This window comes from Paenibacillus sp. T2-29 (assembly GCF_052921365.1).
In genome coordinates this window covers 57,672-115,342 of sequence record NZ_JBREVE010000012.1, presented here as the reverse complement: position 1 = coordinate 115,342, position 57,671 = coordinate 57,672, and the positions used below count along the sequence as shown (strand labels likewise).

Below are 57,671 nucleotides of genomic sequence, written 5' to 3'. Positions count from 1 at the left end.
AGAGAATTGCCGTTGTTTCTGTTAGGACATAGCCGAGGTGCGGGAAGCTGCTTTGTATATGCACTAGATCATCCCGGCGAGATTGCTGGCGTCATTTCATGGAATGGCGTAACCAATCTTGATCTGTTTACTTTACCACAAAAAGAAGAAATGCGTGCCAAGGGACGCAGCTATGTGCAGAACGCCAGAACCGGGCAACAGCTTCCGCTTGATGCTATCATTCTGGACGACCTGGAGCACAATCGCGAGCGTTTTGCCATTGTAGACAGGCTTGCCAATAGCCAGCTCCCAGCTGTACTTATCCAGGGAACCGAAGACTCCAAACGTCTACGGGAAGGCTCTGCCCAGCTCACCTCCGTTCGTCCCGACATCGAGTGGGTACAAATTCAAGGCGGCAATCATACCTTTAACACCGTTCATCCATTCCAGGGAGGCAGTCTTCAACTGGATCAGGCAATTACCGAAACCCGCCGCTTCATTGACCGGATCACTAATTAGGCAGTAGCCCCCTCAATACAAACGGCGATCCGCCGGGCGGATCGCCGCATTTATTTAGCTTAGCATTTTACAATTCCAAAATGATTAATGCTTACACTCCCGGAATGCTTGTCCGCTTATGTGCTGTACGTGTAAAATAGCTTTCCAGCTTTTCGCGGGCCGCCGGGTCAATTTCTTTGCCCTCCAGGTAGTCGCTGTTTGCTTCGTAGGAGATTCCCAGTTCCTTTTCATCCGTCTGGCCTTCCCACAATCCTGCTGTAGGCGCTTTGTCCAAAATAGCCTGCGGAACTCCAAGATAGCTGGCCAGCAAACGCACCTGACGTTTGTTGAGAGTGCTGAGCGGTGTAATATCGACCGCACCATCACCCCATTTGGTATAAAAGCCTGTAATGGCTTCTGAAGCGTGATCTGTACCCACGACGAGCAGGTTCAGTTCATTCGCAAGTGCGTACTGAACCACCATACGTGTTCTTGCCTTTACATTTCCTCTCACTTGCGGAGTAATGGAACGTTCCAGACCGATATCCTTTAATGTGTGCTCTACTTCCACGGCAATCGTATCCACGGCTTCCTTAATGTTCGTTTCCCCGGCATATTTCAGGTTGAACGCTTTAGCCACCGCGTAGCTATGCTCGATATCTTCCTGTTGACCATAGGGCTGGAATACACCCAGTGTTTTGTATTCTTGCCCTTGCTCCTGTGTCAACTCATCTGTAGCCTGCTTGCACAAGGCGGCTGCTACGGCACTGTCAATCCCGCCACTGATGGCGATCAACAGCCCTTTGCTTCCTGTTTTTGTTACGTACGACTTGAGGAAATCCACACGCTTGCGGACCTCCGCCTCTACGTTGATCGTAGGCTGTACTCCCAATTCAGCAATAATCTGTTCCTGCAAACTCATCAGATAAGCACCTCTTTTTTAGGAATTTCCTTCACAAGCCAACACGCAAAAGCCCCGGCAAATTTCGCAGGCGAAAAATGCGGGGCATAGCTTGAGCAGTCTTACCGGCAAAAACGGTCAAATGCACTGGTCAAATCAGCAGAAATCTGATCTGCCGAACGATCTTCGATCTGATGACGCTCGATGAAGTGAACCAGTTCGCCGTCTTTCAGCAGCGCGATCGAAGGGGAAGATGGCGGATACGGCGCGAAAAATTCGCGAGCCTTCGCCGTTGCTTCCTTATCCTGTCCCGCAAAAACCGTATACAAATGATCCGGCGTAATATCATGCTTCAGCGCTTCAGCTATACCCGGGCGGCATTGGCCTGCGGCACAACCGCATACCGAGTTCACAACCACCAGCACTGTACCTTTAGCATCAGGCAGCTTAGCCTCCACATCTTCAGAAGTACGCAGTTCCTGAATCCCAAGATTCGTCAGTTCATCGCGCATAGGCTGAACTGAATCTCTCATATATTGATCGAAAGACATAGACATATTCTTTCACTCCTTTTCACTAAATCATGTATACTACGTTTCTAATTTCATCCTTTGCCGTAGTAAAGGCATGGACATCTAAAGCCCATTATACAATCTTTTTCACGTAATTTGCAAAAAATCCGGTTACATCTTTGCACAATTATTTCTGTATCGAATTTATGACAGGAGGCTCAGAATGCTCCTGATAAGTCGGAATGGTCCTGCGCAAACGAACTTTAAACTGTGTGCCCATTCCCTCCACCGAATCTACGGCAATCGTACCGTGATGACGCTCCACTATACTTTGACATAAGGCCAGACCCAAACCTGTACCTTTCGTTTTGGTTGTGTAAAAAGGCTGGAACAGCTTTTCAAGCTGTTTTGGCGGAATTCCCGGACCTGTATCCCTCACTTCCAGTTCGACAAAATCCTCTTCTTCATGAGTAGAAATGGTCAGCACACCCTTTTCCCCCATAGCTTCCATCGCATTACGCGATAAGTTAAGCAGCAATTGCTTGATTTCCTTAGGATTCAGATGCAGCATCGTTACATGATCCTCCAGTTTTAACTCAATCGTCTGTCCCCTCAGGTTCGCATCTGCCCACAAAAGAGGTGTTAGTTCACGAATGATATCATGCAGATGACACTGCTCCTTCTCGACAATCCGATTCTGGGCCAGGGAAAGAAAATCATTAATAATCCCGTTCGCCCGATCCAGCTCCTCCATCACGATGCGGTAATAATGACTTAGAGAATCAGGACTCTTCTCGCGCATAAGCTGTAAAAACCCGCGCACAACCGCCATCGGATTACGTATTTCATGAGTAATGCCCGCTGCCATTTGTCCGACCAGACTGAGCCTCTCGAAATTGCCCAACTCACTGCGCAGCGTCTCCAGCTCTGTGATGTCCTGCAAGGCGATAATGACACCTGTCGTTTGATTGATATGTTTATCTCGAATAGGAAGGAAACTGGAGAAGAATACTTTGGGAGATACATTTATAAAATCAGCGCCTGCTTCTCCTTCCAATGCTTTCGCAACTCGTTCGTTGACTACAGGCGAAGCGCTAAAAACGTACAACGAGTTTAAAGGACGGCCTACAACCTCAGGCAGCGTAATATAGGGATCGAAGTCCCGGTAGAGCTCCAGCATCGTTTTGTTCATATGTATAACTCGTTCTTCGCTGTCCAAAGTAACAAGAGATAACGGCATCAAATCCATGACTTGACGCAGCTTATCCACTTCGATTAAATATTTGCTCGTAAACTCAGTTACATCTCGCCGCAACGTCAGTTTCTCAAAGGAATTATGCATCAGACTTACGACCGTAAAACTTGCCAACACACCTACAGCAACATTCCAAAACGTTGTAAGCAGATCAGGAATGTATACTGAAATGTTCTGTTTGCCCCACAATAGCGGTAATAATGCCTTAAGCAGCATATCAGCCACAACATATGTGAAAATTACGAGCTTTTTGTCCAACAATGTTCCTCTTTGAAAAAACTTGACATGCAGTAGCATAAAAGGAAAAAGGATAAAAGCAGTGCCCACATACATTGGGGACATTTCTATCGACTGCGCTATAATTAGAACACCCGTCAATGCAGAAGCAGCGAGAACAAAGGAAGTGCGACGTGTACCATACATGACGCCTACAGCAAGGGGAATAATACCGAGATTGGAAGGTAGGCCATATGGAGGCTGGTATTGAAAGAGCGAACATAGCAATATAGCTGGCAAGCAACACAGATAAAGTATTCCTTGATGAGGTCCGGGAAGCAGATTGCCTGCCCAAACCTTTTTCTTGTCCCCATAATCCGTTAATATAGAGAAAAAACCCGCCGATATAACGGCAAGGAGAACTTGGAGCACACTTTCCTTCAACGCAATTAACAAGGACTTCTCCCCCTCATCATCTTTCCTTGACGCCGTTAGTTGAATTAAAGCACAGGCTACAATATATTACAATATATGTGTTAAAATCCCGGTGTAGAACGACAAATTCTGCTAAATACCGGATATATATTAGAGGATCGTTTTTACGGTTTTTATACTTCTGTAAAATAAGAGATATACGCAACTACTGTGCTCAATGTCTATCTAAAGAGACGGTATTACGATATGATGGAAAATCTGTTACGCTATTCTGAATTTTTTTGAAAATTTGTCGACGAAAAGGAAGAGGTCTATGACTTACGACGTTATTGTGATCGGAGGCGGCTCAGCCGGCTTAATGGCAGCGGCTGCTGCCAGTGGCGAAGGCGCCAAGGTGCTTTTAGTGGAAAAGGGAAATAAACTTGGACGAAAGCTGGGGATCTCCGGCGGAGGTCGCTGCAATGTCACCAATGCAAAAGAGCTGGATGAACTTATTCGCCACATTCCCGGCAATGGTCGTTTTCTGCACAGTGCCCTGGCTGCTTTCGGCAATCGGGATATCATCGCCTTCTTTGAACAACTAGGTATAGCCTTAAAGGAAGAAGACAACGGGCGTATGTTTCCAGTAACGGACAAAGCCAAAACGGTCGTCGATGCTTTGATTAATAAGGTACGCTCTCAAGGAGTCGAGATTCGGACAAGCTGCCCTGTTCAAGAGGTGATTTACAAAGAAGGTCATACAGCTGGTGTGCGGCTGCGTTCCGGTGAAATGCTGCGTAGCCGTAACGTCATTGTCGCTGTCGGTGGCAAGTCCGTCCCGCACACAGGCTCGGAAGGTGACGGCTATGCATGGGCAGAGCAAGCTGGGCATACCATTACAGAACTATATCCAACAGAGGTCCCGCTAACGTCAGGCGAGACGTTCATCCAGACAAAAGAGCTTCAGGGGCTCTCCTTACGAAACATCAGCCTGACCGTATGGAATGCAAAACAAAAGAAGGTTGTCGTTCATGAAGGAGATATGATTTTCACGCATTTTGGTTTGTCTGGTCCAACCGCTTTGCGTTGCAGTCAGTTTATCGTCAAGGGAATGAAAAAGGATAAGGTAAACACAGTATTGTTAACTCTCGATTTACTGCCTCACAAACATGCTGATGAAGTCTACAGGGAGACGCTGGAACTAGCATCGGTCGATGCTAAAAAGGCGATCAAAAACGTGCTTAAGCCTTATTTACCGGAACGCATGATTCCGTTGTTGCTTCAGCAAGCTGAACTGCGTGAAGATTTGACCTATGATCATATTCCCAAGCAGCAATGGCAAGAACTCGCCCATCGAATCAAGGCGTTTCCCATTCGTGTGAATGGAACTCTCTCCCTGAAGGAAGCATTTGTTACCGGGGGCGGTGTGAACTTGAAGGAAATTAATCCGAAAACGATGGAGTCCAAGCTGATGCCTGGATTGTTTTTCTGCGGTGAGATTCTGGATATTCACGGCTACACTGGAGGTTATAATATTACAGCGGCGTTTACGACAGGGCATACAGCAGGAACGCAAGCGGCTTTAAACGAGATGCTGTAGGAGTGGGAGGCACTACGCGTAGGCTTTGATCTTACGATCGCTGGCCCTTCTCCAGATTCAAATCCTCCGCTTCGCTACAAACGCTATCACAGCCGCATTTTTGGAAAAAAGAAGAAAAAGACTTAAATCAGTTGTATTACTGATTTAAGTCTTTTTTGATTAATCGCGTATTGAACAATATTCATTTGTCTGACAGTTATCGGCTATTTCTAAACCTCAATAATGATAGGTAAAATCATAGGTCTTCTCTTGGTTTGGCTGTAAATAAACTGACCCACATTATCCTTTAACATCTGCTTAATCAAGCCCCACTGACTCATTTCGATTTCTGTTAACTCGTTCACTGTGGCCATAATCGTGTCGCGAATCTGATTCATCAGCTCTTCGGAATCCTTAACAAATACAAAGCCTCTTGATATGACTTCTGGCGTTGCAAGCATTTGCTTCTCGTTTTTGCTCAAAGTCATCACAATAATCAGCATTCCGTCTGAGGCAAGTTTTTTACGGTCCCGCAGTACAATATTGCCCACATCACCAGTTACCAGCCCGTCTACCAGGCTATTGCCGGATGGTACTTTGGGACCCAGGGATGCCCTTCCCTCTGCGATTTGAATTGTCTCACCGTTCTGGACAATAAATACGTTTTCCATAGGAATACCGACTGATTCTGCTAGCTGACGATGCTGATGCAGCATTCTGAATTCACCATGTATAGGAATTAAATACTGGGGTTTCATCAGGGTCATCATTAACTTTAACTCTTCTTGGCTGCCATGACCGGATACGTGCATCCCCGTAGCGCTGCCTGATCCATAAATAACGTTAGCGCCCAGTACGTACAGGTTATCGATAACTTGGGAAAGATTTCGCTCATTTCCCGGTATCGCTCCCGCAGCAATGATGACGGTATCCCCAGGCAATATTTCGATTTTGGGATGCAGGGAATTAGCTAAACGGGACAATGCAGCCATCGGTTCACCCTGACTTCCTGTACATAAAACTGCAATTTTTTCTGCAGGATACCGCTCCGTTTCTCCAGCCTCAATCAACAAATCCTCGGGCATGTGCAAGAAGCCCAACTCTTTAGCCACCGTTACCACATTTACCATGCTGCGTCCGAGTAAGACCAGTTTGCGGCCTGTTTCCACTGCAGCGTCAATGACCTGCTGGACACGATTCACATTGGAAGCGAACGTGGAGATAAATACCTGCTGCTTGGCTCGAGCGAATGCATCCAGAATGTGCCCGCCAACCAAGCGTTCTGAAGGCGTAAATCCTGGTCTTTCCGCATTCGTACTTTCGGAGAGAAGCACCTTAACTCCTTTCTTTCCGATTTCAGCCATGCGATGAAGATCCGGAAAAGGTCCGCTGACAGGAGACATATCAAATTTGAAATCCCCGGTATGGACCACATTTCCTTCCGGTGTCTGAAAAAAAACACCCAGGCAATCTGGGATACTGTGGACAGTAGTGAAAAAGGATGTCTGAATCTTCCCCACATCAATGGTAGAATCCGCATCTATAAGATGAAGCTCGGCATCACGTAAAAGATTATGTTCCTTTAGCTTAATCTTAATTAATTCGATGGTGAGCTTTGTCCCGAATACCGGAATGTTGATCTGCTTCAGTAAATAAGGAATGCCCCCGATGTGATCCTCATGTCCATGGGTTACAATGAGCGCTCTAACTTTATCCTGATTCTCCAGCAGATAGGTGACATCCGGTACAATGAGGTCAATACCAGGCAAATTTTCATTAGGAAACTTGGAGCCACAATCAATGACGACAATATCCTGATCGTATTGGATGAAATACATATTTTTCCCAATCTCATTAACACCGCCTAGAGCAGCAATGAGTAATCTGTTATCAGCAAGCATCAAGTTTATTTCCTCCTTAGGAAAATGCTATCCATATTATTTATTTTCCGCGTAAACTTATGCACCATATTGGGAAAGAAATGAGTAGCCTTCCTACATAAGAGGACTTGTTTCACAAATACAAAAAGAAACCCTTGTCTCTAACAGACAGGGGCCCTCACTTGATTGATTACATACCCACCGCAGCCGATATCGCAGCAAAAATAGCAGCAATCAGCCAGAGGATGGGGAATAGTTTGAAGATTACCTTCAGCCACTGTCCAAAGCTGATCCGGGCAATGGCCAATCCTGCCAGCAGCACTCCACCTGTCGGTGAAATGAGATTAGTTAACCCGTTACCAAATTGGTACGCTGTGACTACGGCTTCACGATTAATGCCTACAAGATCGCCAAGCGGTGCAAGTACAGGCATGGTTAGTGCAGCTTCCCCCGAAGAAGAGGGAACGAGGAAAGTAATGATATTATGCGCAAGCAACATAATAGTCGTGAATAAATAACTTGGCAAACCTTCCAGGACGCTTGCAAGTGCATTCAATACGGTATCAATAATCATCCCCTGTTCTGCGATAATCAGAATTCCGCGGGCGAGGCCTATGATCACCGCGGCGTAGATAAATTCTCCGCATCCTTTTACAAAATTCTCAGCTATCTCCTTCTGATTCATTTTGGTGACAACCCCAACAAAAATACCAAGGGCAAAGAAAAGGGCGCCGATCTCAGTCATATACCAGCCTTTGACCAAAATTCCCCAGACAATCGCTCCAAGCGTTACAATAAATCCACCTATAATTAATTTGTCCCGGAATGTGAAGACGACGTCCTCGCCTGTGCTTTCCTTAATAAATTGCTCGCGGTTTATAATATCACTTTGAAACACGAGGGATTTCTCCGGATTTCGCTTCACCCGGTGCGCATACCACATCGTAAAAGCAATAGAAATCATCGTAAATACAAGCCATTCGATAAATCTCAGCCAGAGCTGAGGATTCCCCTCCACTCCTGCGATTCCCTGGGCAATCAACACTGAAAATGGATTGACAGTCGAACCAACATAGCCAATTTGCGTTCCCAGAAATAAAATAAGAATCGCTGTCATAGAGTCGAAACCCAAGGCAAACATCAACGGAATGAAAATCGCATAAAGTGGAATAATTTCTTCACTCATCCCAAAGGTAGAACCTCCGAGACTGAAGATAACCATAGCAATGGGAATAAGCAAAATCCCTTTATTCTTCAACCGCCTGGCAAGAGCTGTCAGCGCACGATCAATGGCGCCTGTCTGCAGAATAATACCGAAGGAGCCGCCTACAATAAGAACAAAAGAGACGACATCGGCGGCATTGATAATCCCCTCAATAGGAGCGCTAAGGATCTGAGGGATTCCCTGTCTTAAATCGCCGTTCTCCCCTGTTTTGGGTACAGAGTGATAGGTTCCTGAAACGATTGCCGTTTTGGTCACACCGTTCACTGTCACTTCATGACGCTCAAATTGACCGCTGGGTACAACCCATGTCAACGCGGCGACTGTAATAATAATCAAGAATATTAAGGTATAACTATGGGGCAAGGATAATTTCCATTTCTTATTCGTGATGTTCATGTTTATCCCTCATTCCAAGAATGGTTATACGTAACCTTCCCTCCCATAATGGTCAATATCACTTGGGCATCCCTGATGTCACCAGCGGATGCATTAAGGAGGTCGCGATCAAAAACGGCGATGTCAGCATATTTTCCAGCCTCCAGCGTACCTGTAACCTCTTCCATATAACAATGTTTGGCTCCATTAATGGTCCATGCCTTTAAAACTTCGGATGCCGGCATTCCTTGGTCAGGATACCAGCCTCCAGCAGGTGAGCCATCCGGGAATAATCGGTGAGAGGCCGCATACAGCGAATCGGGGACACTGGTGATAAATAAAGGCAAATCAGTACCTATAGTGATCGGCACGTTAGCTTCCAGCATGGACTTATAATTATAAAAACGGTTTTCATTCTCTTTGCCTGCCACAGCAGACATATAAGCCTCTTCGTAAGAGGGATTTAGCAGCAAAATCTGAGCATAGACCTCGGCAAAAATTTCGTTTTCTCCCATTCTGTTCAGGTCATCTGGATGAGGATACTCCAGATCACTGATCGAATGTCTGATAAGGTGATTGCCTTGCTGCGCGCGGCATTTTTCAATCATGGATACTGCTTGGCGAATCGCAGCATCGCCTTCTGCAGTTAGGCAGCATTTGATCCCCTGGCTGTCCGCTTCCAGAACTGAGGCTTCAATTTTTTCGTAATCGACCGCCCTCAAATTCGTGACTCCAGGCATATCTGCGTAAGGCTCCAACATATCCCCTGTATGATCGGCTACGACGCCGTCAAGCATCAGCTTGTAGCCTTGAAAACGAATAAGGTCTCCATGATAAAGTGCCTTATACTTGATACCAATACTTATATCAAACGGTTCGACAACCGGTTCCAGCGAGAAATGAAACCGGAGTGGAAGTTCACCTGTTTCTTTCAATTCCTCTAGAATTGGAAGCAGCTCGCTATGCCGGTCAAAGCCAATATCTTTTATAGAAGTAACCCCTCGTGCAGCCAGCAGTCGGCAAAATTCCATAAACTCTTGTTGGACAAGGCTGCGGTCCTGCATCATAGCTTGGAGCAGTAAAGCGCGTGCTTCGGCACTGCATTGATCTGGCGAAAATTGATATCTCTCCTCAGCCAATCGATTCATCCAGCAGTAACTTTTATTTTGGTTGATGGCGATGACCGCCCGATCGGGAAACAATCCATCCAACAAGCTTGGCTCAGGCAGCTCACCCCATTTTTCCTCGCTCCAACCGTAAGCGGTTACATCTTTTCCTGATGGAAGGTGGTTTGCCTCTTGCAGCAGTAGTTGCACTGCTTCTTCACTTGAGGCTGTATGCGTCAGATCCACGCCCCGATGCATTGACATATATCCGGTGAAAAATACATGGTTGTCATGAATTCCCGGCATGATAAAGGCATCGCCCAGATCATAGACAACCGTTTCCGATCCTATCCAGGCTTGTGCCTCTTCCGGATGCCCCACTGCTGCAATACGTTCTCCTCGCACTGCAATAAACCCGGGCGAAGCTTCATTTTCCAATCCATTAAAAATAGCATTGGAGAGTAATACTTTGTCTGCTAATGTATCTTTCATCCCTTGCATAGTTTCACCACCTCATGATTGATTCACCTAACAACATGACGTAATATAACGTTATGTCAATGCTTCTGCTTCTCCCTATTGGATGGAAGCAGAAGCCAGACGTACCTGAACTACCTTGCATAACAGGTAACGGATTATATGGAGAATTGGTAGCGGTCTCCGATGATGTACTGTTTTCCTACATGAACCGGGCTTCCATGCTGGTCATAGATAATGGTATGCATGTAAAACAACGCCTGCCCGATCGCCGTCTCCAGCAATTTGGCCTGATTTTCATCCGCCAAGGCAATTTGTAATATCGTCTCTCCTGGCTGGTTAGGGTCGATGCTGTATTTTTGCCGCAGCAGTTCGTATACAGACCCCTCCAACTGCTCGTGCATTAGAAATGCAAAGCGTTCATAAGGATAAAAATTGTTTTCCAGCATCAGGGGACGATCATCCGCATATCTTTTACGCTGGATAAATAACACTTTTTCTCCTGGCGATAGCTGCAACTGATGTGCAATTTCTTCATCTGCTGCTATGATTTCACGTTTTGTAACCTCACTGTGTGAAGAAAGCCCGTTGGATTTGCAAGCAGCCGTAAAGCTGATCACATGCTCAATCTTCCGTCCAATTTTGGGGATATTGACAAAGGTTCCTTTTCCCTGACGTTTGGTCAGATAACCTTCATGAACTAATTCGGCAATTGCTTTCCTTACAGTAATTCGACTTACATTATACATTTCGCTTAATTCTGTTTCGGTCGGTATACGACTTCCTTGCGTAAATGTTCCATTATGAATTGCGGTTTTGACCGCTTTTTGTAATTGAATATATAATGGCTCCGCTTGGTCTGAATTTAACATAATGTACCCTCACTTGTCATATAACGTTATATCACTCTCACTTAGAGTATCAAAGGTTACATATTCTTACAAGTGAAGATATTCGAAAAGGATCGTCAATAATGAACGCCGTATCCGAAGGAACCTTCTACCAGGCAGCTCTGGGCGGCAAGCCTTGAGCCTTCTGCCATAGCAGCCTGAATGTTGCCTTTTTCCAAAAAGCTCAGTAAAAAAGCAGTTATATAAGAATCGCCTGCTCCCATGGTATCCACAGCGTCAACGGAATCGGGCATTTGAAAATAGAACTTCGTACCATCATAGGCGATAGATCGGTCACCGCCACGTGTGGCGACAAGAATTTGCCCCTCCTTTTTTCGATTGGAACGGATAAAATTCTGTGTCTCTTCATCCGTCATATGGCTGCAAGAGAAGAATGCAAAATCGGCATGCATGATATATTGTTCTACCTGTGTATCTGTAAAATCATCTGAAAAATCAAAGGAAATAGGAATTCCCAGTGTCTCCAACTCGGGCAGCAAGTGGCCTGTATGGCTGTACAAGCCAGTATGAATCAGGTCGAATCCGCCAAGATAATCCTTGTCATCTTCGCTCAGTTCCAATGGATGGAGACGTGTCACTCCCCCCTCATTACTGCCCAGAAATACTCTGTCTCCGTCTTCCAGGGTTACACGTGCACAGCCGTTCTCACCGCTGTGATATCTGCACCGTGAAATATCGATGTCAAGCTCACGGAGGGTATGTTCTACATGCCGTGCTTCGTGATCGTCCCCAAACACGCCTATAAAGGCTGCATCCACTCCCGCTTTTTTGGCAAACACACTGAAATTAAGCGCATTGCCGCCAGGGTACATCATGCGCAGATGAACATATTTATCTACCACATTATCGCCAATGCCTAGAACCTTCATGATGGTTTCCTCCTGTTGGTAGGTGCGCTTAGTAAGCTACTTTGCCCATATAACGGCGAGTTTCCAATGGGTGGTTGCGTACATTTGCTAGTGCTTCACGATACACACATACAATGCTGTAAAATAAAACCGGGTTAAAAAACTCTACCACTTCGTCTGCAATCGTTCCGATGCCAAGCTCCTTTGCATCAATCACTTCCACTTTCTCGGCATACTGATTCAGGAAAGTCTGTGCCCGCTCATCCAGCGCCCGTGTACGTCCTTCGTTGATCATCAGAATAAATGGAGTTTCCTTATCCGTTACTTCAAATGGGCCATGGAAGAATTCACCGGAATGGATAGAAGCTGCATGAAGCCATTGCATTTCCATCAGCGAGCAGATGGCAAAGCCATAAGCATGTCCATAAGATGCTCCGCTGGTCAGGATATAAAAGAGTTCCTCATTGCGGTATCTGTCAGCGAATACTTGAGCGCGCGGTTCAACTTGGACTTTGGCCCGGTTAATAATCCCATTGATTGCTCCCAATCCATTCTGGAAAGCTGGGTAATGCGCATAGCCCTCAGTGATTTGAAGCAGTTCAACCGTAAGTTCTAGAATAATGGCCATCGGGTTGTTTTTAACATCGCTCTCATCCCCCCACTCGTAAAGGAAGGAATAATCCGAATAGTTAAGCAGGCTCGCTTCACTATTGTGGGTTAAGCCAATGGTATAAGCACCTTTCTCTTTGGCAGATTTAGCAGCTGCGACCGATTCTGGAGTATTTCCACCGTGGGAACAAACGATGACCACTGAGTGTGCCCCCAATCGTTTGGGCAACGCATGTACAAACTCATTCGCTGTATACATCCCTGCTACCAGTTTCTTTGCTTCACTATCCAGAAAATATTTTGAAGGATACATATCAACTAGTGAGCCCCCGCAGGCTACTAAATAAACCTCAGAAATCTTCCCATTCGCTTGTTCATTAATCGTCTGAATCGTCTGTTGTACATTCATTTTTTATCTCTCCTTCTATATAACGTTATATAACGTATTGTTTACGAGATAAATATAAGCGCTTTCATCGAAAGTGTCAAGTCCCCTCATAAAAAAAAGCTCTAACCCTTTTGTGTAAGGATTAAAGCTGCTTTTCGGATTGGTTTCATTCATTGGGTCAGCACATAACGAGGCTAAGCCTACCCTATACGCACAAAAAAATATGGTCTTACATATGGGTTTGTCCGAATAAACTAAATGAGACAAATACATAACGTCCAATAAATAATCAAGGAGGAAAACACCATTAATACATTTATCGGGTATGTTTTTCTGGGTCTGTCACTTTCAGCTCCCATTGGACCCATCAATGCCGCACAGTTAGATCGAGGTATTAAAAATGGATTTTGGCACGCCTGGTTTATTGGGCTAGGTGCAATCACAGCAGACATTATCTATATGATGCTTGTCTATTTGGGAATGATCCACCTTCTTAATTCCCCATTTGTCAAAGCTTTTTTATGGCTGTTTGGTTTTTTCGTGCTTGTGTATACAGGTCTTGAAAGCATCAAAAATGCTGGTGTGATTTCAGAATCCGAATTAAGGGGAAATGGCAATACCCTAACCAACTCCTTTGTTGCGGGCTTCCTGATGTCGTTATTTAATCCTCTCTCTATCCTTTTCTGGCTTGGTATTTACGGTTCCATACTGGCCAATGTTGCTAATACATATCCAGTACAACAGCTATTGATTTACAGCGGAGCGATTGTACTGGGCGTGTTGGCGTGGGATGTGACGATGGCAGCTGCTTCAAGTGTTTTCCGTAGATTTCTCAAACCTGGATTGCTTAAAACCATCTCTTGGATGTCAGGTCTATCTCTTGTAGGCTTTGGCTTTTATTTTGGTGTACAGGCATTTCAATTACTTTTTTTACGCTAACGCTTGTCTTCTTGATAAAGTTAACGAGATTCCTTGCCGTGCTTTCGACGCACCCATTGAACAATGAGGTCACATATTGCAATTAACAAGACCAGCAGTAAACTGATGTAAACCCCAGGGCGGCTAAGCTTATGAAAAAAGGCCCCGACTACAGCCATAGCTATCAGCAATAATCCAATCCAGCGTTTGATATTGCTTGATGTGCTTGATTCCAGTAACTTACCTGAAGACAGCAAAATAAAGCACCAGTTATATAACAGCATTAACCCCGCAGCTGTTGTGATATATTCATACACTTTTCCCGGTAGCAGCAACGATAATACGATTGCTGAGATTAATCCAACAGAGATCAAACTGAGTGCATAAAGAGGATATTTGCCCTTCCACTTTCGTGAGAACAGTGTGGGCGCATCTCCTTCCTGGGCAAGGGTAATCATCATCGAAGTCTCTGCATATAGCGATGCTGTCATCGTGGAGAACCCTGCAATAATAAGGACTCCGTTAAACAAATGAGGCACAAAGGCCAGTTGATCGCTACTGAGCGCAAGTACAAAAGGACTTTCCTTCGGATTAAAGGCACTTAATGGTACCATAGACACAGCCAGCCCAATCGAAAGCACATACACTGCAACCAGCGTCATCAACATGACCTTTCCTGCTTTCGGTGCTTCCTCCGGGTTTTGAAGTCGGTTAGACATAATTCCGAGCACTTCAATACCTCCGTATGCATAAAAGGCAAAAATAAAAGATGACCATAACCCTATGCCACCGGTTGGAAAAAAGTCTTTGGAGCTGAGAGGGAACTTCGGATTATATTTACCTCCTCCGATCCAGCCTGCCAAAAGCGCTACCGCTAGGACCAAAAACATCAAAAGAGCCGCTATCTTAATGATCGCGAGTACATTTTCTACACGATCAAAACCCTTATTGCCAAAAAAAACAATCACAAGCCCTAAGAGCCCGAAGCCTGCCGCAAAAATCCACATCGGTACCTGAGGAAACCAAAAGCGTGAAAATATAGACAGCGCAGTTAGTTGACTCCCATTAATAAGCAATTCCGAGAACCAATACACCCAGCCACTGCCGAAGCCTGCCCAATTGCCAAATGCTTTTTGAGCATAGGAACGGAAAGAGCCCTGTTCTGGATGATCTGCTGTCATGCGCGAAAGGGCGTCAAACACCACATACGTTCCAACTGCTGCCAAGAAGTAAGCAATCAGCACGGCTGGACCACCAATGGAAATTGCTAAACTAGACCCGAGGAAATACCCTGTACCGATGGTGCCTGCAACTCCTAACAAGCTCAGCTGCCACCATTTTAGTTTTTGCTCTTTTTGTTTGCCCGCTGAAGACTTGCCCATACGAAAATCACCCTATTCTGAATTTCAGACCTATTTTTTGTTTTTTTATGATTGCCTTCTTCTCCATATTTCATGTGAAAGTCAATTCAATTTGTAATAAAGAAGCACCAGCAAACTCGATTAAAGGTTTGCTGATGCTTCTTTTTAATTAAACGTTTTACATTTTGGACAAAGAAAGTGCCTTGTCTGCATTTTGAATATCCATTTGAATTTGCTGATCCGGATCATAGGCGTTGTAGTAACCATTATTCTTCATATAATTAAAAATTTGCTCATGAAGGTTAACAGCTTTGCTCAATTGGTCACAAAGGACATTTCGAACTTCTGAGCTGGTCGACTCTGTTAAGGCCGCGGCGTAGTTTTTGATCCCACTTTTAGCTGCGATTAACAGATCGGAAGCAATCACCTGATCGGTCATGGGGGTTGTACCGGTCATATTCCCAATAAAAGAATTCACGTTATTCCTCCTTAGATTATACAAGCAGATTTCTAAGCTGTTGAATATCTTGTGTACCGCTGCTGATGTCCTGCTGTAAAATATTTTTTAAATTTGAATCTGAGACTAAAGGGAGCATGGTTTGAGTTTTTGTAATACAAGTTGTTTTAAACGTAAGCAGCTCATGCAATTCCAACTTTTCGTGAACTCCAAGTTTTTGCAAGATCAAAACCTCCTTTCTGAACTTCTTTTGGTATTTCCTACGATTGCTGCCCTTATGCACGATCCAAGAATCTTAGTTTTCACAATGTCCTTTTCAGCTGTTTCTCATGATGAAAAAAGGTTCCTTCAAACCATTAGTCATGGTTTTGAAGGAACCTTTTTGTTCCAAAGTGGCAGCCAGGGCGGACACAATTTTCAGGTATGTACGCTTCCTGAAAAACCGTCCACATCGTCCTCCGGTTGTTGGTCAGAGCTGACGTTGTGTTCCTGTGTTGTGTTAGTAAACGTTTGGGAAGAGCCGTTTTTATACGCCTCGCTCCAGTCTTCATTGATGATGTGCGCTGGAATAATCCAATCCTCCGGGCTATAACCTGGATTTTGCATACCAATATTACTTTGTTTACCTGGACGATAAGTGAGAACTCCTGTCTCAATTATACTTCCTTCATAAGCTTGGCAAATCTCTAATGCAGACAGCACATCCTGGTTCTCAACGTGAACACTGAGGCCTGTATCACCGTTCGTGCTGGCAGAGTATCCAATTTCCTTTAATGTTTCACAGGCTTGGGCGGCTTGCTGCGGATCACGAAATTGAAAACGGAAAGAACCCGTATCCATGTGCTTCATCTCCTCTGAATTTATCTTATTTTGTTATTTGGGTTCATTAGGTATGTTATTTGTTAATATAACCAATCGGAACGCTATTTTTACATTCGAAACCTTTATTTTTCAAAAATTTACCTTAAAGCTTTGAAATTAAATAATTAAAAAAGCAGCTACTGTGACAAATCGCATGTTTTCCCTACGTAAATCCCTTTATGCTAGTAGTAAGGGTATGGTTGCCCGGTCATCCGAACCGAGCGGTCAAAGGATGCCCAAATCCATACATAAAGGCGGAATGAAGATGATAGATTACCGAACATTGGTGACACAGCAATCCATGCATTTGTATAGCGTGTTTGCCAAGTCATTCAAAAGTGTAAACGAACATGCGGTTGCTGGCATCAAAACGGTGGGCTTCAACCCAACGGCCTTCGCCGTGATGGAAGTTTTATATCACAAGGGAGCACAGCCAATTCAACAAATTGGAGCCAAGCTGCTGCTACAAAGCGGAAATGTCACTTATGTGATCGACAAGCTGGAGAGCCGCGGTTATTTGCACCGTCACCCGTGCGACCAAGATCGTCGTATTATATATGCAGAGTTGACGGACGAAGGACAACGTGTCATGGATGAAATTTATCCTGATTATACACGCCAGATTGAACGTGCCTTTAGCGGAATCAGCGAAACCGAAAGAGATCAACTCATCGGCTTGCTCAAAAAATTGGGCCGTAGCGCTGATAATCTGTCACCTTATCACAAATAGAACGAATAGTAATTTTAGCAACTGATCGTTTGTGAATAAACGAACAATCTTATAGCTGTGCTAAACGAAAATTTAGATTTACACAGAAAAGTCCACCCTTATATTCATGGGTGGACTTTTTTAATGACTAAAATGTTTGATAATTACATTACTAAAAATAGCCTTACCGCCATCTGAAAAAAGAGTAATTCCCCGATCCTCTAAGCGTGGGAATATTAAGGAGGAATAAGCTACTTCTCCATCATCTACAAAGACTTCGATGCTGGTTTTATCGACGAGAATCTTCAAGTGGACATTTTTCTTGTTGGTATCAAAAGGCGCCTTACTCTCTACATATTTTCCACTCTGATCCGGCTGCCCGGTGTTCGCTCTGTTTACATAAGAGTATTGACCCTCCACCGAAACACCCACATCTACATGACGCTTGCCATCCGCAGACTCTCGAAGCCTCAATCCTGTATTTTTGATCGTTGACCAAGATACATCCGCCTCTAACTGATAGGCATCACCTGCTATCGGAAGCGTGTGAGTCCCCGCTACTTGGATCTTCCCCAATGATTCCGTTGCAACTGGGAATTGCTCCAAAGCTGGTACAGGCTGTGAAACCAAGCGATAGCCGACATTAGATGTACGCTTCAACCGAATTTGGCGAACAACTGAATCCATTCCATTAAAGCCTTCTTTTAGGGTAGGCGTGTTATTGGCATAATCCCAATTGTTCATCCAGGCCAGCGCATAACGGTGACTGTATTGGTCTTTGGCTTTGCCATCCTCGAACGTAACCGCACCATACCAGTCAAAGCCATAATCCAGCCAATCAGGATCATTGCGATCAGGGAGAAATGCTTCTCCATTAAAATCTCCTATCCAATAGGCATACGTGTTGGGCCCGCCGGTTGGTTTACTATTGGCGCTCGCGCCCAGAATCCATTGATAGGTCCCATCATCCGCGCGCATCTGGTAAAGGTCAGGGCATTCCACAAGCCCGATATTTTCCGTTTGAAAGCCACTCGTAAACTGCCAATCCTTTAAATTTTTAGACTTATAAAAGCCAATCTTCGTTCCCTCCGCCATGACCATTACCCATTGATTACGCCCAGTATCCCGGACGATTTTGGGATCTCTAAAATCCTTCGTACCAGGATTGGACATCACAGGCTTGTTGCGGTAAGAAGTAAACGTCTTGCCTTTATCCTTACTGTACCACAGAAATTGTTCCTGCTTTCCTCCATCTGCGGAGGGCTGTGTGACAATGGCTACAAGTGCTCCTTTTCCAAAACCAGCGGTGCCATGATCGTCGATCACGACCGAACCGGACCAAGGATCTCCATTCGGGTTCGTATATTTGGGAATCGCCACCCCTTCATCTTTCCAATGAACCAGGTCCGTGGATGTGGCATGGCGCCATTCTGTACCGTTCTTATGAGGGTAATCACGATTATATAAATAATAATAATGATATTCCCCATCCATATAAATCGGCCGCTGTGGATCATTTTTCCACTTATCTGGGACGGTAAAATGGTAGGCTGCCCGATAGGTCGGTGTTGTATGCTTACTTTGATTTGCTTGATTTTTTGGAGTTGCAGCAGGTTTAGGGGGTTTACCAGCATCCTGTTGGTACATATTCCATCCCATAGCTATGAATATCGTTAAGCCTGTGATGACTACTACGGATCGTATCCAAATGTTCTTGGGAGCTTTTTTTCTCATTATGACGATCCTCCTTACTTCATTGCATCGTTATGTATCGTCCGACGGACGACAGATCGGGTTGCTACCGACTGCCGCCTTCGGACATACTGCTTAAATACCTACTTATTTCTTTCCGTACTCATTTTGGTGTTCTTTTTTGTCATTCGCTGGATCAATCGTGATTTGCCCTTGTTCCAGAATACCGTTTTTCACAACAGAGGTTTTCGAACCTTTAATATTCAGCAGGAAGCTTGGCGCAAAAGTAGATTTGTGATCCGGGAAAAGCCCACGATTGGTCATATAACTCGAAACGACTACGTTATTGCCTTTGCCTTGCGGGATAGCAAAATGGGCATACGTCCAGGTAATATCATCACGATCCAGATCCTGATGAAGAACGAGACCGGTTCCATTCAACGGTTTATAAGGCCCTGTCAAGGAAGTAGAAACATAACCCAGCATGTAAATATCATCGTCACCGATCGCATCTACAGTCACCTTAGAACCTCTTGTACTCGTAAATAAATACCACAAACCGTTCATTTTGAACACATTCGCCCGTTCAATTTCATCTGTTACCAGATTGGATGCAATCAAAGGAGGCATTACATTTTTCAACGTATAATCATCATTCAATTCAACGATGCCCAGTGCGCCGTTCGCTAGCTCAGCTCCCTTTTTCTTAGGACTTTGCAGCAGGTTTTGTTGCTCTTCCTTGAAGAAATTCTTATTGCCGCCATAATAAGCTGGGTTTTGAATCGAATCTTCGCCCTGATAGCCTGTCTCTGTTCCTGTGTTGGCTTCAAATATAATATATTTGTGGCCTTGATCCTCGACATAGTGAGGGTCTCGAAGAGTATGATTATCCATATCTATTCCGACGCTTTGCTGTACATTTTGATAGGTTTTCCCATCTCCACCGTCATAGATCGATTTCAAATCCTCGACTCCATCTACTTTCAGTGTCTTATCATCAGGCTGAGAGACATTAATTTGAGCCGTGCTCAAGGTTTGCTTGCCGTATAATTTGTTATTCGGGTCATACGGCTGTCTGCTGGTATAGAATAAACGTACATGTCCATCAGAGGTTAAGGTAGCTGAGCCGGACCATTCTTCTGACTGATTTTTGAGAATCGGATCGTTGGAGAGCAGTTTATCATTGTCTTTAAATACTCTACCAGCATTTTTCCAGCCGCTCAGTGAAGTATCACCCGCTTTTTGATAGAACAGATATATAAATGTATCCTCGCCTCTTTTAGGATCGCCTGCCAATCCAAAAACGATATTATATCCCTTGTAATTAGCCACTGTGCCATCGGCATTTTGTAACGGCCAGCTGTCCCAGACATCCAGATCAATCTGCTTGCCTGAGCTATCGTGACCAATAGCAGAAGGAATATTTTTAATTGTAGAGGCATCGAAGGACGGAACCTCATATTTCTCTTTACCTTGCTGTTTGAAAATATTCAGCATGTCACTACGCGTAATTTGGGTAAATGCACTGTCTGCTTTGGAATCTGCCTCGTCATTTCCCTTTGCAAAAGCCTGAACGCCGCCTCCTAACAGTAAGGTAGTTGCTACTGTTGCAGTGGCTGCTTTACTAAACCATTTGTTAAACTTCAAGTACTCCATCTCCCTTAATCCGATTATGCTTTCTAGATTTGAAACCCAACTTTTTGGTTGGTAGGGCCATTTTATATGGTATGTCAAACGATTGATATAGACTGAAAATCCCTATTATGTGAGGGAAGAAAACAGATTCCTCTATAAATTTCATCCTCATATTTTCCTAGTAATTTTCTGAAAATCCCTTTTTTTTCATTCTTATTACATTCAGAAAAATTTGTTACTTGATTTTTTTTCGTATCCCATTTTGCTTGGTTGGTTGCTTCATTCACATGCAAAATCGTTCTAAAATAAATCATACAAAGCCCGATTTGGAAGCGGGTTCAAAAAAATGGTTCCTTAGTACTGTATGGCTCAATACAGAAACAAATTTTTAGTTACAATTTTTTAAGACTTTTTTACCATTTCGTTACCTATTCGATATGAATATATCGCAATCTCTAGGGGGTTTTATTTTCTTTTTTATATACTGGGGAATTTATCGGTCCTATACGAGGTGGCTATTTTGCTGAATCAGTAGGAGGAGAGACCTTAGCATAAAGAAACAGCCCGGCCCCTTATTGGTGTACCGGACTGTCTCTTATAATGAAAGAAGTATATTATTTTTTATGCGTGTTCTCTTTGTGGTGCCTTTATACGCTGATCTGCCTCTTCTTCCGTACCCGGTGGGCGGTTCCGCAAGCCGAGGACAACAAACCAGCTAATCACTGCAATAACGACCATGATCACGAACAAGGAATGCAGACTGTTTTCCAGTACAGACCGGAGTAATCCGGCAACCTTGTCACTTAGACTCTGTGAAGCATGCGGGGCCAGCAGACCATTGATATCCTCCTGCGTAACCCCTTGCTGAGTGAGCTGTCCGTCCGCTGTCTGGGCAGCAATGCGATAATTCAGCCATGAACCGAAGGCTGCAACCCCAATTGTTTGTCCCAATGTGCGCAGGAACGTATTCAAGGCTGTAGACGCGCCACGCAGCTGGAATCCGACCGAGGACTGAGCAATAATCGTGAACACGGTTATCGAGAAGCCAAATCCCAGTCCATACAATAACGTAGACAGGAACAGAAGCCAGATTGGAGTTGTTAGGTTCATCAAGGTCATGACGAAGGCTCCCAATACAATCAGAGTCAGCCCGATCAAAGAGGTTCGACGCGAGCCCAGCGTCAGCAAAATGCGTCCTCCGATCATGGAGCCAAACAGCCAGCCTACGGACATTGGTGCCAGTGCAAGACCAGATGAAGCGGCATCTCCACCGTGTACGCCCTGAATCCATAGTGGAAGATAGCTAGTCAGCCCGATTAGCAGGGTACTGACGAGTAGTGCAGCGGCACAGGAAAAAGCGATATCCCGTATCCGAAACAGCTTCAGAGGTACCATCGGTTCCTGAGCGCGCTTTTCGATAACCAAAAACAAAACCAGGAACAAAATGGCCACCGCAGCCAAGGCCAGCAATTCAGGAGAAGTCCAGTCGATATACTGTCCCCCCAGGGCCAATACGAGCAAGAGTGCCGTCATCCCGATGGTAAAGGTAACTGCTCCCGCCACGTCGATACGTGCGGTACGCTTGCTTACCTGTTCCCGCAGGTAACGGGCGATGAAGAACATAGCCAGAAATCCAAAGGGAACGTTAAAGCCAAAAATCCATTCCCAGCCAAAATAGGTGACCACGTAACCGCCCAAGAGAGGCCCGACAAGGGAAGAAATCCCCCATACCGAGCTGATCATGCCTTGGACTTTACCACGTTCCTCCATTTTGTATATATCACCGATAATGGTAAAGGTAACAGGAATGACACCGCCTGCTCCAATCCCTTGAATAGCCCGGTATAAAATAAGCTGCTCCATACTACCAGCCAGCATACAAAGCAAAGAACCAAGTACAAATAACGAGCACCCAATTAGAAAAATGGGTTTTCGGCCAAACAAATCGCTAAGTTTGCCGAAAATAGGCGTGGTTACAGCCATCGTCAGCAAATATGCCGTAAAAATCCAGCTGAGCAAACTCACACTGCCCAGTTCACTCACAATTGTCGGTCCTGCTGGACCGATAACCGTTCCTTCAATCGCGGCCAGAAAGGTGGCCAATAGAACACCTGTCAGCACGAGCCCGCGCTTCATAGGTTTATCGTTTCCCAAGCAAATCACAAATCCTTTCCTTGTAAATACTGTGTTGTATCTGTACGGTTTTCCTTCCAAGCTTGAATGATTACCCGCACTGCATAATCGTAAACAGGCGGCCTATATAGGCCGCCTGTTGTGTACGATGTATATATATTATTGTCTACATATCCTTAATTTTTGTCAACTGTAATCGTATGATAACTCCCGCTATCTTCCGTTTTATAGAGATACCCCTCTTCCATACGAAGAACATGGCTGGCAAAGCGTTCAGCTATCTGTATATCATGGGTAATGATTAGAAAAGCCGCGCCTTCAGCAGCCTGCTCTGTACACATACGGAGCAGGCTATTCGCCCCTTCGTAATCCGTTCCCGCAGTTGGCTCATCCAAAATGTAAAGCTTTTTGGGTAGGATAAACTGTGCCGCAACGCTCAAAAGCCTTTTTTCGCCTCCACTTAGCAGGTACGGTGAGGCCTCCAGCCTGTGATCCAGCTTGGCGGCTGCCAGTAAGCGATGCGCCCGTTCCTCATAGGCGGCGGGAATCGGATCTCCGATCCGTAAACCAAACTTGGCGCGCACGCTGTACAAGCACTCTTCCCACACCGTTGCAGCTGCAAACTGATGCTCTGGTTGCTGAAACACATAACCGATCCCGGCAGCCAGTTGATGAATGGGCAGCTTCGCCATATCCTGCCCCTCCCACCACATGCATCCCTTCGGTGCGGGGAGTAGACCCATAAGCAGCTTGCCCAGCGTGGTTTTGCCAGAGCCGTTCTCGCCCAGCATTACGGCCCGTTCGCCAGGCGCAAGGGCAAGACTCACACCCTTGAGCGCCGGGCGCTGGCTGCCGGGGTAGGTGAAGGGCAATCCCTTCACCTCCAGCAACGGCTGCCCAGCGCAGTTAGCCGCCGAGCCGGAATTCACCCCCGGCTCACGCGGCATGTCTTCCCTCCCTGCGGAAGAGGGGAGCAGCCCCCAGGCTGCCAGCTGCGCCCCATGCTCGCGCAGCAGCTCTTCGGGCGGACCTTGCAGCAGCATAGTCCCGCCCTTCAGCACGATGACGCGCTGTGCTGCACGCGCGCCATCATCTATACGGCCGGACGCAGTGATCACCGTCCGGCCTGCGGCATGAAGCCGCCGACATAGCAGGACGAAGTCCTGTACAGCCGGCGGGTCCAACTGCGCAGCTGCGTCGTCGAACACGACCAGCGGCGCTTCCAGCGCCAGCACCGCAGCAATGGCGGTGCGTTGGCGCTGGCCTCCCGAGAGGCGCCGCACGAAGGAGCCGCGCTCGGATGCCAGGCCGACGGCCTCCAGTGCAGCAGCAAGGCGCTGCTCTATTTCTGCCGGAGGCACGCGCAGGTTCTCCGGTCCAAAAGCAATTTCGTCTTCGACGATTCCCTGCACTAGCTGAGCATCCGGGTCCTGAAGCACGACGCCGACAGTGGTGGCGACCGTAGCCAATTCAGCGGTGTCGGGGTCCATCCCGTACACGGTCAGCTCTCCCGTCCGTTCACCCTCGCCAGAACGGGACAACCCGCCATGAAGCAGCTGGCACAGCGTAGACTTTCCACTTCCGCTAGCTCCAACAATGGCTACATGCTCGCCCACCGCAATGTCCAGCGTCAGACCATGTAACGCTGGCTCCACCTGGTCATCATACCGATAGCCAAAATTCCTCAAGGACACGGCCACTCTATTCTCAAAAGCATGATCACTACGTTCATTCATAACCGAAATACCCTCGATCCCTATTGTTCAAGCTATAGCCATGCATAGCCTTGGTTATGCACGTGAAGCGCGTCCCAGTTCAAAGCGTTTTAACAGCCCCGTTCCATTTAAGGCATCGCCCAGTACTTTCGTCAGCAGACCACACAGGACAATGCCGCTCAGGATACGAACGACCAGTGCAATCGTCAGCACCTTCCATCCCCAATGCATATAGCCAAACATATTGGCTGCCACGATAAACCACAGCGGAACCATGGCTCCGCCCGCCAGCATCAGTGAAACTGTGTTCCAGCGGCGATATCGCAAAAGAGCAAATACCAGTTCCGCCACAACCATATAGCAGACAGCCGCCGCGATGATAGACGCAATTCCATAGGCAGAGCCCATAAAAGACTGCACTACTGCGCCAAAGGCATAAGCAATTACCGCCGTACCTGGCTTACGAATAATATAATAGGCCAGCAAACCATATATCATGTACAGCCCGACGATAGTGGAAGTTGCAATAGGCCCTCCCAGACTGTTTAACGTTTTGTTAATCATCGACAAATACACAGTCATGACGCCGTTCAACGTAGCCAGCATGGCCATTAACACGATATCCAGCGTTGTAAACTTGGCAAAAATACGAGATTCTTTCATATATATTTCTTGACTCCTCTCCATAATCTAGTATACAAGGTCATAGACTCTGGCCCTTGTACAAACTGTTACTGTATAAATGTATTCATCCGCCGTCTCATTGTCAACCTAATTTTATTTAATAAGTTGACAATGAGAGCAAAAAAAAGGGGCTGCTTCTTTATCATACCCACCATAAAACAGCCGTAGCGAATACAGCAATCACAGCATATACGTAGCCTAAACGCCCATTTTTCAGTGTACGAAAATACGTCCGTTCTGCATAAGCGCCAAAACCTTTGCCCTCCATAGCCAGTGCCGTCTGTTGAACCCGCCTCACAGCATTCACCAACACAGCAGCCGCATACCCGCTCCACCATGATAACCGATTGCTCCATCCTCGTGGTGGCTCCTGTCCGCGGACACGCCGTGCAGCCATAATTGTTCGCCCTTCTTCTTCCAATAAGGGTAGAAACGTCAACGCCACTGAAATACCGAACGCAAACCGATAAGGCACACGCAAGCGCAGATTCAAAGCCTGCACAAAATCTCGGGGATCGGTCGTTGAGAGATAGATATAGGATGCCAAAAACAATACAAAAATCCGCAGCGTTAATGCCCCCGCGATATCCAGTCCCTCAGCTGTAATCACAATGGGTCCCCATGAAGCCACTTCATGTCCTTCTCGAATCGCTAGGATAGACAGTATAAAATATGGAATCCCTAAACCAATCAGGAACGACATAGCGCGAAGTTGTCGTGCCAGGGTCAACCGTGCACCCAAGCCAGCCACAGCGATCAGTACCGCCAAGAGTGCCGCTTCCCGTAGCGTCGAATCCCATGACATCGACAGAAGACTAAAGCATCCCACCCATATAAGCTTACTTAACGGTCCAAGCCTGTGCAGCGGCGACGAACCGCCGTTATACTGAAACAGCATTTCGTTGTACCTCCAGTCTGAGCCATTCTTCATGCAGTAATGAGTACATCAGCATATCCTTAAAACCTGTAGATGTATGCTGTACCTGCCGTAACAGCCCTTCCTGGGTCCAGCCCATCGAGGACAGCAGGGCTTGCGAGCCTGTATTGCGCGGGTCCACCAGCGCTTCAATCCGATTTAATCGGATCGTGCCATATCCGAATGAAAGCACCAAGCGAAGCGCCTCTGTCATATAGCCCTGTCGCCAATAAGGCTTGGCCAACTCATAGCCAATCTCGGCTTTATAAGCTCCCTCTGTCTGCCAATAATTAAAGCCGCAGCTTCCAATCAGCTTCCCGTTGTCCTTCAGCTCGATCCCCCAGCGCAGCGCATCCTCCGTCTTCGCCAGCTCATTCAACAGCCCAATCATATCCTCAGCATCCTCACGTCCTGACATACCGGAAAGATTCATATAACGGTGAACCTCCGGGTCAGACCAGCAAGCGAACATCGTAGCCGCATCCCGACTTTCCATCCTTCGCAGCCGAAGACGCGGGCTTTCCAGCAGTGGTATATGCCCCTTACATGCATATGCACACATGTTCCATCATCCTTCCAGCATCAAAATACAACAAATATACGCTACATTTAAGCATACACCTCCAACAAACACAACCTTATTAAAGTGGACAGACCCTATAAAATCAAATTAGCCCTCCGCTTCCTGGAATCAGGAATGAAGAGGGCTACCTTTTATTTTTATATGATTTTTTTGTGTCCCTATTCTTTTAAGAAGAGGCACGGGCAGCGACTTGCGCTGGATTTTTCACAACATCTTCGTACAATACGCCTAGCATTGACTGAATCTCCTGCAATTCTTCGATCCCTGCGCCGGTAAGGCTGAACATATCATCATGCGGTGTCAGAAAGTTTTCCTGTGTCAGGTTTTCCAGCTCCTGCTTGACTTCACGTTCTCCTACGCGGTATCCGCGTTCTTCGAGTACAGGTTGTATATCACTCACCGTCAAATCGTTCTGCTGTGCGTAAGAAAGCAGCTGTATACGGATAAACAAGTTCTGAACATCTGCATACATCGTTTTAGCTCCTCCCTGGCCTAAGCCAACATGTTACATTGTTTTTACCCATAGGGGAGAAGCTGGAAACAGATGAGGGCAACCCTCGCTGAATTACTTCCTATAACTATATGTCCCGCTAAAACGTAAAGCTTTGCCGTCAGCGCTGCTTGTACAGATAGGGAATTGTGCTGCTGTTAGAGTAAGGTGATTATTCCAAGACGGTAGTGCTATTTTCTACTTGACTGAATATGTACAATCGTTATATCTTAAATTAATTAACCAATGGTAAAAGCGATTTGCACAATTACCTATTTTTGGTGATATATACAACAGTTAATATGAAAATTTAATGTTAGGAGCGTGGACTCTACATGTTTCAAACTATCCCTTACGAAGGAACACGTCAGGAACAATTCGAATCCGTTCTCGGACAACTCCGGGCACTTGTTCACGATGAATCCAATAGGATTGCCAATTTAGCGAACGCTTCAGCGTTACTGGGTCACTTTCTTCCAGATGTGAACTGGAGTGGCTTCTATCTTTATGATGGGACTGAGCTTGTACTAGGTCCCTTCCAGGGTTTACCCGCATGTATACGGATTCCACTGGGGCGCGGCGTTTGCGGTACCGCAGCAGCTGAACGGCGAACACTTGTCATTGACGATGTACATGCATTTCCAGGACATATCGCCTGTGACGCTGCTTCCAATAGCGAAATCGTTATCCCTCTAATCAAGAACGATGAGCTGATTGGGGTGCTGGACATTGACAGCCCGCTAAAAAGCCGATTTGATCACGAAGATCGTGTATTCCTAGAGGAATTTACGGCTATTCTGGTATCCAGCCTGTAACCAAAAATTGTGCATATATATGCTCTTCCTTCGCCACAATATATGAGGGTCCTAAAACCTAAACTATCCGGCGAAGGAGATTGATGATCAATGTTCAATAACATGGCTCCGCAACAACAAATTCATCAATGTGAACAAATTATTCAGCAATTGGTACAACAAACACAGCAAGGAACCGCTATGTATCAACAGTTGCTGCAACAAGAGCAACAAAATGCATCCAGCCTTGAAAGCCTGATGCAACGTGAACGTAATGCGGCTCAAATGATCCAAACCGCAATCCAGGACCACCAAAAAGCTATGCAGCAATACCAACAAGTTATTCAACTGTGTAGTCAGCTGGAAAACACCATCCGCTCGAGCAACCAAATGACTCAACCTGGATTTGGCGATAACTATGCTTCCCGTAGTATGCAACCATCCGCCTTTAGTACAGGAAGCCACATGAATCACAACTTTCCGCAACATATGGGGACGACCGGACAGCATTTTGCAGGCAGTAGTAACATGCAGCAGTTCGGAAACAGCAGTCAACAAGGCATGAGAATAGCACCAAGCGGCATGTAAGCTGCTTTACACAAAAAAGGGTGAACAGCAGGCCGTCGATTGGTTTGTTGTTCACCCTTTTTTCATATTACTTATAGCCATTTCATCAGCTATTGCTAGGTTAATTCCCGCTTGGCCAGCTCCTTCATTCCGTCTCGCAAATACTCAGCCAGCCCAGGGTGATAGCCTTCATACATTTTACTGAAATCCTCATGTTCTACATATAAGTCTCCCAGCCCGCTATAAATTTCTGCTGTAGGGGTATAAAATCGGCTTACCCATTGAAGATGACGGCGGATCAGCGCCTGTACTTCTACACTGTTATGCTTCAATCCCTTATTCATGGCTTCAGCCAACTCCCGATGAATCTGATCTGCCTCTGCCTGCGAATCCAAATAATCCTCTTTGCTCCAGTTCGTCGTCGCAGTCTTACTCTCCTGAACCTTCTCTTCGACCTGTGAACCATAACGTTCCGTCAGATCACGTTCATACATTTCTTGTTTTTCCGGGTTAAACCCTTGGTACATTTGCTCTGGTTCCATCGTTTGTTCTCCTTTCAAATGAGCCACCGTTTCGTCGATGGTCTGAAGGAGAGTATGCAAGCGGAAGACCTTGGCCTCAATATTGGCTCGATGCACCTGCAAAACCTCAGCCTTTTGTTCCTTGGTTTGCTCCAGCACATTGCCAATTTCGGATAAAGGCAAATCCAGTTCCCTATACACCATGATTTGCTGAAGCCTCAACAGTTGTTCCTGTTCGTAATAGCGATATCCATTATTTCCGATATGATGTGGTTTCAGCAATCCAATTTCATCATAATAATGCAAAGTTCGAACGCTGATTCCCGACAGATTAGATACTTCCTTAACCGTATAAGCCATTCCGCTTCACCTCCCTTGCTTTCCCAGTCTACAGCCTCACGTGGCGTGAGAGTCAATGCCCCCACTTCCCCACCTTGGTACTACACTTTTACCCTGTAAGCACATTGTGAACCGCCTAATTGCCAACGATTTTTCATACTTGCGACCTACAGCAGGTATCTTTAGATATCTATGCAAAAAAAGCCCTACAGCGTATTTCAAATAGGCTGGGGGCTTCATATATTCAATTCGATCTGGCGACTAAGAGAAGCTTTTTCCCATGACCACATGATCGTAGTAAGCTATCTTTTGAATAATTTTCTCCAAATTGTGTTGCGTTTGTGCCATATGTTCTTCCACTTTCTTTTTGTGAGCAACCAGGAAATCTCTTCGCTCTTGGATCGTGGCTTCTCCTTTTACATTTAGCTCAAGGTATGCCTTAATTTCTTCAATGGTCATTCCTGTGTCTTTCATAGCCATAAGGAACCTGATCCAATCCATTTGTTTCTCCGTATATACCCTTCTCCCACCTTCATCCCGACCGACATCAGGTAGAATGCCCTCTTTTTCATAATAACGAAGGGTAGATGCGGGCAATCCGCTCCTGATTTCAACTTCTTTAATGGAGTACATGGTTGATCCCCTCCTCGTTCTTGTATTTTCGCTTCAAGTCAGCTGTAACGATAAGTATAAGTTTTCATAGAAAAGAGTGCAAAATTAGGATTTACCTATTCACCAACTGAACAGCTAGCTCTCTCCCTGTCCTTCCCCTCGCAATTTCCCAATATAACTCCTTACATTCTCCTCCGGATGGCTCACTTCCCATTGATCCAACAGCCGATTGACCTCCTCATCCTGAGAATTCAACTGGTAATAAAATATGGCCGCCCGTAATTGGTGGTGCTCTTCGACAGGTTCATCATCAGGCCAGTGGTACTCTTGCTTGCCGTTCTCATCGGTAGTCCCTATCGCTCCGTCCAGTAACGGAGAGCGGCCTTCTAGGCCTTCACCACGGGCAATGGCTTTGAGAAAATCGGCATGTCTCATGGCAACATCAGGCGAACAACGGTGCAAATTCTCGAAAATATCAAAGGCATCAATCGGATCGTATTCCAGATTCTCAAGGAAATGCCTTTGCAGCAGCGCGGCAACTTTCTTATTGCCCGTCAGTCCGGACAGAAAATAGAATGTAGGCATTTGTGCCTCATAACGAAAATCGTCGACATGGCTGATAATATCGTCCACAATCTGGTCGGTATGAAGGCCTTTACGGGCTAACCGAGTTAGTATCCGCACCGCCTTATACTGCGTCCAATCGTACACCCCGAACGCCACCTCATACAGCATGGGAATCGCCTTTTCCCTGTAATTGTAGATAATCTCAAAAATAGCATCCTGTTGAATATGCAGCCAGTCACCCAAACCTTCGTACTTTCCCGCCAAACTCTCTGGCTTCTGCAACTCAGTCCCGAAAAAATAACGCGGAAATAGAGACAATGCCTCTTCTCCCAGCATAGCAGCCGAATTTTTCGCCTCGGCGGTGAATTGCTCTGGCTGATCTACTAATCCGCCAACCTTTATAATGGCTGCAGGAATAGCAGTGTCCAAATTGATTGCCACCACAGTTTTTTTATTTTTCTTCCAAAACTGAAGTATTCTCATATGTAATTCACAGCCCCTTAACGTATATTACTAAAAATTTCTTTGCCAACTAGAATATTGATTCTGAATATATATCGGCAATCCCCTATAATTCCTCAACACGTTTTCTACCCTCAAACAAACATATTATGGGAATTACTTGTATACTTTTCAACAGTTTACTTAATATATGCGATTGCTTCTCTAAGCCTATTCTTTTTTATCATAATTATTTAGTATTATAAGGATATAAAAAAGGAGGTTATCATTTGAAAAGTACAGGTATGACACGTCCCCTAGATGCGTTAGGCCGTATCGTCATTCCCAAAGAAATGCGAATTTCTATGGATTTTAATGTGGGTGATCCCGTTGAGATTTTCGCAGATGAGGAAACCGGTATTCTTGCCTTTCGAAAATATACCGGGGTGACGTGTAAAATGTGTGGTTCAGCAGAACAATTGACTTATTTTAGAGATAGTTTTATTTGTAAAGAATGTATTGAAAGTTTAAAGAAAGGGTTAAATTTCAGTCCTGTCCTAAGACCAGCCAAATCAGCTTTAGCCAACGGACAACGGTCGATTAAAGAGTCCAAACGTCTGCGGCGATCGACACAGCAGATGATCGAAAGTCTCAAAGAATTAATGCAAAAGCAGCCCAATGCAGCACAGCACGAATATGCCAAAATGCTTGAGGTTTCCCAAGCCCGTATATCCCAGCTCAAAAAATTGCTATAACTACAGCTTGCTATCCTACATAGGTATACACCAGAGATTTCATCATGTACAGCTAATTTTGAACCGTGATACGCAGCATCATAGCTAACCGACAAAACGCAGGAGACGCATATGCGAAAATCCAATACTAGGTATAAAGAACTACTTGATGACTTGCAAGCGATTATGCCTTACTCAAGAAGACAATGCCAATTAATAGTAATGCCTAAATTAAACGAAATGACCTTCTCTATGTAAAGAAGGTCATTTCGTTTATTTATTCATTTTTAGCAGTAAACTACCCTATGCTTTTCCATCTCGTCAGCTTTTAGTAATTTCATTAGAATAGCCGCCTTTGTGTTAAAAGATTTGAATCAATTTCATACTGCGCTCGGTCCAGACGTTGGAACAGGTCACGATTACTGGTATTACTGAAGCTGTAAAAGGAAATAATCGGATATTAATAATGGTTTCAATTTATTAATTAATTTCTCTAAGATGCATTTATCTAGATTTTATCCGTGATGCTATGAACCAAATGCTTTTCATTCGTGAAGGTATGTTTTTGTAGTCCGTAAAAAGCATGCTTTTACAGATTAAAAAGCCATGATCTTACTCATTCATTAAACTACGCTGATTTAATATGTTCCGGTATATCCTATTCCTAATGTTTGTTTACATGTAAGCCTACCCATTTCTTGTCAGTTAACTGATATCTCCCCTTAGTTTACTTCTTAGATATTTATAGAAAGAATCGACCTCATGCTTGAAGTCAATTAAACGGCCCCAGGATTCAATATTTGTAAGTACGTTCAGGGTAAGCATCACTGCTTGGTTATAGAGTCCTCTGCCAGCTAGAAGCTGGGCCGTTCCGTATTGGTAATAGATTAACTCGATTTGATTAGGATGGTTTTTATCATATAGCAAAAGCTCAAAGGCTGTTTCAGCTTTCTCGTACTGTGCCTGCTTTACATAAGCTACTCCTAGGTTAAAATATGCCTCAATTGTCTTCTCCCCGCCATAAGTGCGGCTTATCTCATTAGCATGTTCGTACTGTGCAGTCGCCTCTTCGAAATTGCCCTTCATTGAACTGATCTCACCCTTAACCAAAAGCAGACGGTGAAGAATAATAGGGGAGTATGGCTCAAAGGTTATTCCCCTAATTATTGCCTGAGCAACATCCAGTTGGCCGGTTTTTAAGTAGCATCTTGCCTTTAGTACCTCACCAAGAATCTTCAAATCCGTAGCGTCAGGGTTACTTTGATCCATTATGGCTAATTCATGCATCCCTTCCCCAATGTAGTAAAGTCCATTCTCATTTTCACCGGTCTCAATGAGTGACCAACCAGCACCATCAATATAAAACATAGCTGCCAACATCGGGTTCCCTGCAGAGCTTGCATATTTTGCAGCTTTAATGCAGTATTCTGTCCTTGTCTCTAGATTAATCCGACTTAAAAAATGGGTTATTCTTAACATGATTTGAATTAGAGTATTGGAATCATGATTATCTGCCCACTTGAGCAATTTAAGGATGTTTGGCCACTCGGATTTTACCGGAGCCAGATCTCTTCCTAACAAAAAACTCCAATACGCCTCAGTGGGCTGCTCCCTCTTGAGATGAGTATCTAGATAAGAAAGGTAATACGAACTCCAATTCCTCCGAAGTTCCTTTTCCAACTCAGGGTTGTCGTTAAGGTGCTGTTCTCCATAGGTGAGGACTGTTTGATGTGCCTGATAGTGGAGACGGCCGTTGCTTCGCTCCGTTTCGACCAAGGAGAAGCTTCTCAGCAAACGAAGGGCCTCATAAAAGTTCTTCTGATTAAGTCCCGCCGTATTGGCCCAGCTGTCTTCAACGGTCGAATCACTAAAAAATCCGAATGTCTGCCATAACCGTCGTGCTTCTTCCGTACAGCGCTCCCAACTTCGACCGAATAGAAAACTAAACAGTGAGGAGAGAGTGTGCTCCGAACGAGCAATTTCATTAATCAGCTCACTGACTTGAATATCATCGTCAGCAAGGTCAGCGACAATCAGGGAGATTGCCTTGGGGTTGCCTGCCGTAGCCCTGATGAGCCGCTGTAATGCTTCTTCATCATCTGTCAGAAGCTTATTAAGGCGCTCTTTCTTGGCAGGCTGATAACTCATTTTTATTTGGTAATTTACTTCCTCTTTAAAGTAGGTTAGAGCCTCCATGGGCTCAAGTCCATTCAGTGTAATTGTGTATATTTCTTTCTGTGAGAGGGCATGTAGCAGGCTGTGATTCTCACGTGCAGTTAATAGGATTTTCACGCCGGGTGGAACTGTAGCCACAAATTCATGAATTTCATTATTGGCCATATCTATACTATCGATTATCAGCAGCAACGGTTTCTGTAGTGCGGCCGATGCAAGTACGTTCCGCACAACTAAACGTTTCTCATTCAGTAATTTTTCCAGCAATTCGCTGCGGCCTAGCTGATATGCAATGGTGTCTAAAAAATCGTTTAAGGTCAAATTTCGTAGTTCGGCACTCACCCAGATAACATGGGAAAGGTCAGGCCAAACTAAAGCCGGGGAGCTGGCTTCGCCATGCGGATCACCGATACAAGCATATGCGATTTCCAGCGCAATCGTCGTTTTACCCATGCCTCCCCAGCCAGTCAGAAGACAGATGGGGGAAGGAGAGCGTAGCCATAAAGATATATATTCGAGATCATGCAGGCGCCCAATAAAGGAGCTTGTCCAGCGGCCGGGAAGATTATGCTCAAAAAGATAGGAGTGTTCCTCTTCAGCTTCAATGGATTGCGAATCAGTGAAGAACGCCTTTACCAGATTTTTGATCTCTTGATCTGCCGGAGTACCGTACGATCCGTTATCCAGCAAAACTTTAGCTTTGCGAAAGCAGGAGATCAGCCAATCCGCAGTTGGAGGATCAATAACCGGAATGGAAGTGGTCAGCAAGAGGTCGTTGAACCAACGAGTATTCATTACTTCTTTTTCCATAATGATCCACAGAAGACCCAAAAGTTTGCCGTCTTCCACTCGGCTGGGGATATATTTAGGGCCCATTTGACCCATCCAACTTTTAATAGTATTAGAAGATACACCGATCCGGGCTGCAATACGGTCCATATAAGATTCGGAAAAGGATCTACCTGAGGGAACCGATTCTCTTTTCTTACGGCGGGTTCGGTATTCGGGATGCTCCCTGAGGGTTGAGATGCCATCAGCAAGCAACTCAGCGAACTCTACCCTTTTATCCAATTCTGCCAATATTCCCACACTCCTTACTTCTTTCACAATAAATGTACAGCCGCGCTGTACGAAATGGACAGTTCAAAAAGATAGATAGCAATTCCATAACTATATACAATTTTATTGAAAACAAGCAAGGTATCTAATTATCTAATCAACTGGAAAGGAAGGATCGCTAATGGATAACACTTTGGCAAGGGCGGACCATACCACCGTACACTCAGAGGAACCACATAAGCTGAGTATCTTAGAAAAGCTATCTTACGGAAGCGGCGATCTGGCCATCAACTTCTTCTGGTCGATGGTGCTGACATATATGCTGTTCTTTTATACGGATGTTGTCAGACTGCCGGCTGCGATTGTAGGAACAATGTTTCTTCTTGTACGAATCCTGGACGGATTTATAGATCTAGGTATGGGCTTTATTATCGACCGAACCCAGACACGATGGGGAAAGCTGCGGCCTTTCATTTTGTTTGGTGCGGTTCCAATGGCTATCGTAGGTATATTGTGTTTCTCTGCACCTGAATTTAGTATGACCGGTAAAATTGTATACGCATACATCACGTACATTGCAATTATGGCCATGATGTCCTTCATCGGAACACCATATGGTGCGCTCACATCAGCGATGACACAAAATCCTCTGGAACGTGTCAGCCTGTCATCTTACCGTATTGTTGGTTCCATGATAGGCAGTATCATTGTCTCCGTCATGACGCCGATGATTATCGAACATTTCTGGCCCCATAACGACCAGGTCGGCTATCGTAACACGTTGATGATCTACTCTGTATTCGCATTAATGTTCTACATGATCTGTTTTGCAGGCACCCGGGAACGGGTTTCGGCCAAGAAAGCCGTGTCTCTTCCGTTTAAGAAAGCACTTAAGGTTTTACTGCTGAATAAACCACTGCTGTTGATATCGTTTATTTATCTGGTATTCCAAGCTGCGGCAGGTATCCGTTCATCGATTTCTATTTACTACGTAAATTACAACCTGGACCGTACGGATTTACTGTCGTTATTCATGTTGCTTACCTTTGGCGGTAATCTAATTGGTACTCTGGCTGCCCCGCTTCTAACCAAATGGCTGGAAAAGAAAAACGCTATCATTCTGGGACTATCCGGCACAATGATCTGCGGTGTTGCCCTGTTTTATACAGATTATAGCAATCTGTCTATGGTTATTGTCTGGACGCTGTTAAGTAGCTTAATAGGTGGGATGCCTGCGGCAGTGATATGGGGAGCGCTTCCGGATACTGTAGAATACTCCGAATGGAAGACAGGGTACCGTACCGAAGGGCTCATCTATGGCATATTCAGTTTTGGACAAAAGCTGTCAATTGCGGTGTCAGGAGCACTATCTGGTTACATCCTTGAGATTTCAGGATATGTTCCGGATGCCGTACAAACTTCATCGGCACTCACTGGAATAGCACTTCTACTCTGTCTGGTTCCTGCATTGTTAAGCATTATGGGTATCGTTGCAGCATTATTTTACAAGCTCGATTCCAGACTTTTTAACCGGATTGTATCAGACTTATACCAAAAAGAATCAAAATCTCAATTATAAACAGAAAGGGTTGTAATCTATGACAAACTATCAAGTACCCCAAACAATGAAGGCTGCTGTTATGCATAATACTCGCGAAATCAAGATAGAAGAAGTTCCTGTACCAGAGATCAGTCCAGATGAAGTGCTGATAAAAGTAATAGCCGTTGGCATCTGCGGCTCTGATCTGCACTATTATACGCATGGACGAATCGGTAACTATGTCGTAGAGAAACCGTTCATTCTCGGACATGAATGTTCTGGGGATATCGTGGCTGTTGGATCCAATGAAAGTCGCTTCAAGGTCGGAGACCGTGTGGCGATTGAACCGGGCGTGACCTGTGGCAAATGTGAGGCCTGCAAGTCTGGCAGATATAATTTGTGTCCTAAGGTAGAGTTTCTGGCAACCCCTCCGTTTGATGGGGCCTTTGTTCAATATCTTAAAATGCGAGAGGATTTTGTATTCCAGATCCCTGATAACCTGACCTACGAAGAGGCGGCTCTGGTTGAACCATTCTCGGTAGGCATCCATGCGGCTGCCCGCTCCCAATTGCAGCCTGGATCTTCTATTGCAATTATGGGTATGGGACCTGTCGGTTTGATGGCTGTAGCCGCTGCTAAGTCTTATGGTGCTTCGACAATCATTGTAACCGATCTTGAGCCTCTCCGCCTTGAAGCTGCCAAGAAGATGGGAGCTACACATCTCATCAATGTGTTGGAGCAGGATGCGGAGAAAGAAATCAAACAAATCACTAACGGTCATGGTGTAGATACAGCTTGGGAGACTGCAGGTAATCCTAAAGCACTCCAATCTGCACTTGGTAGTTTGGCACGCGGAGGCAAGATGGCAATTGTCGGCCTTCCTGCACAGGCGGATATTCCTTTCAATGTTCCTTTCATAGCGGATAACGAGATAGATATTTACGGTATTTTCCGCTATGCCAACACCTATCCGAAGGGGATTGAATTCCTTTCGTCAGGTAGTATTGACGCTAAGGTACTAATCACTGATAAATATCCATTGGAGCAAACCTATGAAGCAATGGAGCGTGCACTAAACTATAAAAGCGAATGTTTGAAGGTCGTTGTATACCCAAATGAATAAAATTTACTGGAAATAGTAAATAGGACGGAAGAGGATATCCCGTTAAGGATACCCTCTTCTCTTCATGGGTCTGGCTTTAAGTACTATCGGATGATCTGAATTGATACCCCTAGAAGCCGCTATTTAATGGCTTTTTCATCTATAAAATAAGCGCTGTTGTCTAAATGCGGTTGTTACATTGAGCTTCGTCACCTTATAACCTTTAATAAGAGGTTTTAAAAAAAGCTGCTGAATATTTAGACTATGCGCAATCCTCAGTGATTGCACATGTTAAAGCCGGATGATGATCTTGATGCGATAAGTATGTCTGTCCTCGTATTTCATTAACGATGATGACATCGAAGAATGAATAATTCTGTAACGATCCATCTCCGGGTATGTGCAAAAATTTGGCTACAACTCATTAAATTATCGGAGGGATTAACGGAATTGATATATGGTATTTTATAGCGTAATCAAGTTAAATTTCGTGTGTTATACTAAAAAAACATGCTAGGACTTATAAGAATGAATCCACTGTTGAAGGAGGATAAAAATGTATAATTTTATAGCCCCCCCAGTAGAACCACAACAGTAGGATCTACTGTGAAGGTATCTACATGAAGTTTGATGTTCCTTTTCCATAGATTCTACTGTATGCAAGGGCAGACTAGATCCTGTCGGTCTAACCATCATATTAGTAGAAAGCGGGAAAAAAATGAAAGAAAAAGTATATTTTGTTTTGTCTATGGTGATTTTCGGTGCAGTTGGCGTTTTTGCAAAGTATATCGATTTGAGTTCAATTGAAATAGCTTTATTCATGAGTCTGATTGGCGGTTTGTTATTGTTCGGAATCTCCATCATAACCAAGAATAAAGTATCTTGGCCTAACATAAAAAAGAATGCTCTTGCATTATTACTTGCAAGCATCGCCTTGAGCTTAAATTGGGTCTTTCTCTTTCAGTCTTACAAGGAAACAACAATCGCTAATGCCGCTTTAAGTTACTATTTCGCTCCTGTTTTGGTAATCGGGATGTCACCTATTATGCTTAAAGAAAAGCTCTCCCTAAAAAAATGTTTATGCGCCTGTGCTGCCCTTTTCGGGTTGATATTAATTTTACAGAGCGCGAGTAACGGAGAAGACGGCAATCATTTGATTGGTATCGTATATGGACTTATTGCGGCAACTTTTTACGCAATTCTGACTTTGACCAACAAATTTATTAGGAATATGAATGGACTGGAAATCACGATTGTACAACTATTATTATCATCGATATTCTTGATTCCTGTTCTTTTTATTACTCAAGAGAAATTAGGAATATATCAGTTATCAGGCAATTCCGTTATCCTCATTTTGATATTAGGTATCCTGCATGCAGGCGTGGGGTTCTACTTATTCTTTTCCGGAATGAAAGGTATAGGTGGTCAAAGCATCGCTATATTAAGTTATGTAGATCCCCTAACCTCATTATTGATTTCAGCACTTGTGATAGGCGAAAGTATGACGTTATTTCAAATATTCGGCGCTATCCTGCTATTGGGGTCAACATTTATTAGTGAAGTAAGCCTAAAAATAAAATGTCCTTACAGAACTAAAAATGAGTAATCTCTCATTTTATTGAAGTCAACTTCAAAAATAAAAAGGCAGCCGTCCAGAAAGGATTGGCTGCCTTTTTTAATTAACGGGCTGACAATAGGGATCGTTGCAAAAATGCTCCTTTTTGTACTTTTTTGGGACAATGAATTTTTCAAGAAAATATCTTGTAGGAACATTGCCCATTCCAACGAGTACGTTTGCACATATGATGTTGCAAAATTCAATTTAAAGGAGAGATACACACCTTGTCAAAACATACTTCTAATCGTTCGATGGGACCGGTTGGTTTTTTTCCAACCACTACTGAAGTGAGTAATTTTGTTAATTTATGGGGGATATTTACTGTGAATGGTCAACAGATTGTTGCTTTCGTAAAAAGCGTAGATCCCGCTAATAAATCAATGCTAGTGCTATATCCTAACGGCACACAGTCTTATATTGACGTTACTCAAATCAGTCAGGCACAAGGTCCCTATCCAAGTATGCCTTCTGTTGCAGGACAAAGCGGTGGCCAAGGCGGCGGTCAAGGTGGTGGATCGCATTGGCAGCCTCATGGGCAGGGCGGCAGTCAAGGTGGTGGGTCGCATTGGCAGCCTCATGGGCAAGGCGGCAGCCAGGGCGGTGGGTCTCAATGGTGGCCTCCTCATGGGCAAGGCGGCGGTCAGAGCGGTGGGTCGCAGTGGTGGCCTCCTCATGGGCAAGGTGGCGGTCAGGGAAGCGGGTCACAATGGCCCTCCAGAGGATCTCATAGTGCTAATCGGAAAAATCGGAAAAACTAATACCCATACCTTAGTGTAGCAAATTGATGCTTGCCATGAGCGAGTGTTGATTGGAACACATTCAATATTGCAGCGAGCAAGAAGGCAACGCCTGCAGATGCACGCGTTGCCTTCTTTCCTGAGAACACATTTTCATTAAGCCTTGCTGGCCATGTCTGCAATCTGGTAAAGCCACTCTTTACGTGTATCTTCATCGGATTGGGGTACCGACTCGAAAAATATATGATACATAACGTCAAGTCCGCAATATTCAAATATACCTTTATCGGACGTCAAGCGAAGTGCTTGATCCATGCCATTGCTGGCATATTCCGCATGTGATTTCCCTTGTGTGTTGAGGATGATGACCTTCTTCCCCTTGAGCAGTCCCATCTGCACCCCGTTTACATATTTGTAAGCAAATCCGTAAGAGAATACGCGGTCAATATACCCTTTCATTATGGCTGGCATCCCCGTCCACCAAATCGGATAAATAAAGGTGATCACCTCTGCCCATTGCAAAAACTGCTGTTCCCGCACAATATCTTCTCCGATTCCTCCAATAATCTCGCTACTGCTGACTACAGGTTGAAAGCCGATATCATACAGATCACGAACCACCACATCATGTCCTTTTTGCTTTAGCCCCTGCACTACAGTGGTCAAAATTGCATGATTAAAGCTTCCCTCAGATGGATGCGCGTAAATAATAAGATGTTTCATCTTTTTCTCCTCCATTTACAGATAAAATGAGTGATTGATCAATTACTTAGCTTCATACTTCTTCATCTAACTGAATCTTTATCAATCCATAGTTCCAATAAAGATACGTTTAGTAAACTTGAAGCAGTATCTTACTCAGCTCATGAATGTTACCTCGTTGCTTGTTAATCAATTAGTAATTGATCAATCACTAATTAACTGGCCTCAGTATAGTTTATTCCTTTTTATTTTGCAAGTGCTTTTGGTTCAACTTTATATAAAAGATTGTAAAAAGATCTGATCCAAGGCAGTGTTATTATCGCTGTCCAAAGAAAATAAAGTCCCCCAGTTGATGCCCATTAGGGTGTGATGTAGAGCAATCACTTAATATGACTTTATAATGTCATGTTATAAGGTGTATGCTACCGAGTGAGGTGAAGCTTATGCCGTTAAGCAGACATTTTGAAATCGTTTATATGTTACTCCATAAGAAAAAAGTGACTGCTGATGAATTGGCAGAGCATTTTGAGGTTTCCACACGAACAATTTATCGGGACATAGATGCCTTAAGCGCAGCTGGGATTCCCATCTACAGCAGTAGAGGCAAGGGTGGCGGAATATCATTGATGGAGGGTTATGTCTTTAACACCTCTTTACTGTCCGAGCAGGAACAAGATGATATCTTAATGGCCCTTCAGAGTGTGGCTACAGCTACCATCCCACAGGTAGAAGAAGTGCTAAACAAGTTGAGTAGGCTTTTTAAAAAAGAAATGGGAAACTGGATCGAAGTAGATTTTTCGCCATGGGGAAGCCAAAACAGCCAGAGACAGCTATTCACTCTTATACGCAACGCAATAATCACAAACCGTGTTATAAAGTTCCGCTATTATAACGTCGCCGGGGAACAGAGTTATCGTAGCATCGAACCTGCCAAGCTCTTGTTTAAAGATAAATCCTGGTATGTGGAAGGTTACTGTTTAAATACCGAAAGTTATCGTGTATTTAAGATAAGCCGAATGAAAGAGATTGCAGTTACCGAAATTAGTTATGAGCCAAGAACAGTCGTAGCAGCTACAGATACAAAGATGAACGACTTGCTTCATACTATTGAAGTAACTCTTCACATTTCTGCTAAAGGAGCTTACCGCGTATACGATGAATTTGCCGAGAAAACAATTACTCAGAGGGAAGACGGCTCTTATACCGTCACGGCACAATTTCCTGTAGGCAATTGGTTGGACAGTTATCTGCTATCCTTTGGTCCCCTCCTTATAGAGGTTAGCCCCGAACAAGTATGTACAAGAATATTGTCTCATTTAGAAACGATGAAAAGAAATTTAAATGATCCTCTATAATATGACATCATGTAGTCATATTATTACTGCTATGATGAGTTTGAAGTTATCGCTCACAACATACTCACCATAGGAGGTTGAAGAATCAATGAATCCACATAGATCCCTGCCACCAGCAGTAGAAACTTACTTTACATCAGCGAACAAATCCCAATGTCACCTTCGAGATCGTGGATATGGATGACATTAATAATACCATCGTCGTAATTGCGAAAGTAGATGGAGACTTTGATAAATCGAATCTTCCCGACCCACTTCTACTTAAACATCAATTTCTAGTAAACAACAATAAAATTAAAGAACTGATTATTACACTTCCATAAAGAAATTAAAAAATAAGAAAGGGAAAACGTATATGCCCGCTTATGTTGTTTTTATACGTGAACAGAGTACCGATCAAACTGAACTCCAACTCTATTCTCAGTTGGCACCGGCAGGTTTGGCGGGACATTCCGTCAACCCCCTAGCAATGTATGGCGCATACCAGGTCCTCGAAGGACCCGATATTGAAGGGCTGGCCATCTTGGAATTCCCCACTTTTGAGGAAGCACAAGCTTGGTACTTTAGTCCAGCCTATCAAAAAGCCCTAAAGCATCGACTGCGCGGAGGGCGGTACCGGGGTATCATTGTCGATAGTTTGTAAGGTTCGCAAAACAAGTGAACCCGGAGTAGAGATACCTAGAGGTATTTCTCAACCACATTGTCAAAATTAGGAGGAATTATTTACATGAGTTTTCAATTAGAAAGCATTTTAAGTGAGTTTAAAGGCAAAAAGGCCTTGGTCACAGGCGGTACCCAAGGAATGGGAGAGGCTATTACTAAGAGACTTAAGGCTGCAGGTGCTACTGTAATAACTACGGCTCGAACTACTCCAGTTAATTTAGAAAATCCGGACCTATTTATTCCAGCCGATATTAGTACGCCTGAAGGTGTAGATAAAGTGGTAAACAGTGTTCTTGAGCGCCTAGGCGGTGTAGATATTCTTGTCAACAATGTTGGAGGCTCGTCAGCCCCATCCGGGGGAGCTCTTGTCTTGACGGACGAGCATTGGCAGCAAACTTTTAACGCCAATCTGTTCGCTGCCGTTCGTTTAGACCGGGGATTGCTGCCGGCTATGGTGGAAAAGGGTTCAGGTGTTATTATTCATATTTCATCCATTCAACGTCGCTTGCCTCTATATGATGCAACATTGGCTTATGCTGCGGCTAAAGCAGCTTTAACTACTTACAGCAAAGGATTATCCAAGCAGTTTTCGCCTCAAGGCATTCGTATTAATACAGTTGCACCAGGCTTTATCGAAACGAAGGCAGCACAAAGTTTGATTGATCGGATGGCTGAGACGACAGGCGACCGAGAAAGTGCATTAAAGCAACTAATGGACTCGTTGGGAGGAATTCCAATTGGTCGTCCAGGACTACCAGAAGAAGTCGCTGAGCTTGTTGCTTTTCTGGTATCTGACCGGGCCGCTTCTATTACAGGAAGTGAATATAATATTGACGGTGGAACAGTTCCAACGGTCTAAAACTCAAGCTAAATACGCTTTAACCAAATATTTTTCAGTCTAACACTTTATTTTCATCTGACATTCGCGCAAATAATGAGAAAAAAAAGCCCATCTAATGAGCAGATATACGTAAAACGTATTATCTATGTCCATCAGATAGGCTTCTATAGCTATTTACCGTTTAATAACGATCAGCTTGGTTTCCAGCATTTCTTCCATAGCGTACTTTACACCTTCGCGTCCGGTGCCACTTTGCTTCACACCGCCATACGGCATATGGTCAACACGGAAGCTTGGTATGTCATTGATCATCACGCCTCCCACCTCAAGCTTGTCCGCTGCATCCAGCGCGGTCGTGATATTACGTGTGTAAATTCCCGCCTGTAAGCCATAAATTGAATTATTCACATGATTCACAGCCTCATCTACAGAGCTAACGGAATGAATCAGCACAAGTGGGGCAAACACTTCGCGGCAGGATACCTTGGAAGTCGGGTCCACATCGAGCAATACGGTTGGCTCCAGAATCCCTCCTTCAGCATGGCCACCCAGAGCGATCCTCGCACCTGCTTGGACCGCTTCCTCCAGCCACTCACGAACACGCTCGACATCCTTGGCTGAGATGAGCGCCGATACGTCCGTGTCCGGGTCTAGCGGATCTCCAATTTTTAAACGTTGAGTCGCCTCTACAAATCGGGATACAAATGTATCATACAGCCCATCGACAACGTAAATACGTTGAACCGAGATACATACCTGCCCCTGATTGGCAAAGGCTCCACTTACACAACGGTCGATGACCGCGTCCACATCCGTATCACGGTCAATAATAACAGCCGCGTTGGAACCCAGCTCCAGCGTGACCCGCTTCAAGCCAGCCTTGGAGCGAATTTCTGTACCGACCGCCGGACTACCGGTAAAAGTGATATAGCTAACGCGCGGATCAGTGACCAGTACGTCGCCAATGGTTTTACCATCGCCGCTGATCACGTTAAGAGCGCCCACAGGCAACCCGGCCTGCTCCAGCAGTTCCGCGATCAAGTAAGCCGACAGCGGTGTCTGCTCCGCAGGCTTCAATACGACCGTATTGCCTGCTGCCAGCGCAGGGCCCACTTTATGAGCGACCAGGTTCATCGGGAAATTAAATGGTGTAATAGCTCCTACTACCCCGACAGGTTCTTTAAGCGTGTAGGCCATTCGGCCCTCGCCGCCCGGTGCTGCATCTAGCGGAATGGTTTCCCCATGAATGCGCTTGGCTTCTTCGGCTGCGAACTTGTAGGTTTGCACGGTCCGATCAACTTCCGCGAGCGCAGCCTTCCATGGCTTGGACGCTTCGCGTGCAATGATACGTGCTGCATCCTCACGCCGCTCTTCCAGCAGGTCAGCCAGCTTCTCCAAAATAGCTGACCGCCGGTGCGCTGGCATGGCCCGCATCTCTGCACGTGCATCAGATGCGGCCTGAATAGCGGTCTTGGCATCCTCAGCAGTGGCCCCTGCTACCTCAGCAATGACTTCCCCAGAATACGGTGATTTCAGTGTCGTATATGATGAAGCTACTTGCCATTCACCACCAATAAATAAATGCTGCTGCATGCTTTTTTCCTCCTTTTCTCTATATCAATGTTCCTTTTAACATCTATTTTACCGTCAGTACCGGACAAGGTGCATGCTGAATCACATGATGACTCACACTACCCAGGATCAGCTCCGAAACAAGTCCCTGTCCCCGTGTTCCCATAATGATCATATCCGCCTTTTCCTGCTTTGCACTCTCGCAAATAACACTCGCCGGATCACCATGACCCGCCAGCATACGGTACGAAATGCCCTCGTCCTTCAAATAGTCGGCTGCAGGCTCCAGAATATGACGACCTTCCTCTTCGATCCGCTCATCCACATCAATCCCAACCGGGGGCTCATTCATGGATAAAGTCGGATTTACATGCAATACGGACAGATGCAGGTTTCCCTGAAGCTGCTTGGACAACGTTTTGGCTGTCTCCAATGCCTTCATAGCGTGTTCCGAACCATCAATCGCGACCAGAATCTGTTTGAATTCGCTCATATTCTTTTCCTCCCCAGAAGTTCAATGTTAGTGTGCATCTACCTGAATATCCTGCATATGTCGACGACGTACGATCAGCACAGCTACACCAATCAGTACCATCAATGCTCCAAAATAAAACGGGGTTTCTGCTGAGTACCACTCTGACAGCTTCCCTGCAAGCCACGGCGAAATGGCCCCGCCCAAAAAACGCATAAAGCTGTAGGCCGCAGATGCTGTCGAGCGCTCCACTGGAGCAGCCTGCATAACAGCAGTGGTAATCAATGTATTATTAATCCCCAGAAAAATACCAGCTACAATGACGGCGACAATGACAGTCGTTGGCGAACCAGCTACCGTCCCAATCGCCATAACACCTAAATCAATGGCAAATAGCGTCAGCATGATACTAATGGAAGATACCACGCTCAAGCGTGCTTGAATCTTTGGTGCTACAAACACCGAGGTAAAGGCCAGCATAATTCCCCAACCAAAAAACACGTAACCCAAACCATGCTCGTCTAAATGCATTACATATGGAGAATACGCCATCAACGTAAAAAATCCAAAGTTGTATAACAACGCCACAATGCCGAGCGTGAGTAAAGCTGGATAACTAAGCGCTTTGAACGGATCGGCAATGGAGCCACGTTTTTTGGGCTTTGGAATCGAAGGCAACATAAACGTAATGAACAAAAATCCCACTACCATCAGTCCGGCTACACCGAAAAACGGACCACGCCAGGAAATGGAACCTAACTCACCACCTAGCAGCGGGCCGACTGAAATCCCGAGGCCCAAAGCCGCTTCATACAAAATAATCGCTTTAGCTGTTCCAGAAGTGGACAGACCAACAATCGCAGATAACGCTGTTGCGATAAACAAAGCATTCCCCAAACCCCAGCCTGCTCGGTAGCCTACAATTCCGCCAACTGTATTGGCCGTACCGCCCAATCCGGCAAACACAATAATAAATAAAATCCCGGTTAGTAGCGTCCATTTGACACCCAATCGACTTGATACGACGCCCGTAATCAGCATCGCAACGCCTGTCACCAGATTATAGCTGGTAAACAGCAATGACACTTGGCTTTTCGTAGCATGAAGCTGATCGGCAATGGCCGGAAGAATCGGATCGACTAATCCAAGACCCATAAATGAAATAACACAAGCAAAGGCGACCGCCCATACGGCTTTAGGTTGAGACAGCAAGCCTGAGCGTTCTTTTAACTCTTCAGGTAATGCATGTTGTGAACTCATATTATGATGTTACCTCCACATCTGAATGTAAATGTTCTTGTTATGATGGGTCGTGTTCAAGTTCCTCATCCAAAAGGATTTTGCGTTCACGAACCCTGATCCGCAGCTCTTCCAATTCAGTCTGGAGCATACGGATACTGTTGATTTTCCCCTCCATTAATTCCAACTGTTCGTTCAGCGTACGTTCCATATCCTCCAACATGGCCCGTCGCTCAATTGGTTGCAAATGCTCCGTCCGCTCGCGATATTCCTCCCGCTGCCCCTTGAGCATTTCCGCTGCGGACATGTAACGCTGAAGCTCTTGCAAAGAAAAACCAAGCACTTCCTTGGCACTCACTATTTTTTTTAGTAGATCCACATCCTCCTGCGTATACAGCCGCATATTTCCTTCACTGCGCTGCGGGGAGGGCAATAAGCCGATTTCCTCATAATAACGAATAGTTCGCTTGGTCAAACCGCTTTGTTTCGCGACCTCATCAATTTTATACGTAACCATGACACCCACCTTATGAAAAAGATTATATATAAATACTACGCCTATATAACGTTAACGTCAACGTCAACTTTAAAACAAAAAGAAACCGCCTCTATTAGAGGCGATTCCTATTTGGGATTGCATGGTCATAGACCCGAAACATCGGCGCTCAAGCCCATGAATATCGCTTTAGATGAAAATAGTACGTGTGATGATAACCAGCAAAATGAAGAGTACCAGAATAACACCAGTGGAAGTAAACATGCCATAACCGCCACCGCCACAACCTCTTTCTACTTCACCCATCTCAGAATTCCTCCTCCCTCTGTCGATTACAACAAATCGCCCGAAATCAAATTCTTGAGCTGAGAATTAGATAACGAATGCTTTGGAAATAATAACGAGCAGAATGAAAAGTACTAGAATCGCTCCTGTAGATGTAAAAGCTCCATAACCAGCGCCTACTCCAGACATGGTGATTCCTCCCTTCATGGTTTACAAGAGCATCTTATGCTTATGTTACCGTCCATGATAGGGACAAATGCCGCGCCTGACGCCCAAATGTGGGTTAAGATTCTACGGTTCCGTATCCTTCGGATGCCAGCATACCACGATACAGTAGGTTTCGTGCCTGCATGGCAAGAACAGACGGACTTTCGCGCCCAGGCAGCAATTTCGTTAACGTCAGCCGTTCTATCAAACCGATCACGCATTCTGCTGTCAGTTCAGGGTCCAGTTCCTCACGGCAGGAACCCCATCGTTGTGCTGCCATCAGATGTTTTTTGATGTGCTCCGCCATTTCCGCCTTAATGCGCACCGAGTCTGCTGCCTGGTAAAATCCGACACGAGTGATCGCCGGATTATTAGACAACACGCGAAAAATAGCCTCCAGAAACACTTGTCCCCGTCTCAAAATTTCAGTCTCGCTCTGATCCGGGTCTACCTTCATGCTCTGTACTGTCTCATTCACCAAAGTACGAAAGCTCTCCACAAGCTCCTCATACATCTGTTCCTTGCTTTCAAAATGAATATAAAAATCCGGCTGCGTCAATCCTGCACGCGCCGCGATCGAACTTACCTTTGTCTGATAAAACCCCGTCTGAGCGAACTCTTCAGCCCCCGCTTCCAGTAACAACCGTCGACTTTCCCGACTTCTGACTCCCGCTCTCATCACGGTCTTGCCCCCTTACGCCACAAATCTATCGTATTATAAAATTCCTTTGCAGTAAGAACAACGGGCTTGAGGATGATATATACCTGTCCTTCAAAAGTCCTAATACAGAAGAACTGAAGGTTTTGGAAAATCAAGGGCATCTCCCTACGAGGTATAATTAACCAATTAGATGGATGAGCGAGCAGGAGTGAGTATATCGAAATCAAATTTTTATGTTGGCGTTATACATATATCAATGATGAGGACAATATTTACGCATCATTTCAATTGTTATCAGATCATCATCTAGCCCCCGTTGTTGCAAGCCGTCGATAATTTGCTGGCGCTCCTGATCTTTAACATTTTGTCCAAATTTAAACTTGGCAGTCCATTCCTCGGGTACAATTTTGATCAGAGCGACCCCTTTCAAACGTGAGGCATACCGAGAATCGTTGGCATCAATCGTGTCATACCCGCCTTCCGGTTGCAGCTTACTCATAAAAATGGAAAATGCTGATGCTTTTTCTTCCAAATCCACTACATGCTCCGCATGACCACGCACGGTAATACTTTTAAAAAATGAAGTCGCAGGACATGCCATATGTTCATCTGTAAAATAAGATGGAATGAGCGCATACTCTTTGGCAGCTGAAAAAGTAACCCGATTATCCTCTTTCATCCGTTCCATCTTTTCTCCAGCACGGCTGCCATGAATATAAAAAACGCCATTTCCATAAGCGAAATTCAAGGGAACCACACGCGGAAAACCATCCTCGCTGTTCATGCCTAAAAATCCGAAACTGACCTCGCTTAGAAACTGCTCTATTTCCTCTAGTTCTTCTACCGTAAATTCCTTTCTTCTCATAGGGAACTCTCCTTCCATCTATTGACCAACGATATATTTCAGATTATGTTGAAAATGGATTATTAAAAAGACCCAATATAAACGAAAATGACTGGTCCAATATAAGGAGAAAAGTATGGACATTACGATTGCTTATCAGCGTGCGATTCAAATATATCATTTGAAATACTTGGCATTGTATCACGCTCTTCGAGAGGGAATTCTCACTGGCTCCCTTGCCAGCGGTATGCGCCTGCCTTCCAGTCGCGATCTGGCTGTGATGTATGGAATTTCGCGCGGGAGTGTTAAAGAAGCATACGATATGCTGTTGGCAGAAGGATATGTGAATTCGGTAGTAGGCAGAGGAACCTTTGTTATGGAACAGACCGCAATGCTGCCAGACGAATCTCTAATCGACCAGCAGAACCAAAACTCACCTAATACAAAACAAAAAGCCCCTGCTCTGTCAGCATGGGGACAACGAATAATGCAGATCGAAAGGGAACGAGCCTTATACTCGACTCCTGTGTATGCTACAGATAGAGATGGTGCACACCAGCCTTTGATTTCTTTTCAAGCAGAAGAAGTTATATTGGAGGGTAGCTCACAGATCGCATGGAAAAGTGCATTGGCTGCCGCCGGCAAAGATCTGCAAAAGCCCTCGGATGGCTCGATGCCTGCACTAGTGAACGGTGATAACTGGCTGCGTGAAGCAATTTGTCATCATGTTGGCAGAACACGCGGAATTACGGCCACCCCCGAACAAGTCGTATTATGCAGCGGTTCCATGGAAGTGATCACGTTACTAAGTCAGCTGCTTATTCATGAACAAGATAACATTGTACTGGAAAATCCCTGTTATTCCGGCATCTATCGTGCAGTAACTGCCTCAGGCGGACAGATACACGCTGTTGAACTGGATCAGCATGGAATTATTCCACAGGATTGGGATGCCAAGCTCCTGTTTGTTACGCCTGGACGGCAGTTTCCAACCGGTGCTGTATTGCCATTAACACGCCGTCAACATATTTTGCAATGGGCAGCGTCCAAGGGGGCGTGGATTATTGAGGATGATTATGACAGTGAATTCCGCTGGGCAGGACGTCCCATTGAACCGTTAAAAGCATTAGACCACGCGGATTGTGTCATCTATGTCGGTTCCTTTTCCAAAAGTATGTTCAGCAGCCTTCGACTCGGTTTTGCCATCCTGCCTGTGGAGTTGGCCCAAGCGCTTACTGCTGCCAAACGACTATACGACCCCCTGCCGCCTGCCCGCTTGGAACAGCGTGCACTGGCACGTTTTATGATACGCGGAGACTACATTCGTCATTTGCGGCGGATGACTCGAATATACAGATCACGCTACGACGTGTTCCAGCATGAAATACAGCCGTTGAGTGAACTGTTTCACTGGCATCAGAACGATTGTGGTTTACACGCCTATGCCATCTGGAAGCATGGACCTGCCCCGTATCATCATTTGATGCAGATGGCACGATTTTATGGAGTCACATGGCGTGATGCCGCAGATTACCAACTGACACCAGGACCTCCTTCAGCCTGCTTTAACTTTGCCCACTTAACGGAGCAGCAAATTATCGAAGGTGTTAAGCGTCTGTGCCAGGCCTGGGATCGTATCAAACATAAGTATCACGGAGCAAAGCTGAAGCTTTAAAAGGGTGCTCCATTCGCACTTTATATATAGCAAATTAGACTAACGATAAAGAAGACTTGCCCTTTCCATTCCCTTACTTTTTCATATGATGCTAGTAAATTAAAAGAATTGGAGTGAGAGAAATGGCAGTTAGTCCACTTTGTAAACGTTTGCCGATATATTAAAAGCAACACCTCAGATCATTAACGGAGTTTGTACTGCATCTGCAGTCAGAAACAACATCAAGCCAATCATTTTGGGGAAAAGGACCAGATCCTTTCTTGCAATACCCCAAGCTTTTTCTTTCGAAAGTATTGGCCGTAACGGAAAAGGATTATGTCTTGGCGAAACCGTGATTTTAACCGCAGAAATTAATCCGTTTATTTCTCGACTTCGTAAACATGATATCAAAGTGACGGCACTGCACAATCACTGGCTATTCGATAACCCCAACCTTTGGTACATCCACTTTGAAAAAGTAGAAAAGCCGCTTGTTTTTGCCACAGAAGTGCGTGACGCGCTTAATGTCTTGACAACGAAGCCTGTACGGCCGGTTATTAAAAAAAAATAAGCTATTAATAAATGCAAGAGATCCGCTTAGGCGGATCTTTTTTTGTTAATGGTGGAAACAGCATGCGCTAGACATGAGACCGTATTAAAAATCAGTGAGGAACCCCTTATTTGATCACTAGCCCCAAAAGGCCCACAAAGGACGAAGCCTGATGCGGGGAGATGATGCAGCCATTCAAGTCTTCTATCTCCACTTGTATTCCATCAAATTCGCAATCACTGAGATCTACCCCCTTGAGCTTGGACCCCGACAGGATGGCTTGATCCAGATTGCAACGGGCAAAAGAGGTTTTTTGTAGTGTTAAATGATAAAAATCTGCACTTATCAAAGAACAATCCTCAAAACCAACTTGCTTGAAATTCGCAAAACGGAACATCGAATAATCCCCTAAGCAATCCAGAAAACGAACGTTTTGGAATCTGCTTCTCGAAAAATCCGTTCCAAGCAATTTACAATTTCTGAACTCTGCGCGATGGATAAAGGAACCGGAAAAATTAACATTAGACAGATCACATTTATCAAAAATGACGTCTGTCCATTCACTTTCTGGCAATGACGATTCTGTGATAGTTACATTTTTAAAAGTCATCTTCTCTAATGAAACTTTAACTGCTTCGATATTGTCCAACATGATTTCCTCTACTGCCCCCACACTAAGTTCGTCTTTGGATTGTATGAAGCGTATTTCTTCACTTAATATGGGTAAGTCCGCAGGAATCTTCGGTGACTCCATTTTATTTTTCATGATACCTCTACCTCCACTATGAATAGACTTCTAGGACATCTATATGAATCTATTTTCTATTAATTCTCGCGCATAAGGTAGCAAAAGTATTTTTGACACATATATTAACATGTGAGTACACTCACGAACCTTTGTTAGGAGGTTGATAGCATGGCAGTACAGCTATCTAATCAAATATTCTCCATCTCGATCGGGAATTATGGGGATATCTCTTCCTTACGTCTGACAGGAGACACCTTCAATACGAATTATGTCTTGAACGGCTCTAACGCACCTAAGCAAAATACGTTAGATCATCAGTGGCTGGGTGAACTTATGTTCACCTATCGTCTCGGTAACGGGGCCTGGACTCGGTCATGGACAAGCAATTCTGCTGATGCGCGCCAGATTACCTCTTCTGGTAACAGTGTCCAGGTGTCCTATCAAAATTCCTCAAACCATCAGGGAATACGCAACTTCACTTTACATGAAACCTATTCGTTGGTTAACGACTATTTACATTGGCAAATGAAAGTAACGAATACCTCTAATCAAACACTGGAAATTGGAGATTGGGGGCTGCCGCTACCTTTTAACGAATACTGGCCCAGCGGCAATAACGAACAAATCTATGAAACCAGGGTACTCTCTCACTCCTTTGTAGGTCATCACAGCTCCTTTATTACCGCTGGACGACCTAGCGGCATCGGACCGTATATCCTGCTTCTGCCTGATGCCTCAACGGGTGCTGGTCTCGAATATCAGGATCACTGGAGAGTCGAGGAGCATCCAGGCAGTACATGGGCTATGGAGCAAGGTGTCTGGTCTGAGGGACTGAATGTGTTCTATATCCACTCCAATGTCATCAAAAGCACCAACCGTGGTTATCTCGGGAGCACCAGTCTGTCGCTGGCCCCTGGTGAAAGCAAAACGTATGCCTTTAAATTCTACAAGGTAGCAGACGAGCAGGCTGTAAAGGACAGGCTATACAGCGAGGGACATGTGGATGTGACTGTGGTTCCGGGTATGATTGTCCCGACCAATCTCAAGGCTAAATTCGATCTGCATACCCGTAAATCCATTACCTCTGTCACAGCGCAGTATCCCTCCGAAACGACCATCAACTATTTGGAAAATGCCCCTACAAACCACAAAATATATGAACTTACACTAGGACGATTGGGTCACAACAATATTACGGTCAACTACGGTAACGGCGAAAAAACCGTTCTCCAGTTCTATGCCATTGAGCCAGTTGACACTGCACTTCAGCGTCACTCCACTTTCATGGTCAACAGCACGCAATGGAATGTGCCTGGCGATCTGAGGGACAAGGTGTTTGACGATTGGATGATGCAATATAAGGCCAAACGCAACAGCTTTGCTGGCTACTGGGGCTGGGGCGATGATTGGGGATTAACTCACGGCCAGTTTCTGGCGGAGAAAAATGTCCAGAAGCCCGTAGCCTCTGAGATCAAAGCAGTCGATGATTATCTGGAGGTGGCTATCTGGACGAATCTGATGGAAGGCCATCATACCGATTATCTGGTCCCCGATTTCCTGATGCCGCAGCCTAATACGACACCAACGTACCGGGGCTATGCCTATCCGCACATCTATAATACGTTTTTCAGCATGTATAAACTTGCCAAGCTGTATCCCAACCTGATCAGCTATCGCAATAGCAAAAACACATATTTGCTACGTGCTTACCGTATTTTTAAAGCGTTGTATGAAGGCCCTGTTGCTTATAACTGGAACACAGGACTTATGGGTGAGCTGACCACACCGGATATAATTAAGGCGCTTCAGGAAGAAGGATTGACTACTGAGGCTAACGACCTGATTGCCAAAATGGCTACCAAGTACAACAATTTCAAAAACACCACCTATCCTTATGGCTCTGAGTACAACTATGACAATACAGGCGAAGAGGCCGTATATACACTTGCCAAAATGAACGGCAATACGACGATGATGAGCAAAATCAATGCCAAAACACGCGCCGCACGCGGTCATATGCCTGTCTGGTACTATTACGCCGATCCGGTCACAATCACCGGAGAAAATTGGTGGAACTTCCAGTACACCACCTCGCTGGCGGGCTATGCGATGGACGACTGGACACGTCGTTATTCGTCCAATCCCGAAGTGGACCAGCGTCTATCCTATGCCGCCAAGCTGGCGAACATCGGGGCGATTAATTCGGGACAGATCAGCTCTGATCCTGCCAATATCGGGGCAGTATCGTGGACATATCAGGCAAGCAAGGGCAATTACGGAGCCCTTGGTCTGGACGGCGGCCCTCTGTTTAACGGATGGCGCGGCATGTCCGGGGAAGCTGATCTGGGGCTGTTTGGAGCCATTAAAATCCTAAGCTCCGATGTTGCTGTCGATCCGATATTCGGCTTATTCGGCTATGGCTGTGACGTTACTGAAAGCAATAACAGCTATACGATTACTCCAAAAGACGGCGTATTCCAACGTCTGCATCTGATCACCCAGAAGCTGAGTCTGGAGCTGAACCGGGATCAATATAGCTTGGCCATCGTATCCAAGTCCAAGAACAACATCCGCCTGATGTTGAAAAATACGACACCAGGCACAGCTCATACGACTGCTGTTACGATAACTGGACTCGCGGCAGGTACGTATGACGTATTGGTAGACGGCACAAAAACCGGCTCAGTCACAGCTGTTAACAATGCTGCGACTACTGCCAGACTGAATATCGGTACGGCAGCCAACTACGATATCCGTATTCAGTCCAGTACAGGCAATCCAGCTCCCGCTGGGGACATTATAGCCCATTATGAATTTAACGAAACGGCCGGATCAACCGCAGCCGATTCGTCAGGTTATGGGCAGCAGGCCAGTGTAAATGGCGGCTCGTGGGGCGCGGGACGGAATGGCAATGCTCTGCGCCTTAACGGTACAGACGCCTATGCCAGCCTGCCCAGCGGAATAGTTAGCAGCCTCAATGACTTTACCATTGCCGCGTGGGTACGAGTGAACACGCATAACGGCTGGGCTCGTCTGTTTGATTTTGGAGCAGGAACAGATCGGTATATGTTTTTGACCCCGAAGGCCGAAGGGACAGGTATGCGTTTTGCCATCACTGTCTTGGGGAACGGAGAGGAACAGCAGCTGAACGCCCCGGAACTGGCGACAGGGGTCTGGAAGCATGTTGCCGTGACTCTGTCAGGCACTACAGGAATTATGTATGTGGACGGTATAGAGGCGACCCGCAACACGAATATGACGCTGAAGCCTTCCAGCCTTGGACTGACAGATTGGAACTACATTGGGAAATCCCAGTTTGATGATCCTTATCTGAATGGTGCGGTAGATGAGCTGATCATTTACAACAGGGCTCTGACCGCTCAGGAAATTAGAGGCTTGGCCTCGGCAAGCAGCACCATTACAGCCCATGATGTGGGAGTCCAAGCATATGCTGAGGGGGCAGATTAAAATACACCTATGCATTCATTTCATGCCATTAACGTTTTAGATTGTGAATGATTTGTATTATGAATGATTTGTACCGTGAAATATTTGCGTCGTAAATGATTGGTATCGTGAATTACTTTTGCTGATGCATCCCATCGCCTCCGCCCCGGATTTCTTATATTAATTCTGTAATCAGGGGAGAAATCCGGGGAGATGATGCTTCCGAAACGAGCCTTCCTATGGAAACCTCTTAAAGCGACCACTTTACCGAAACAATCAGCGGCAGCTTTTCCATCAGCAGAGGAATTAGCTCCCTCTAATGCGTGTCGTTCTTGGTCTTAAGCGAACAAGCTCCTCACTGGTGAGTTGTCTAGTATAGGAGCGAGGGGAAGATCCTGTATCTACTCTGAGCACCCTGCCTGCCCCGCTGGGGCGGGCTACTCGTGTGTTGAATACCTGCATGAACCACTGTACCGGAAAGGCTATGGATAAGCGACCATCTGCCGTGCCTGCATAGTTGACCGCGGCTGCATAATTATCGGACTGTCTGAGCCATACAGAGCCGGAATCCCCGGGTAGTGATACAGGAGTCGTACCTCTAATAACCGTCTGATCTTCGAAGGTCAGTAAGCCCAACTCTCCACCATAATTGATTTGCAGGTCCGTATAGACGGACTCTACCGTGCCATTAACCCGCCCGGTTGTACGCCCTACCTTCTTCAATTTTTCTCCTACGCGATAAGCGGTAACATGACCCGGAATGGCTCCCACTGTAGCATAACGCGGATTGAGCAGGTTATTGCGGGTCGGAAGTGAAAGCGCTGCATCAATCAGGTTCGTTCCGGTGGGATTTAAGCGCACGTAACGATACAGTCGTCCTATACGATTCTGGGCAACCGTCCCCCCATCGGCTCCGCCTGGTTGAATTGTAGCTTCCCGATTGTCTGTATTGGAGGGATTGAGGACATGGTTATTGCTAAAAAGATAACGTGTAGCCGGCTCTCCAGTTGGGGAAACGATGAGTCCGGTTGTACCGGAACCTTCAATCGTCCCGACACTGTAGCCGGCGATGACCGGGCGGATGCGCACTCTGTAGTCCGTGGCATTAGCTCTGATCTTTCCAGTCTTTACAATTCGGATAGGAACGTTCGATTTCTTTCCTAAGGCAGTGGCCGACAAGAGTCCAGTAGAGGCCGACGCTAGACGATCCGTGTACACAATGACAGCGGCTCCCCTTTTGGGATGAGCAGGGTCCCTGTATCCTACGCCAATGCCGTGGACACCAGACATTTTCAAGACACGCTTGGCCATCCGCTTTTTTACTTGAAGCGCGGCCGAGAAGGTAGCCAACATAATCATCTCCTTTTACATTCAGATGAAATATTGTATGGCTAAGGCCGCTCCGCGTTCCATTTGATCTTACGATCACTGTTGCTTCACTTGATCCAAATGGACCGCTGCGCTATCGAACTCCGTATTGAAATGTATATGAAGTTATTACAAAATATGGTATAATCACTCCCGAGATTGACATTCGCTCATTCGATTCTGATGTTCAAGGAGGTACTTCATGTTCTTAACGATATTGACCTACAGCATACAAGCAATTGTAATTTTACTAATTATCTTTACATTGGTGAGAAAAAACAGAAAAAAAATAGGCCGTGGATCACTTTCACTGCTGTTATCTCTTCTTGGTATGGCTGTTTCTTTTGAATTTGGCGATTACATATTGGGAGATCAGTTGCTTTCCTTTTTAGGATTGCCCGCCTGGTCTAACAGTGTTGATAATACTAGGT

Annotated in this window: 53 protein-coding genes (2 of these 53 cut by a window edge); 18 read left to right on the top strand and 35 right to left on the bottom strand. The window is 45.3% G+C overall.

The window, feature by feature from the left end:
• Window positions 1–498: the 3' portion of an alpha/beta hydrolase family protein gene (locus tag ACU1JV_RS24540; RefSeq protein ID WP_058710687.1), read on the top strand. The gene continues 330 nt to the left of window position 1, outside the view; the window shows 498 of its 828 coding nt (coding positions 331–828); its start codon lies off the left edge, out of view; it ends in the stop codon at window positions 496–498.
• A gap of 91 nt (window positions 499–589) precedes the next feature.
• On the opposite strand, the gene nadE is transcribed toward ACU1JV_RS24540, so the two are convergent.
• The 3 genes from nadE to ACU1JV_RS24525 form a co-directional block, all read right to left on the bottom strand.
• Complete coding sequence (nadE, locus tag ACU1JV_RS24535) at window positions 590–1,399, bottom strand: ammonia-dependent NAD(+) synthetase (RefSeq protein ID WP_013369390.1); 810 nt, start codon at window positions 1,397–1,399, stop codon at window positions 590–592.
• A gap of 101 nt (window positions 1,400–1,500) precedes the next feature.
• Window positions 1,501–1,935, bottom strand: coding sequence for a BrxA/BrxB family bacilliredoxin (locus tag ACU1JV_RS24530; RefSeq protein WP_058831241.1), 435 nt, complete (start codon window positions 1,933–1,935; stop codon window positions 1,501–1,503).
• Window positions 1,936–2,077: 142 nt separating this feature from the next.
• A complete protein-coding gene (locus ACU1JV_RS24525; RefSeq protein ID WP_413985556.1) occupies window positions 2,078–3,817 on the bottom strand; it encodes a two-component system sensor histidine kinase NtrB in 1,740 nt (579 codons plus the stop codon).
• Window positions 3,818–4,109: 292 nt separating this feature from the next.
• Between ACU1JV_RS24525 and ACU1JV_RS24520 the strand changes: the two genes are divergently transcribed.
• Window positions 4,110–5,375: an NAD(P)/FAD-dependent oxidoreductase gene (locus tag ACU1JV_RS24520; RefSeq protein WP_413985555.1), complete on the top strand. Its 1,266-nt coding sequence runs from the start codon at window positions 4,110–4,112 to the stop codon at window positions 5,373–5,375.
• A gap of 209 nt (window positions 5,376–5,584) precedes the next feature.
• On the opposite strand, the gene ACU1JV_RS24515 is transcribed toward ACU1JV_RS24520, so the two are convergent.
• From ACU1JV_RS24515 to ACU1JV_RS24490, 6 genes are all read right to left on the bottom strand, one after another.
• Complete coding sequence (locus tag ACU1JV_RS24515; protein ID WP_013369385.1) at window positions 5,585–7,255, bottom strand: ribonuclease J; 1,671 nt, start codon at window positions 7,253–7,255, stop codon at window positions 5,585–5,587.
• A gap of 169 nt (window positions 7,256–7,424) precedes the next feature.
• Entirely contained in the window at window positions 7,425–8,855 is a 1,431-nt protein-coding gene (locus tag ACU1JV_RS24510; protein ID WP_413985554.1) for a YfcC family protein, read from the bottom strand.
• Window positions 8,856–8,857: 2 nt separating this feature from the next.
• Window positions 8,858–10,441, bottom strand: coding sequence for an amidohydrolase (locus tag ACU1JV_RS24505; protein WP_013369383.1), 1,584 nt, complete (start codon window positions 10,439–10,441; stop codon window positions 8,858–8,860).
• A 134-nt stretch (window positions 10,442–10,575) separates the two neighbouring features.
• The gene (locus ACU1JV_RS24500) at window positions 10,576–11,289 is read right to left on the bottom strand and encodes a GntR family transcriptional regulator (RefSeq protein ID WP_013369382.1); all 714 of its coding nucleotides are present in this window, start codon (window positions 11,287–11,289) and stop codon (window positions 10,576–10,578) included.
• A gap of 95 nt (window positions 11,290–11,384) precedes the next feature.
• Window positions 11,385–12,197, bottom strand: coding sequence for a fructoselysine 6-kinase (locus ACU1JV_RS24495; protein WP_013369381.1), 813 nt, complete (start codon window positions 12,195–12,197; stop codon window positions 11,385–11,387).
• A gap of 28 nt (window positions 12,198–12,225) precedes the next feature.
• Entirely contained in the window at window positions 12,226–13,194 is a 969-nt protein-coding gene (locus ACU1JV_RS24490) for an SIS domain-containing protein (protein WP_013369380.1), read from the bottom strand.
• 285 nt (window positions 13,195–13,479) lie between these two features.
• On the opposite strand from ACU1JV_RS24490, the gene ACU1JV_RS24485 reads away from it, so the two are divergent.
• Window positions 13,480–14,112: a LysE family transporter gene (locus tag ACU1JV_RS24485; protein WP_025676060.1), complete on the top strand. Its 633-nt coding sequence runs from the start codon at window positions 13,480–13,482 to the stop codon at window positions 14,110–14,112.
• Window positions 14,113–14,132: 20 nt separating this feature from the next.
• On the opposite strand, the gene ACU1JV_RS24480 is transcribed toward ACU1JV_RS24485, so the two are convergent.
• The 4 genes from ACU1JV_RS24480 to ACU1JV_RS24465 form a co-directional block, all read right to left on the bottom strand.
• Window positions 14,133–15,473 (bottom strand): amino acid permease, encoded by a 1,341-nt coding sequence (locus tag ACU1JV_RS24480; protein ID WP_090736934.1) that lies wholly within the window; start codon window positions 15,471–15,473, stop codon window positions 14,133–14,135.
• A 157-nt stretch (window positions 15,474–15,630) separates the two neighbouring features.
• Window positions 15,631–15,930, bottom strand: coding sequence for a spore coat protein (locus tag ACU1JV_RS24475; protein ID WP_058710681.1), 300 nt, complete (start codon window positions 15,928–15,930; stop codon window positions 15,631–15,633).
• A gap of 16 nt (window positions 15,931–15,946) precedes the next feature.
• Window positions 15,947–16,132, bottom strand: coding sequence for a hypothetical protein (locus ACU1JV_RS24470; RefSeq protein WP_058710680.1), 186 nt, complete (start codon window positions 16,130–16,132; stop codon window positions 15,947–15,949).
• A 194-nt stretch (window positions 16,133–16,326) separates the two neighbouring features.
• Window positions 16,327–16,749, bottom strand: a complete 423-nt coding sequence (locus ACU1JV_RS24465) for a hypothetical protein (protein WP_013369374.1) — start codon at window positions 16,747–16,749, stop codon at window positions 16,327–16,329.
• 286 nt (window positions 16,750–17,035) lie between these two features.
• Between ACU1JV_RS24465 and ACU1JV_RS24460 the strand changes: the two genes are divergently transcribed.
• Entirely contained in the window at window positions 17,036–17,500 is a 465-nt protein-coding gene (locus ACU1JV_RS24460) for a MarR family winged helix-turn-helix transcriptional regulator (protein WP_013369372.1), read from the top strand.
• A 120-nt stretch (window positions 17,501–17,620) separates the two neighbouring features.
• On the opposite strand, the gene ACU1JV_RS24455 is transcribed toward ACU1JV_RS24460, so the two are convergent.
• The 8 genes from ACU1JV_RS24455 to ACU1JV_RS24420 form a co-directional block, all read right to left on the bottom strand.
• Window positions 17,621–19,213: a glycoside hydrolase family 32 protein gene (locus ACU1JV_RS24455; protein ID WP_413985553.1), complete on the bottom strand. Its 1,593-nt coding sequence runs from the start codon at window positions 19,211–19,213 to the stop codon at window positions 17,621–17,623.
• A gap of 105 nt (window positions 19,214–19,318) precedes the next feature.
• Window positions 19,319–20,818 (bottom strand): glycoside hydrolase family 68 protein, encoded by a 1,500-nt coding sequence (locus tag ACU1JV_RS24450; RefSeq protein ID WP_025676055.1) that lies wholly within the window; start codon window positions 20,816–20,818, stop codon window positions 19,319–19,321.
• A 609-nt stretch (window positions 20,819–21,427) separates the two neighbouring features.
• The gene (locus tag ACU1JV_RS24445) at window positions 21,428–22,942 is read right to left on the bottom strand and encodes an MDR family MFS transporter (RefSeq protein WP_413987542.1); all 1,515 of its coding nucleotides are present in this window, start codon (window positions 22,940–22,942) and stop codon (window positions 21,428–21,430) included.
• Window positions 22,943–23,115: 173 nt separating this feature from the next.
• Window positions 23,116–24,675, bottom strand: a complete 1,560-nt coding sequence (locus ACU1JV_RS24440) for an ABC transporter ATP-binding protein (RefSeq protein ID WP_413985552.1) — start codon at window positions 24,673–24,675, stop codon at window positions 23,116–23,118.
• Between the two features lie 54 nt (window positions 24,676–24,729).
• Window positions 24,730–25,317, bottom strand: coding sequence for an ECF transporter S component (locus ACU1JV_RS24435; RefSeq protein ID WP_025678048.1), 588 nt, complete (start codon window positions 25,315–25,317; stop codon window positions 24,730–24,732).
• Between the two features lie 163 nt (window positions 25,318–25,480).
• Window positions 25,481–26,236 carry an energy-coupling factor transporter transmembrane component T family protein gene (locus ACU1JV_RS24430; protein WP_058831251.1) on the bottom strand — a complete coding sequence of 252 codons (756 nt, stop codon included), beginning with the start codon at window positions 26,234–26,236 and terminating at the stop codon, window positions 25,481–25,483.
• On the bottom strand, window positions 26,220–26,816 hold the full coding sequence (locus ACU1JV_RS24425; RefSeq protein WP_040102156.1) for a GNAT family N-acetyltransferase: 597 nt from the start codon (window positions 26,814–26,816) through the stop codon (window positions 26,220–26,222). The genes ACU1JV_RS24430 and ACU1JV_RS24425 overlap by 17 nt, the downstream gene beginning before the upstream one ends.
• A 187-nt stretch (window positions 26,817–27,003) precedes the next feature.
• Complete coding sequence (locus tag ACU1JV_RS24420) at window positions 27,004–27,309, bottom strand: hypothetical protein (RefSeq protein ID WP_413985551.1); 306 nt, start codon at window positions 27,307–27,309, stop codon at window positions 27,004–27,006.
• A gap of 353 nt (window positions 27,310–27,662) precedes the next feature.
• Here ACU1JV_RS24420 and ACU1JV_RS24415 point away from each other — a divergent pair, with 353 nt between their 5' ends.
• On the top strand, window positions 27,663–28,142 hold the full coding sequence (locus ACU1JV_RS24415) for a GAF domain-containing protein (RefSeq protein WP_013369361.1): 480 nt from the start codon (window positions 27,663–27,665) through the stop codon (window positions 28,140–28,142).
• Window positions 28,143–28,232: 90 nt separating this feature from the next.
• Window positions 28,233–28,709 carry a hypothetical protein gene (locus tag ACU1JV_RS24410; RefSeq protein ID WP_165082948.1) on the top strand — a complete coding sequence of 159 codons (477 nt, stop codon included), beginning with the start codon at window positions 28,233–28,235 and terminating at the stop codon, window positions 28,707–28,709.
• A 95-nt stretch (window positions 28,710–28,804) separates the two neighbouring features.
• Here the strand turns inward: ACU1JV_RS24410 and ACU1JV_RS24405 are convergent, their stop codons facing one another.
• The 3 genes from ACU1JV_RS24405 to ACU1JV_RS24395 form a co-directional block, all read right to left on the bottom strand.
• Window positions 28,805–29,569, bottom strand: coding sequence for a MerR family transcriptional regulator (locus tag ACU1JV_RS24405; protein WP_013369359.1), 765 nt, complete (start codon window positions 29,567–29,569; stop codon window positions 28,805–28,807).
• Window positions 29,570–29,809: 240 nt separating this feature from the next.
• Window positions 29,810–30,181, bottom strand: a complete 372-nt coding sequence (locus ACU1JV_RS24400) for a MerR family transcriptional regulator (RefSeq protein WP_013369358.1) — start codon at window positions 30,179–30,181, stop codon at window positions 29,810–29,812.
• Between the two features lie 114 nt (window positions 30,182–30,295).
• The gene (locus ACU1JV_RS24395; RefSeq protein ID WP_413985550.1) at window positions 30,296–31,210 is read right to left on the bottom strand and encodes a transcriptional regulator; all 915 of its coding nucleotides are present in this window, start codon (window positions 31,208–31,210) and stop codon (window positions 30,296–30,298) included.
• Between the two features lie 248 nt (window positions 31,211–31,458).
• Between ACU1JV_RS24395 and ACU1JV_RS24390 the strand changes: the two genes are divergently transcribed.
• On the top strand, window positions 31,459–31,923 hold the full coding sequence (locus ACU1JV_RS24390) for an AbrB/MazE/SpoVT family DNA-binding domain-containing protein (protein ID WP_413985549.1): 465 nt from the start codon (window positions 31,459–31,461) through the stop codon (window positions 31,921–31,923).
• Between the two features lie 684 nt (window positions 31,924–32,607).
• Here the strand turns inward: ACU1JV_RS24390 and ACU1JV_RS24385 are convergent.
• Complete coding sequence (locus ACU1JV_RS24385; RefSeq protein WP_413985548.1) at window positions 32,608–35,157, bottom strand: tetratricopeptide repeat protein; 2,550 nt, start codon at window positions 35,155–35,157, stop codon at window positions 32,608–32,610.
• Window positions 35,158–35,317: 160 nt separating this feature from the next.
• Between ACU1JV_RS24385 and ACU1JV_RS24380 the strand changes: the two genes are divergently transcribed.
• The 4 genes from ACU1JV_RS24380 to ACU1JV_RS24365 all read left to right on the top strand — a co-directional run bounded on the left by ACU1JV_RS24380 (window position 35,318) and on the right by ACU1JV_RS24365 (window position 40,157).
• Window positions 35,318–36,715: a glycoside-pentoside-hexuronide (GPH):cation symporter gene (locus ACU1JV_RS24380; protein ID WP_413985547.1), complete on the top strand. Its 1,398-nt coding sequence runs from the start codon at window positions 35,318–35,320 to the stop codon at window positions 36,713–36,715.
• A gap of 19 nt (window positions 36,716–36,734) precedes the next feature.
• On the top strand, window positions 36,735–37,799 hold the full coding sequence (locus ACU1JV_RS24375; protein ID WP_413985546.1) for an NAD(P)-dependent alcohol dehydrogenase: 1,065 nt from the start codon (window positions 36,735–36,737) through the stop codon (window positions 37,797–37,799).
• Window positions 37,800–38,496: 697 nt separating this feature from the next.
• Window positions 38,497–39,387, top strand: coding sequence for a DMT family transporter (locus ACU1JV_RS24370; protein WP_103046965.1), 891 nt, complete (start codon window positions 38,497–38,499; stop codon window positions 39,385–39,387).
• Between the two features lie 236 nt (window positions 39,388–39,623).
• Window positions 39,624–40,157 (top strand): hypothetical protein, encoded by a 534-nt coding sequence (locus tag ACU1JV_RS24365; protein WP_413985545.1) that lies wholly within the window; start codon window positions 39,624–39,626, stop codon window positions 40,155–40,157.
• Window positions 40,158–40,292: 135 nt separating this feature from the next.
• Here the strand turns inward: ACU1JV_RS24365 and ACU1JV_RS24360 are convergent, their stop codons facing one another.
• Window positions 40,293–40,859 carry an NAD(P)H-dependent oxidoreductase gene (locus tag ACU1JV_RS24360; RefSeq protein ID WP_413985544.1) on the bottom strand — a complete coding sequence of 189 codons (567 nt, stop codon included), beginning with the start codon at window positions 40,857–40,859 and terminating at the stop codon, window positions 40,293–40,295.
• 422 nt (window positions 40,860–41,281) lie between these two features.
• On the opposite strand from ACU1JV_RS24360, the gene ACU1JV_RS24355 reads away from it, so the two are divergent.
• The 3 genes from ACU1JV_RS24355 to ACU1JV_RS24345 all read left to right on the top strand — a co-directional run bounded on the left by ACU1JV_RS24355 (window position 41,282) and on the right by ACU1JV_RS24345 (window position 43,715).
• On the top strand, window positions 41,282–42,193 hold the full coding sequence (locus ACU1JV_RS24355) for a helix-turn-helix transcriptional regulator (protein ID WP_413985543.1): 912 nt from the start codon (window positions 41,282–41,284) through the stop codon (window positions 42,191–42,193).
• 355 nt (window positions 42,194–42,548) lie between these two features.
• Window positions 42,549–42,836 carry a DUF1330 domain-containing protein gene (locus ACU1JV_RS24350; protein ID WP_413985542.1) on the top strand — a complete coding sequence of 96 codons (288 nt, stop codon included), beginning with the start codon at window positions 42,549–42,551 and terminating at the stop codon, window positions 42,834–42,836.
• Between the two features lie 84 nt (window positions 42,837–42,920).
• Entirely contained in the window at window positions 42,921–43,715 is a 795-nt protein-coding gene (locus tag ACU1JV_RS24345) for an SDR family oxidoreductase (protein ID WP_413985541.1), read from the top strand.
• 156 nt (window positions 43,716–43,871) lie between these two features.
• Here ACU1JV_RS24345 and ACU1JV_RS24340 read toward each other — a convergent pair whose 3' ends face one another.
• The 7 genes from ACU1JV_RS24340 to ACU1JV_RS24310 all read right to left on the bottom strand — a co-directional run bounded on the left by ACU1JV_RS24340 (window position 43,872) and on the right by ACU1JV_RS24310 (window position 49,494).
• A complete protein-coding gene (locus ACU1JV_RS24340; RefSeq protein WP_413985540.1) occupies window positions 43,872–45,290 on the bottom strand; it encodes an aldehyde dehydrogenase family protein in 1,419 nt (472 codons plus the stop codon).
• 43 nt (window positions 45,291–45,333) lie between these two features.
• Window positions 45,334–45,762, bottom strand: coding sequence for a universal stress protein (locus tag ACU1JV_RS24335; RefSeq protein ID WP_346835200.1), 429 nt, complete (start codon window positions 45,760–45,762; stop codon window positions 45,334–45,336).
• A gap of 27 nt (window positions 45,763–45,789) precedes the next feature.
• Window positions 45,790–47,001, bottom strand: a complete 1,212-nt coding sequence (locus tag ACU1JV_RS24330; RefSeq protein ID WP_069010958.1) for an MFS transporter — start codon at window positions 46,999–47,001, stop codon at window positions 45,790–45,792.
• Window positions 47,002–47,041: 40 nt separating this feature from the next.
• On the bottom strand, window positions 47,042–47,497 hold the full coding sequence (locus ACU1JV_RS24325; RefSeq protein ID WP_013369346.1) for a MerR family transcriptional regulator: 456 nt from the start codon (window positions 47,495–47,497) through the stop codon (window positions 47,042–47,044).
• A 351-nt stretch (window positions 47,498–47,848) separates the two neighbouring features.
• On the bottom strand, window positions 47,849–47,950 hold the full coding sequence (locus ACU1JV_RS24320; protein ID WP_014599460.1) for a hypothetical protein: 102 nt from the start codon (window positions 47,948–47,950) through the stop codon (window positions 47,849–47,851).
• 94 nt (window positions 47,951–48,044) lie between these two features.
• Window positions 48,045–48,647, bottom strand: a complete 603-nt coding sequence (locus tag ACU1JV_RS24315; protein ID WP_025678023.1) for a TetR/AcrR family transcriptional regulator — start codon at window positions 48,645–48,647, stop codon at window positions 48,045–48,047.
• A 235-nt stretch (window positions 48,648–48,882) separates the two neighbouring features.
• Window positions 48,883–49,494: a pyridoxamine 5'-phosphate oxidase family protein gene (locus ACU1JV_RS24310; protein WP_337684312.1), complete on the bottom strand. Its 612-nt coding sequence runs from the start codon at window positions 49,492–49,494 to the stop codon at window positions 48,883–48,885.
• 115 nt (window positions 49,495–49,609) lie between these two features.
• Between ACU1JV_RS24310 and pdxR the strand changes: the two genes are divergently transcribed.
• Together pdxR and ACU1JV_RS24300 are read left to right on the top strand one after the other, a co-directional pair.
• On the top strand, window positions 49,610–51,148 hold the full coding sequence (gene pdxR, locus ACU1JV_RS24305; protein ID WP_413985539.1) for a MocR-like pyridoxine biosynthesis transcription factor PdxR: 1,539 nt from the start codon (window positions 49,610–49,612) through the stop codon (window positions 51,146–51,148).
• Window positions 51,149–51,305: 157 nt separating this feature from the next.
• On the top strand, window positions 51,306–51,698 hold the full coding sequence (locus ACU1JV_RS24300) for a DUF1259 domain-containing protein (RefSeq protein WP_413987541.1): 393 nt from the start codon (window positions 51,306–51,308) through the stop codon (window positions 51,696–51,698).
• 106 nt (window positions 51,699–51,804) lie between these two features.
• Here the strand turns inward: ACU1JV_RS24300 and ACU1JV_RS24295 are convergent, their stop codons facing one another.
• Window positions 51,805–52,443: a pentapeptide repeat-containing protein gene (locus tag ACU1JV_RS24295; RefSeq protein WP_413985538.1), complete on the bottom strand. Its 639-nt coding sequence runs from the start codon at window positions 52,441–52,443 to the stop codon at window positions 51,805–51,807.
• Between the two features lie 150 nt (window positions 52,444–52,593).
• Here ACU1JV_RS24295 and ACU1JV_RS24290 point away from each other — a divergent pair, with 150 nt between their 5' ends.
• Window positions 52,594–55,893, top strand: a complete 3,300-nt coding sequence (locus ACU1JV_RS24290; protein ID WP_413987504.1) for a DUF5695 domain-containing protein — start codon at window positions 52,594–52,596, stop codon at window positions 55,891–55,893.
• A gap of 285 nt (window positions 55,894–56,178) precedes the next feature.
• Here the strand turns inward: ACU1JV_RS24290 and ACU1JV_RS24285 are convergent, their stop codons facing one another.
• Window positions 56,179–57,225, bottom strand: coding sequence for a hypothetical protein (locus ACU1JV_RS24285; protein WP_413987503.1), 1,047 nt, complete (start codon window positions 57,223–57,225; stop codon window positions 56,179–56,181).
• A 217-nt stretch (window positions 57,226–57,442) separates the two neighbouring features.
• On the opposite strand from ACU1JV_RS24285, the gene ACU1JV_RS24280 reads away from it, so the two are divergent.
• Window positions 57,443–57,671 carry the 5' portion of a hypothetical protein gene (locus ACU1JV_RS24280; protein ID WP_058831258.1) on the top strand. 170 nt of this gene lie beyond the right edge of the window, so only the first 229 of its 399 coding nucleotides appear in the window; its start codon is at window positions 57,443–57,445; its stop codon lies beyond the right edge, outside the window.

Excerpts from the sequence above, each read along its gene's own strand:
- ACU1JV_RS24515 (WP_013369385.1), bottom strand. The coding sequence starts at position 7,255 with ATGCTTGCTGATAACAGATTACTCATTGCTGCTCTAGGCGGTGTTAAT.
- ACU1JV_RS24395 (WP_413985550.1), bottom strand. The coding sequence starts at position 31,210 with ATGAGAATACTTCAGTTTTGGAAGAAAAATAAAAAAACTGTGGTGGCA.
- ACU1JV_RS24480 (WP_090736934.1), bottom strand. The coding sequence starts at position 15,473 with ATGGGCAAGTCTTCAGCGGGCAAACAAAAAGAGCAAAAACTAAAATGG.
- ACU1JV_RS24410 (WP_165082948.1), top strand. The coding sequence starts at position 28,233 with ATGTTCAATAACATGGCTCCGCAACAACAAATTCATCAATGTGAACAA.
- ACU1JV_RS24520 (WP_413985555.1), top strand. The coding sequence starts at position 4,110 with ATGACTTACGACGTTATTGTGATCGGAGGCGGCTCAGCCGGCTTAATG.
- ACU1JV_RS24420 (WP_413985551.1), bottom strand. The coding sequence starts at position 27,309 with ATGTATGCAGATGTTCAGAACTTGTTTATCCGTATACAGCTGCTTTCT.
- ACU1JV_RS24510 (WP_413985554.1), bottom strand. The coding sequence starts at position 8,855 with ATGAACATCACGAATAAGAAATGGAAATTATCCTTGCCCCATAGTTAT.
- ACU1JV_RS24335 (WP_346835200.1), bottom strand. The coding sequence starts at position 45,762 with ATGAGCGAATTCAAACAGATTCTGGTCGCGATTGATGGTTCGGAACAC.
- ACU1JV_RS24465 (WP_013369374.1), bottom strand. The coding sequence starts at position 16,749 with ATGGATACGGGTTCTTTCCGTTTTCAATTTCGTGATCCGCAGCAAGCC.
- ACU1JV_RS24330 (WP_069010958.1), bottom strand. The coding sequence starts at position 47,001 with ATGAGTTCACAACATGCATTACCTGAAGAGTTAAAAGAACGCTCAGGC.
- ACU1JV_RS24320 (WP_014599460.1), bottom strand. The coding sequence starts at position 47,950 with ATGTCTGGAGTAGGCGCTGGTTATGGAGCTTTTACATCTACAGGAGCG.
- ACU1JV_RS24350 (WP_413985542.1), top strand. The coding sequence starts at position 42,549 with ATGCCCGCTTATGTTGTTTTTATACGTGAACAGAGTACCGATCAAACT.
- ACU1JV_RS24310 (WP_337684312.1), bottom strand. The coding sequence starts at position 49,494 with ATGAGAAGAAAGGAATTTACGGTAGAAGAACTAGAGGAAATAGAGCAG.
- ACU1JV_RS24490 (WP_013369380.1), bottom strand. The coding sequence starts at position 13,194 with ATGAATGTACAACAGACGATTCAGACGATTAATGAACAAGCGAATGGG.
- ACU1JV_RS24295 (WP_413985538.1), bottom strand. The coding sequence starts at position 52,443 with ATGAAAAATAAAATGGAGTCACCGAAGATTCCTGCGGACTTACCCATA.
- ACU1JV_RS24530 (WP_058831241.1), bottom strand. The coding sequence starts at position 1,935 with ATGTCTATGTCTTTCGATCAATATATGAGAGATTCAGTTCAGCCTATG.
- ACU1JV_RS24400 (WP_013369358.1), bottom strand. The coding sequence starts at position 30,181 with ATGTACTCCATTAAAGAAGTTGAAATCAGGAGCGGATTGCCCGCATCT.
- ACU1JV_RS24340 (WP_413985540.1), bottom strand. The coding sequence starts at position 45,290 with ATGCAGCAGCATTTATTTATTGGTGGTGAATGGCAAGTAGCTTCATCA.
- ACU1JV_RS24360 (WP_413985544.1), bottom strand. The coding sequence starts at position 40,859 with ATGAAACATCTTATTATTTACGCGCATCCATCTGAGGGAAGCTTTAAT.
- ACU1JV_RS24440 (WP_413985552.1), bottom strand. The coding sequence starts at position 24,675 with ATGAATGAACGTAGTGATCATGCTTTTGAGAATAGAGTGGCCGTGTCC.
- ACU1JV_RS24285 (WP_413987503.1), bottom strand. The coding sequence starts at position 57,225 with ATGTTGGCTACCTTCTCGGCCGCGCTTCAAGTAAAAAAGCGGATGGCC.
- ACU1JV_RS24430 (WP_058831251.1), bottom strand. The coding sequence starts at position 26,236 with ATGCTGTTTCAGTATAACGGCGGTTCGTCGCCGCTGCACAGGCTTGGA.
- ACU1JV_RS24495 (WP_013369381.1), bottom strand. The coding sequence starts at position 12,197 with ATGAAGGTTCTAGGCATTGGCGATAATGTGGTAGATAAATATGTTCAT.
- nadE (WP_013369390.1), bottom strand. The coding sequence starts at position 1,399 with ATGAGTTTGCAGGAACAGATTATTGCTGAATTGGGAGTACAGCCTACG.
- ACU1JV_RS24505 (WP_013369383.1), bottom strand. The coding sequence starts at position 10,441 with ATGCAAGGGATGAAAGATACATTAGCAGACAAAGTATTACTCTCCAAT.
- ACU1JV_RS24355 (WP_413985543.1), top strand. The coding sequence starts at position 41,282 with ATGCCGTTAAGCAGACATTTTGAAATCGTTTATATGTTACTCCATAAG.
- ACU1JV_RS24370 (WP_103046965.1), top strand. The coding sequence starts at position 38,497 with ATGAAAGAAAAAGTATATTTTGTTTTGTCTATGGTGATTTTCGGTGCA.
- ACU1JV_RS24315 (WP_025678023.1), bottom strand. The coding sequence starts at position 48,647 with ATGAGAGCGGGAGTCAGAAGTCGGGAAAGTCGACGGTTGTTACTGGAA.
- ACU1JV_RS24455 (WP_413985553.1), bottom strand. The coding sequence starts at position 19,213 with ATGAGAAAAAAAGCTCCCAAGAACATTTGGATACGATCCGTAGTAGTC.
- ACU1JV_RS24375 (WP_413985546.1), top strand. The coding sequence starts at position 36,735 with ATGACAAACTATCAAGTACCCCAAACAATGAAGGCTGCTGTTATGCAT.
- ACU1JV_RS24345 (WP_413985541.1), top strand. The coding sequence starts at position 42,921 with ATGAGTTTTCAATTAGAAAGCATTTTAAGTGAGTTTAAAGGCAAAAAG.
- pdxR (WP_413985539.1), top strand. The coding sequence starts at position 49,610 with ATGGACATTACGATTGCTTATCAGCGTGCGATTCAAATATATCATTTG.
- ACU1JV_RS24405 (WP_013369359.1), bottom strand. The coding sequence starts at position 29,569 with ATGGCTTATACGGTTAAGGAAGTATCTAATCTGTCGGGAATCAGCGTT.
- ACU1JV_RS24460 (WP_013369372.1), top strand. The coding sequence starts at position 17,036 with ATGATAGATTACCGAACATTGGTGACACAGCAATCCATGCATTTGTAT.
- ACU1JV_RS24445 (WP_413987542.1), bottom strand. The coding sequence starts at position 22,942 with ATGAAGCGCGGGCTCGTGCTGACAGGTGTTCTATTGGCCACCTTTCTG.
- ACU1JV_RS24380 (WP_413985547.1), top strand. The coding sequence starts at position 35,318 with ATGGATAACACTTTGGCAAGGGCGGACCATACCACCGTACACTCAGAG.
- ACU1JV_RS24435 (WP_025678048.1), bottom strand. The coding sequence starts at position 25,317 with ATGAAAGAATCTCGTATTTTTGCCAAGTTTACAACGCTGGATATCGTG.
- ACU1JV_RS24325 (WP_013369346.1), bottom strand. The coding sequence starts at position 47,497 with ATGGTTACGTATAAAATTGATGAGGTCGCGAAACAAAGCGGTTTGACC.
- ACU1JV_RS24415 (WP_013369361.1), top strand. The coding sequence starts at position 27,663 with ATGTTTCAAACTATCCCTTACGAAGGAACACGTCAGGAACAATTCGAA.
- ACU1JV_RS24500 (WP_013369382.1), bottom strand. The coding sequence starts at position 11,289 with ATGTTAAATTCAGACCAAGCGGAGCCATTATATATTCAATTACAAAAA.
- ACU1JV_RS24425 (WP_040102156.1), bottom strand. The coding sequence starts at position 26,816 with ATGTGTGCATATGCATGTAAGGGGCATATACCACTGCTGGAAAGCCCG.
- ACU1JV_RS24290 (WP_413987504.1), top strand. The coding sequence starts at position 52,594 with ATGGCAGTACAGCTATCTAATCAAATATTCTCCATCTCGATCGGGAAT.